Source organism: Streptomyces sp. T028, assembly GCF_048159505.1.
GTDB lineage: Bacteria > Actinomycetota > Actinomycetes > Streptomycetales > Streptomycetaceae > Streptomyces.
Genome location: NZ_JBLRVZ010000013.1, coordinates 1 through 57,171 on the forward strand (window position 1 = coordinate 1; position 57,171 = coordinate 57,171).

A 57,171-nucleotide genomic window follows, 5' to 3' on the forward strand; every position below is an offset into this window, starting at 1 on the left:
TTCCACCACCAGCGCCAAGTAGGCGGGGCACGGCGACGGCCCTCAACTGATCCCCCTCTCCGGAGTCCCTCTGTGCTCAATCTGCCTTATGCCACCGAGGTGTTGTCGGTCCCCGCCGCTGACGGCACCGCGCTGTCCGTCTACCGCGACACCTCAGCCCGCCCGCGGTCCGACGGCGCGACGATCGTGCTGGTGCACGGCGCGTCGGTCACCGCCGACCTGTGGCGCGTCCACACCCGGCACCTGACCAGCCTGGGCTTCAACGTGCTGCGCTACGACCAGCGCGCGCACGGCCGCACCCCGCGCGGCCAAGCACCGCTGACCATCGAGCAGCTCGCCGACGACCTGCACCACATCCTGCGCGCCCTCGCCCCCACTGGACCGCTGGTGCTCGCCGGCCACTCCCTGGGCGCCCTCATCCTCCAGGAATTCGCCGCCCTGCACGCCCAACTCCTGCACCGGATCCGGGGGATGGTGCTGCTGTCGGCTACCGCCCACGGCGCGAGCGTTATGCCCGGCCACAGCCCGCGCGCCCTGCTTCTGGCCGCCGGACGCAGCCTGTTCGCCCTGACCTGCACCCACGCGCCGCAGACGGTGGACCGGGTGCGACGCCTGCTGCCCGACACCAACCCTTACACCCTCACCCCCCGCCCCGGCACCGGGCCGCACGACAGACCGCCGCCGTGCCGCCACGGCGTACGCCACACCCCCACAGCCGATCTCGCAGCGCTCTGGCAGTCCCTGCGCCGCTACCGGGCCCGCTACCTGCCCGTGCTGGAGCAGCTCGGCGGTCGGCTGCTGCTCATGGCCGGCGCGGACGACCAGCACATCCCCGCCGCCCACACCGCACAGCTGGCCGACCGCCTGTGCGGCGCCCGCCTGGAGATCCTGCCCCGCACCACGCACGCCCTGCCCATCCGCCACCCCGCACTCATCAGCGCCCGCATCGCCCACCTCGCCGCCGGGCCGCACTCCGACTCTCGCCTCCCGAAGGACCGGCCATTTCCGAACTTCCCGCTTTCCGAGCAATTTCACTAGGTGCAGGGATTCAGTCCAGCGCTATGCTCACCCTGTCAGTCGAAGGCATTCTCCCGAAGGTCGACTACGCGATTTTCGCCGACACGGGCTGGGAACCCGGGGCCGTCTATGCACACCTGGACCGCCTGGAACGAGAGATAGCCGAGCCCGCAGGCATACCCGTTCTGCGCGTCTCCTCGGGAAACATTCGCAAGGATGCTCTGGACCCGGAGCACCGTTTTGCGTCCATGCCTCTCTACGTCCTCAACCAGGACGGCAGACCTGGGATGACCAGGCGCCAGTGCACAGGGGAATACAAAATAACACCGATCAAAAAGAAGGTCCGAGAAGTACTCGGCTACCCATATCCTGCACGCATCCCAAAGAGTGTCTTCGTCGAGCAGTGGGTCGGCATATCTACTGACGAGTTTCACCGGGCCAAGGACGCCGACGTGAAGTACATGCGCAACCGGCACCCCCTCATCGACCTGGGGTGGTCGCGATCCGACTGCGTCCGCTACCTGACCTCGCTCGGTCTGGCCGACACGCCGAAATCGAGCTGCCTCGGGTGCCCATTCCACGGAAACGCCCAATGGCGGCACATCCGCGACAACTCCCCTGAGGAATGGAAGGACGTGGTGGAGTTCGATGCGGCCATCCGAAAGGGGAACGCCCGCGCCAACGCCACTGGCAACAGGCTCCTCGGTGAGGCGTTTCTCCACCGCTCCCGCGTCCCTCTCAGCGAAGCCCCGATCGACCACGTCACCGCCGCCGAATGGGCGGCGATGCAGCAGGAACTCACCGCCACCGGACCGGACCTTGAGGAGCTGGAGAAGGGCGTCATCGACGGCTGTTCCCCGTGGGCCTGCCGCGGTGAAGTCGAGCCGGTGCAGGACGACTTCGGACTGGCCTCTTGATCACCCTGGACCTGTTTGCGGGACCGGGTGGATGGAGCCACGCACTGAACGTCCTCGGCGTCCGGGACATCGGGCTGGAATGGGACCAGTGGGCCTGCAAGACCCGTGCGGCAGCGGGGCAGTTGACGATTCGCACGGACGTGGCCCTGTATCCCGTCTGGCCGTTCCTCGGACGGACCACCGGACTCATCGCGAGCCCGCCCTGCCAGGCATGGTCCATGGCCGGCAAACGCCTCGGCCTGGTGGACCAGCCACTGGTGCACCAGGCTGTCGCGGATCTCGCCGCTGGCCGCGACACCCGCACGCAGCTGCTCTCCGCCTGCCAGGATCAGCGCAGCCTCCTGGCCGCCGAGCCCATGCGCTACCTCCACGCCCTGAACACGGTGGGCGAACCGGAGTGGGTCGCCATGGAGGAGGTCCCCGACGTCCTGCCGCTCTGGCGCCAGTACGCGGCCACCCTCCGCCGGTGGGGCTACTCCGTATGGACCGGCATCCTCAACGCCGCCGACTACGGCGTACCCCAGACACGAAAGCGCGCCATCCTGCTCGCCTCCCGCGTTCGTACGGCCGAACCGCCCTCGCCCACCCACGCCCAGGTCGCCGAGCCCGAGTCGCTGTTCGGGCCGGGTCGCACCCGGTGGGTGTCCATGGCCAAGGCCCTCGGCTGGGGCGCCACCGACCGGCCCGTCCCCACCGTGTGCGCCGGCGGCGGACCAGGAGGCGGCCCCGAACCCTTCCCCTCCGGCTCACGAAAGACCCTCTCCGACGCCCGCGACCGGGGCACCTGGGCACCCCGCGCCGACGAGATCGTCCTGCAGTCCCGCCGGGAAGGAGCAGGCTGGGCCGTACGGCACAGAGTCTGGGACAACCGGCTGGCCGACGCCCCCGCTCCGACCTTTACGGCGGAAGCGCACCGCTGGTCCTGGTCCCTGCGCAGCAACAACCAGGCCAACGCCACGGTCAGGTCGATCGAGGAGCCGGCCGGGACGCTGTTCTTCGGGCACCGCGCGAACGAGTGCACCTGGATCGCCGAGCCCGTCGGCACCGCGCCGGAGAACGAGACAGAAGCCACGCCGGAGCCGATCCGGATCACCGCCCGCGAGGCCGGCATCCTCCAGACCTTCCCCGCCGACTACCCGTGGCAGGGCAACAAGGGCCAGCAGTTCTCCCAGATCGGCAACGCCGTGCCCCCGCTGCTCGCCGGCCACATCCTTGCTCCGCACCTGCGCGTTCCCCTCAACCCCGACGACTTCACCCTGGCTGCTTGATGCCCCGGACCCCCGCCCCCGACCAACCCGAGGACGACCTCGACGACCTGCCCGATACGCATCCGCCGCAGCCCGTGTACTACGCCGAACAGGCCCTCCTCGGCGCCCTCCTCCTCGAACCCCACCGCCTCACCGACATCGCCGGGATCGAGCCCGACTCGTTCTCCAACCCCGCGCACGGCGCCCTGTTCGCCGCAATCCGCGCCCTGCCTGCCCCCGACCCGAACCAGCACACGCAGGACACCAGCTGGCTGAAGGCGGTACTCACCGCAGCCCGCGAGCCCGCCCCCGGGCTGACCGCCTCCTACCTGCACACGCTCATCCAGGTCTGCCCATGGCCTAGGCATGCGTCCGCGTACGCGCGGATGGTCGAGACCGAGCATGCCCGCCGTACCCTGCGCGCCCGCGCCGAGCGCCTCGTGCTGACCGCGACGGACGTCACGCTCCCGCACCCGGTGCCCAGCACCCTCGCCGAAGCCGACGCCCTCGCCCGCGCCGTGGACGACATCGCCGCAAGGCTCCCGTCACTCTCCGGCTCCCTGACCCGCATCCCCGCACCCCCGTCGGCAACCAACTCCGACAACGATGAGGAAGCGGTCGATGAGGAGCGGCTGCTGCTCGCGACCGCGACGGCGCACCCTGCTGATGTCGAGCAGATGCGGTGGCTGAACGCCGACGACTTCACCCACTCTCTGCACGCCGGTCTGTGGCAGTGCCTGGCCTCTCTGGCCCGGCGCCGTGCCCCCGTTGACCCGGTCACCGTCCTGTGGGAGGCCCAACAGCGCGGTCTCCTCGCATCCGGGGCCGAACCGGCAGAGCTGCTCGACCTCCTCGGAGCACCGGCCGGTTCCGCCGAGTACTGGGGCGAGCGGATCCTCCAGCGCTCCGTCCTCGCGACCGCGCGTCACGTGGGCCTGCGCATCGAGGCAATCACCGATGACCCGGCGACCACGCCGTACCAGCTCATCCTCGGCAGCCGCCGCGCGCTCGCCGAACTGTCCGCCGCACGCGCCCGCTGGCACCACGCCACCTCACCCGCACCCACGACCACGCGCACCAGGACCACGGCACCGCCCCGGGCCGGCCCGCCACGGACCACGGCGCCCCCCGCCCGTATCTCCCGCTGATCCCGAACCCGCCGGTGGCCGGGCCTCCAACGATCCGGCCACCGGCAGAAGCGAGCACCCCTTCGTGACGTCCCCCTCCGCCGACGCGTATGTCCGCCTCGACACCCACCCCACGCACACCAGCGCCGTAACTGCCACGATCACCGGCTCCCAACGAGAGCCAGCCCACGCTGTGCTGACTGCCCACGGCTCCGAGGCCCCCCACGACGAGACCCTGGTCCTGGCCCGCATCGACCACGAGCCCTACTGGGCCGAGAAGGCCGCACAGGCCCTGACCGCAGACGGCTGCACCACCGAGATCACCCCTCGGCTCCGCGAAGCCATGGAGGAAGAGTGGACCTGGGCCAACCACCCGATGCGCTGGTGTACCCGGGCGGAGATCCGGGAGGTGTCGAACGAAGCCCAGAAGATCCACGATGACATCCGCCACGGTCGGCTCATCATCCACGCCCACGCCGACGACAGCGGCACCACGGTCGCCGTCGGCACCTACCGCGACAGCGGCAAGAACGTCTACCTCCACGGCGAGAACCACCTGCGGCAGATCGCCGACACCTTCGACTCACCCGCAAAGGCCCTCACTTCCTTCGAACGTCTCCACGGCGACGCCATGCGGCCCGGCCCCGCGCCCATGACCGACATCGAACGCGCCGCCACCCGCGCCCGCACCTCGCTCGACACACCCGCCCCAGAACCGGAGATCGTGCCCGCCTACACCGCCGATGCCAGCGACCACGATGTCCTCCTCGAGCAGTTCCTTGCCGCACACGGCGACTGGGGGAAGTGGCGCACCTGGACCGACGACACCACCCACGCGATCCACGAATCCCAGACCCTGCGCATCGAACGCGTCCACGAATCCGACCCCCGCGAGACCGCCTGGACTGTGGCCGCCTACGAGACGCCCGTCTCCGACAGGATGTGGCACCTCACCGCGACCGGCACCACCCCCGCCCCCGTGCTCCAAACCCTGCTGCACCACCTCGCCGAAGGCGACGCGTGGGACACCGCCATCGGTAGCCCCGTCAACGAGAAGACCGTCACCGCCGCCACGAAGCCTTTCACCGACGCTGGCTGGAAGCACACCGTCGACGGACGCTGGATCCGCTGGACGAATCTATCCGGAGACGCCGGCATCCAGTTCGACGTCTTCGCCGCCCAACAGCCGAACAGCACACTCTCCACCTGGACCATCTGGGCTGGCCCAAGCATCGACCACGCCACCTGGACCCTGACGGCATCCCCCTACACCCCCAACTCGCTGCTCGCCGACCTAGCCGACGCCCTCGCCCACCGAACCGGCACCCGCCAGACCCGCGCCTCACCACGCGAGCGCGGCAGGCAACTCCACACCACACCCCCGGCTATGGGGCCGGCAACAGCGAGCCACACGAGCGGCCGAGCCCTCTACCATCCAACCGATTCGGGTCAAGGACCCTCCCCCTGCCGGTAACGGCCCAGGGCAGCTGCGGACGGCACCGCAGGCCACCGGGCACGCCCCGCAAGCGCCGCCGACGCCACCGGAAAGCTGACAACGGCTCGCAGCAGATAAGCGCAGCCTGCTTCCAGGACCGCCTCCACTACCTGCCCGTACGTCGGAAGGCGCGACCACCACAACATCCACAACGGTCCAGTCCGCACCCGCTCTCACGTCACGGACGCAACGAACGGTTACGCCGCCGCATAACTGGCGCGGAACAGGTCCACAGCCCGCTCTACGTCCCGCTCGGACCGCAACTGCACCTCCAGGTCGCCCGTGCCGTGGTGGCCCAGTCCTGTCACATCCCGGGTAAAGCCCGGCACGAGGTCGACCTCGTTCGGATCAGACTTGAGGTAGACAAGAAGCTTGGTCTTCTGGGGCGGGCAGACGCAGGCGAAGTTCCGCAAGCGCTGATACGCCCGATACTGCTTGCGCTGCACCCGACTGATGCCGTCCCCGAGGCCGAGCAGCATGTCCTCGACCGCCTCCGCCAGCTCCGCCAATGCTCCGGCCTGCCCACGGACCGGCGGCAGCCCTGCCGCGCCCCGTCGCGCCCGCTTCTCAGTCGGCGCCCTCCCGGTGACAGAAGCTACGGTCTCAAGTCCAAGGAGTTCCTGGCCGAAGAACCGGTAGCGGACCAGGTCGATGCTGCGTCGGTGTTCGCGTACCGCGTGGAAGTCGTAGCGGGTGAAGTCGCCGGCGACGCAGATCAGCCGGGGTGCGCTCCACAGGACCTGGGCCGCGGCCGAGGCCCCGAGCCGGTCGCGGACCATGTTCCGGAAGACGTCCTTGTGGGCCATCAGCCATGCCATGTAATAGAGACCCTGGTTAATCACCCCCGCGTCAGTGCCTCGCTTGTACTCCACGATCACCGGCGCACCGTTCTCGTCAAGCCCCAGCGAGTCGATCCGTCCGCCGCTGGCACAGTCGATGATGTACTCACGCGCAGGAACCGCACCCCTAGCATCGTCTCCATGTGCGCCTCGACGAGGTCCTGCACATCCGCCTCGGCCTCAGCAAGATGCGACACGACCTCTGTCACGCCGCTGTTCGTCGTTCGGAACAGCTTCAGACCCGACACCTTCCCCTCCTCGACTCGAAGATCGAGAACGTCATGGAGAGACAGGTTTGTTTCCGCGAGGACCTACGAGCGAGTGAAGATGCTGTGAGCAGCTACGTCCGGGCCACCGACGGGCAGAGAGCTTCCCGACAACCCCAGGGGTCGCCAAATCCCACGTGGGCGGAGCTGTTCGATAGCCAACGCGACCTGGACGACAACGGCTACATCAAGGTCGCCTCGCCCTCCACCCGCACGAAAATCCCGGCGTTTGCGCGAGACCAGTGACGTCGTCAACCTCTCCCCGCGCCCTCGACCCCGAAGTGGCTCCGGCCGTCGTGCCGACTTGACGCACCCGGAGTGCCGGGACAGCTTCTTCCGAACGGGACCTGCCTCCTGCGTTCCCGACTCGTTAATGCGGCGACCTACCTAAATGCCGCGCACGACCGCAACCTTCACTCCTACGCTCAGGCCGTGACAACCACGACCGGTGAAGATCAATACCTCAGGCGGATCCTGGCGCTGCTGGACGGCGCCCGGCCCTATGAGGACCTCATCCGGTCCGACTCCAAAGGGTGGCAGGTGCAGCCGGGCAGCGCCCTCGCAGGCGACGACGCCAAGACGAACCCCTACCAGGTATCGCACAACGCCTGGAACGCCCTCAGCGTCGCCGTCGACCATCTGCACTGTTATCGCTCGACCCTGGTGGGGGAGCAGAAGGGCAGTGAGGTCCCCATCACGCTGTACACACACGGGCAGTACTCCCTGTTGAGGGGGGCATTCGAGAACAGCGCCCGGGCGGTATGGACGCTCGCACCGCCCAAGCGCCTCGTACGTGTGCAGCGTCGGCTCTCCCTGCAGGCCAGCGAGTACCGGCACTCGGACCATCTACTCGAAGTCCTGCAGCAGCAGCCGCGGCGCAGCACGGATGAGCGGATGGGGCAGCTGACGGCCCTAATTGTGGCCGCGGGCACGCCCCAGGAAGAGGCGAAGAAGGCACTGAGGTCGCCGAGCTACAAGGACATCGTGCGCGAGGCGGGAGCCTTGACCTCGATGGGGGCCGATCAGGCCGAGGTCATCTGGAGTGGTTGCAGCTCGCTCGCGCACGGCGACACCTACGGGACCCTCAGCTTCCTCGATCGCAACATCGTGGCGACCGAGGGACGCGTCAACCTGACGCAGCTGACCAGCTCGCCGGTGCTTCTCCACCGGGCCACCGACCGCGCCGTCGCGATGTTGCAGCGCGGCTTCACCCTCTTCAAAGAGCGGGCTACCTGCCACCGCTAAATCATGCCGCGTCCAGGATCTTCCCTGGAACACGCCCAGTCTCTGCCCTGCACCAGCACTCCGGCCGGCTTCCGCGTCATCGGCACCCGGGACAGCACATCGGCAGTCCACGACGGCTGGTGGCACGGCGTCACCGAGCGCCGCAACGCGCATCGTCTGATCCTGCGTGCGCCCGACACAGCGCCGCACCGCCGCCGCGCGGCACCCTAGTCCTCCCCGGCACATGGGATGCACCACGGTGCGGCAGCCCCTGTGAGAGGGCGTTTCGTTCCGCTGTTTAGTCTCTATATGCCCTGATTCGTTGGGGATCTAGGTGCCGCGCCAGCTCGGGGTGGATTCGGCTGTGAGGCGGCGGGTCATGAGGTTGATCATTGCGAGGTGGACCATGACTTCGGAGCGATGCGGCTTGGCCTCGTAGTCGCGGGCCAGGCGGCCGTGGTCCATCAGCCAGCCCGGCGTTCTCTCGGCGGCCCACCTGCGGGGTAGGGCGGTGAAACCCCTGCTGGTGGGGTCGCGGCGGACGATGTACATGTCGATGCCGAGGGTCGCGGCGTACAAACGCCGCGGCCGCGGACTGGATATCGGCCGCCCGCCGGACCACGGGATGCCGAACCGTCGGCCTGTGTGATCGACGCCCAGAGCGTCAAGACCTCCACCAGCGTCCCCGCCGCCGGCCAGGGCATCGACGCAGGCAAAAAGATCGTGGGCAGGAAGCGGAGCATCGTCACCGACACCATCGGCCTCCCGCTTGCCGTGCTGGTCACCGCTGCGAGCGTGCAGAACTCCGTCGCTGGCACCCAACTCCTCGACCATGTCGCCGCCGAGCATCCCCGCGTCCGCAAGGTGTGGTTCGACGGCGGATACCGCCAGCACCTCGTCGAACACGCGGCCACTCTCAGCATCGACATGCAAATCACTCAACGCACGCCCGGGACCAGGGGATTCACCCCCATTCCGAAACGCTGGACGGTCGAGAGGACCTACGGCTGGCTCATGCTCCACCGCCGCCTGGCCCGCGACTACGAAACCCTCGCCGCCCACTCGGAAGCCATGATCCATATCGCCATGACCGACCTCATGACCCGCCGCCTCACCAGCGAAAACACCATCTCCTGGCGCGACTCGACACCGCAGGACAAACGGTAGATTCCGGGATGAAACAACAGGAGAAAACGACCTCTAAACGACTCACGGCGCGCAGCCGCGAATAAGCCCGACCGTGTCTTCGAGACACCGCTCGATCTGGTCTGCGGGAACCGTGCCACCCATGGCCAGGATGCCGAAGCCGAGCACCGCGGCGGTGGTCGGCAAGCTGATGTGCTCGACCGGGCCCGCACGGACCTCGCCCCGGCGCTGGCCGTGCTTGAGCAGTTCCGCGGTCAGGATCTCCAGACGCCGCCTGACCTCGATCAGCTGCTCGGAGGTGGTGGGGGAAGTCGAGGAGTACTGGTCCCTCTGGCGTGCGCGCGACGTTGCCGACCCACGCGTCGCCGTGTACCACGCACTCGGGAAGGCCGGCGGGCCGCCGCTCCCACCGCTTGAGGAGTTCCGCCTCGCCGATCATGTAGCCAGGCGCGATCATCCTCCGGGAGCGACATGGCCGCCTTGATCCGCTCGGCACCCTGCCTTCGACTGAGGCGGCCGCCGCGGTTGCCGCCTCTCTTCGCGGAGCCCCTGCGGTCGGCAGGTACCGCCCCCTTGTAGACCGGCCGCAGGTCGACCAGGACCGCCTCGGCCCATCCCGGGCCCGGCGGACCTTCCCCCGGTCACCGTGTTCCCCTGGCCGTTATGTGAACCGGACCTGGCCTACTCCGAGCCGCCCGCCCGACGGCACCCGCGATCCCCAGCCCCTCGGACCGCGCCCCGATCCGGCGCTACTGGCCACGCGCGGGCAGGCCGCACGTCTGCAACACCTTCTCGTCATAGCCGATGCCGGCGACCTGCGGCGGGCGGACCATGCCGTCGGCACCGACCGCGGGTTCCCGCCGGACGGGGTCGGTGTCGATCAGCGACTCGTAGTACGTGTTGTTCGGGATGGCCACGCCGATATGGGCGCTGATCGGGCCCGGGCTGTGGACCTCGGCCCGCAGGTGGAAGGCCTCGGCGAGGTGGGCCGTGCGCAGGGCGCCCGTGATGCCGCCGCGCAGGTGCCAGCTGGTGCGGACCATGGTGGCGCAGCCCGAGGCGATGAAGTCGGCGGTGTTCATGTGCGCGCCGTCCGAGCACTCGCCGACCAGCAGCGGGGTACGCACCCGCTCGCCGAGCCATTTGTGCGCGGTGACGTTGAACTCGCGCATCGGCTCCTCGTACCAGAGGTACCCGGCGTCGTCGAGGGCCCGGCCGAGGTAGACGGCGTCGGCGAGGTCGAAGCCGGCCGAGCCGTCGTACATCAGCGGGATGTCGTCGCCGACGTGCTCGCGCAGGGCCGTCACCAGCCGGGCGTCGCGCCGGGCGTCGCCCCAGGCGTGCAACTTGATGGCCGGGTAGCCGAGGTCGAGGCACTGGTCGGCGACGTGCAGGTACTGCTCGATGCTGTCGAAGGTGACGGTGGAGGCGTAGGCGGGGACAGCGTGGCGGAAGCCGCCCAGCAGCCGGTACAGGGGCAGTCCGGCGGCCTGGGCCGCGATGTCCCACAGGGCGATGTCGACGGCCCCGAGGACGTAGATCGGCATCTCCTCGACACGGTCGAGCTCCCACACCCGGTGCCAGAGGAACTCGCGCATCAGGGCATCGGCGCCGAGGAGTTCCTCGCGCAGCCGTCGCTCGACGATGTCGGCGAGGATCACGCCGCGGGCGGCCGGTGCGATCCCGCTGATGCCCTCGTCGGTGCCGATCACGAGGTAACCGGTGGTGTTGACGCGCTCCGAGCCGGGCAGTCCGTCTCGCCACTTGAACTGGGGTCCGATGTCCTTCGGGTCTGCGAGATGGACATCGACGCTGGTGATACGCACGGTACGGGTCCTTTCGGCGGGTGAGCGGCGGTTGCCCTCAGAACTCAATTTGAAATCTCAGATCTCAAATCTCTTGTCGGACGGTAGGTGTCGTGCTTCCCTTGCGTCAATCCCCCCAGACCCACCGCTCACCGGGCCGGACATCGCCCCACGAGCGGACGCACCCTCCCCCACCCGAGCCGACCGTCCCTTCCCTCCCTGCGAGGTCACCCGTGAGAAGAACCCCGCTCCGCGCCGCCGTGCTCGTCGCCGCGCTCGCCCTCTCCGCCGCCGCCTGCGGCGACGCCACGCCCCCGGATCAGTCCGCCCCCCAGGCGGCCGCGTTCAAGCCCGTCAAGCAGGAGCCCGGCAGCACCCTGACCGTCTGGGCCGACTCCACCCGCCAGCCGGCCGTGGAGGCCTTCCGCAAGGCGCACCCCGACGTGAAGATCGACCTCGTCACCTACAGCGGCCAGGACACCGACCTGCGCACCAAGATCCAGCTGTTCGACCGCTCCGGCAGCGGCTGGCCGGACGTCGTCTTCTCGACCTCGCTGACCACGGCCTCCTGGACGAGCACCGGCGCGCACCCCTACGCCGCCCCGCTCAACAAGGGCCTGCTGCCCGAGGCGACCATCTCCGGTTTTTCCAAGGGCGCACTCGACCCCTGTACCTCCAAGGGCACCGTCCACTGCCTGCGCAACGACGTGGCCCCGACCCTGCTCTGGTACGACAAGAAGCTGATGACCAAGTGGGGGTACCAGGTGCCCACGACCTGGGAGGACTACCAGAAGCTGGGCGAGAAGGTCGCCGAGGAGCACCCGGGCTACCTGGTCGGCTCCGTCGACGTCGCCCCGAACACCTACCTCTGGCCCAGCCGCTGCCCGGCCGAGGGGCTCACCGGTCCCAAGGAGATCCACGTCGATCTCTCGGACCCGAAGTGCACCCGCATGACCAAGATGCTCGACAAACTGTTGACGTCCGGTTCCCTCACGGCGGAGAGCCCCTGGGACGCCTCGTTCGCCAAGACGAAGGCGGACAAGGTGCTGATGATGCCCGGCCCGACCTGGTACGGCCAGTACCTGTTCGCCGGCCCGCTGAAGGTCCCCGCCGATCGGATGGCCGCGGCGGCTCCGCTGAAGTGGTCCGACGACGACCGGACCTACACCGGCGACTACGGCGGCGGCGTGTGGCTCGTCTCCTCCCACAGCAAGAACCTCAAGGGCGCCGCCGGCCTGGTGAAGTGGCTGACCACCGACAACTCCGTCCAGGTGGTCAACCCGAGTCTTCCGGCGTACGAGCAGGCCGCCGAGGCCTGGCTGGTGAACCCGAAGAACACCTCGTACTTCGCCGGTGACGTGGCCCCCGCCTTCAAGCAGGCCTCCGCCCAGATCTGGCCCGGCTGGACCGACACCACCGAGTTCAACGTGACCGAGCTGTACAAGTCGACCGTCCTGCCGAAGGTGACCCAGGGCGCCACGATCACCTCGCTGCTGCCCGATCTGCAGAAGGCGATCAACGACAAGGCCGCGTCGCTCGGATACAAGGTGAAGTGACACCATGCGACTGGCAACCGACCCCGCCCGCCGCACCCGCGGCGGGCGGGCGCCCGGCCCCCGCTCGGGACTCTCCAGCCGGGCCGGCTACCTCTTCGTCAGCGGCTACACCGTCCTGCTGATCGCCTTCGGGATCCTGCCGGCCGCGTACGCGATCTGGCTGGCGCTGTCGAACAGCCGTCACCAGCTCGTCGGCCTCGGCAACTTCACCCGCACCTTCGCCGACTACCGCTTCGCCGCCGCCCTGGGCAACGTGCTGCTGTACGTCACCATCTGGCTGGTCTCGCTGACCGTCCTGGTCCTGGCCGCGGCCCTGATGCTGCACGGCCGGATGCCGCGTACCGGCAAGGTGCTGCGGTTCGTCTACTACATCCCCGGGGCCCTGGCGGGCGCGGCCAGTGTGGTGCTGTGGCTGATCATGCTCGACCCGGCCGTCAGCCCCGCCGGTTTCCTCCTGCGGGCCATGGGCCAGGACTCCCTGCCCACGGTCATCCTGCCGGAGCACCTGCCGGTCGTGTTCACCGTCATCGCCTTCTGGACCGGCGCCGGCGGCTGGATCATCGTCATGTACGGGGCGCTCAACAACATCCCGGCCGAGCTCCTGGAAGCCGCCCGCATGGACGGCGCCGGTGTGCTGCAGACCGTGCTGCGGATCCAGCTGCCGATGCTGCGGAAATGGATCACCTACATGGTCATCCTCGCCTTCGCGGGCGGCACCCAGCTGTTCGTGGAGCCGCAGCTGGTCACCACGGCGAGTCAGCGGATGGTCTCCGACTCCTGGTCGCTGAACCAGCTCAGCCTCCAGTACGCCTTCCAGGCCAACGACTTCAACGGCGCCGCCGCCCTGTCGGTGGACCTGCTGCTCATCGGTGTGATCGCCGCGGCGGCCGTGGTCTTCCGCGGCGGCCTGTTCGAGAGGGACTGATGCCCCGTGTCCGTCATCGACTCCCCACCCGCACGCACCACGGCCACGGCCCCTGCCACGACGCCCGCTGGCCGCCGCCGGACCACGGCACGCTCCGCCGCGGCACGCGGTCTGTGGTGGCTCTGCTCGGCGGGTTTCGTGCTGTTCTTCGCGGTGCCGATCGTGTGGCTGGTGCTGGCCCCCACCAAGTCCGACGCCCAGATCATCACCGGCCACCCTTTCGCGCTGGGGTCGCCGGCCGGCCTGGCCCGCACCTGGCACAAGCTGTACGGCTACCAGGACGGGGCCGTCCTCACCTGGATCAGGAACTCCACCGTCTACTCGTTCGGCGCGCTCGCCCTGACCCTGGTGACCTCGGTCCCCGCGGGCTACGCCCTCGCGCTGACACAGTTCGTCGGCCGCAAGCTGCTCCTGACCATCACGCTGATCGTGATGATCATGCCCGCGTCGGTCCTCGTACTCCCCATCTACCTGGAGGTCGACGCCGTCCATCTGACCGGGACGATCTGGTCGGTGGTCATGCCGCTCTCGTTCTTCCCCTTCGGGGTCTACCTCACCTACATCTACTTCTCGTCGACCATCCCGGCGGACGTCCTCGCGGCGGCCCGCCTGGACGGCTGCGGCGAGTGGCAGGTGTTCACCCGGATCGCGCTGCCGCTGGCCCGGCCGGTGATCGCGCTGGTCGGCTTCTTCAGCTTCGTCGGCAGCTGGAACAACTTCTTCCTGCCGTTCGTGATGCTGCCGTCCAGCTCGCAGTACCCGGCCCAGGTGGGCCTGAGCAATCTGCTGGCCTCCTCCCAGATCGTCTATCCGGCGGCCGCGAGCGGCATGGGCCGCCCCGAACTCGCCCTCGCCGCCCTCCTGACGATCCTCCCCGTGCTGCTGGTGTTCCTCTTCTCGCAGCGCTCCTTGGTCTCCGGCATGCTCGCGGGTGCCTCCAAGGAATGACCGCCCGAGCCGGACAGGCACCCCTTGGAAATCCCAAATCCGGAATCTATTGTGGTCGCGAACGGTCGCGCCGCACACCGGTGCGCCGCGGATCCAGAAGAGCGAAGAGTCCATGACACAGCCGGTCAACCAGCGAGACACCGAGCAGATCACACGCAGGCCCCGAGTCGCGGACGAGGTCCGTGACGCGCTGCGCCGACTCCTGCTGGAGCGGGAACTCCTGCCGGGCGACAGGCTGCTCGTCTCCGACCTCGCGCAGCGGTTCGGGGTCTCCCCGACACCGGTGCGCGAGGCGCTCTCCCTGCTGGAGGCCGAGGGCCTGGTGGCCAAGCGGCCGCGTCAGGGCTACGTGGTGGGCGACCTGCTGGACCACGGCACGCTGCAGAGCCTCTACGCCGTACGGCTCCGTCTGGAACCCTGGGCGGCCGGGCAGGCAGCCACGCACGCAACCGCCGAACAGCTCGACCGGCTCGACGCGATGTGCGGCGCACCTCCCTCACCCCCCGACGCGCTGTCCTACCACGAGTACGCCGGCGTGCAGGACCAGGACCTCACCTTCCACGGCCTGGTCGCCGACGCCTCCGGGAACGTAGTCCTCGGGGACGTGCTGGGCCGGCTCGCCCCCAAGCTGCGCCAGTTCCACGCCTACCACCAGGCTGGCGCCACCGAACTGGCCTGGCAGGAACACCGCGCCATCGCCGAGGCGATCGCACGGGGCGACGCCGACGCGGCCGAAGCCGCGATGACCGCCCACCTCCAGGCGGCGCTGGAACGGATCCGCTCCGCCACCGTCCGCTGACCATCAGCGCGCCTGCGGTGAGCCGTACGGCCGTCGGCCCGGAAGGCGAGCCCGGCCTCGCCTTCCCCTCCCACCCGGACCGAGTCCGCCCCCCTCATCCCCATCCCGTCCCGAGGCAGTCCCCGGACGCCCTGGAGGTACCCTGTGAAGTTCCTGCGCGTCGGCCCGCCCGGCCAGGAGACACCCGCCGTCGCGGGACCGGACGGCCGGGCATACGCTCTGACGTCCCTGACGGACGACATCGACGCGACCTTCCTCGCCGCGGACGGGACGGCCCGGGTACGAGAGGCCCTGGCCGCCGGCGTGCTGCCGGAGATCGACATCACCGGGCTGCGTACCGGCGCACCGATCGCCCGGCCCGGCAAGATCATCTGTATCGGGCTGAACTACCGCGACCACGCCGAGGAGACCGGCGCGCCGATCCCTCCTCGCCCGGTGGTGTTCATGAAGGCCCCGTCCACCGTGGTCGGCCCCTACGACCAGGTCCTCATCCCTCGGAATTCAGTCAAGACGGACTGGGAGGTGGAGCTGGCGGTCGTGATCGGTCGGCCCGCCCGCTATCTGGACTCTCCTCGGGAATCTGCGGACGTCATCGCCGGGTACGCGATCAGCCACGATGTCTCCGAGCGTGAGTTCCAGCTGGAGTACTCGGGTCAGTGGGACCTGGGCAAGTCGTGCGAGACCTTCAACCCGCTCGGCCCCTGGCTGGTCACCGCCGACGAGATCACCGACCCTCAGGCGCTGGGCCTACGGCTGTCCGTCAACGGGGAGCAGCACCAGGACGGCAACACCAAGAACATGATCTTCGACGTGGCGTACATCGTCTGGTACCTGAGTCAGTACATGGTCTTGGAGCCCGGCGACGTGATCAACACCGGCACCCCCGCAGGCGTCGCCCTCGGCCTGCCCGGCACACCGTTCCTGCGTCCCGGCGACGTCGTCGAACTGAGCGTGGACGGCCTGGGCACCCAGCGCCAGACCTTCGCCCGGGCGTGAGAGGGAGGACTCCATGACCGCGCCGACCAGCATTCCCAACGGACCCGGCCGTCCCATCGCGTACAGAGCGCCAGGCACCGTCACCGCCGCAGACAAGGGGGTTCGCGCATGAGCGACTTCGACGGACTGCGGGCGATCGTCACCGGCGGAGCCTCCGGCATCGGACGCGCCACGGTCGAGGAACTCAGCGGACGCGGCGCGATGGTCGCCGTGCTGGACCTCGAACCTGGCGACGCCGTCCATGGGTTCCGGGCCGACGTGAGCGACGACGTGTCGGTGCGTACGGCGGTGGAAGCCGCGGCCGCAGCCATGGGCGGGATCGACATCCTCGTCAACAACGCGGGCATCGGCGCAACCGGAACCGTGGAGGGCAACCCGGACGAGCAGTGGCAGCGGGTCCTGGACGTCAACGTGCTGGGCGTCGTCCGCACGACCCGTGCCGCCCTCCCCCATCTGCGCCGGTCGCGGCACGCGGCCATCGTCAACACCTGCTCCATCGTGGCCACCGCCGGCCTTCCGCAGCGCGCCCTGTACTCCGCGAGCAAGGGCGCGGTGCTGTCGCTCACCCTGGCGATGGCCGCTGACCACGTCCGGGAGGACATCCGGGTCAACTGCGTCAATCCGGGCACCGTCGACACCCCGTGGGTCGGCCGCCTCCTCGACTCGGCGGCCGACCCGGCGGCGGAGCGTGCCGCCCTGAACGCCCGTCAGCCCACCGGACGCCTGGTCTCCGCTCGTGAGGTCGCCGCGTCCATCGCCTACCTGGCAAGCCCCGCCGCCGCCTCCATCACCGGGGTCGCGCTGGCCGTCGACGGCGGCATGGCGGGTCTGCGGCTGCGGTCGGCCGGAAACTGAAGGATCTGTCATGACACAGACGAGACAGATCAGGCGCAGACGGATCGGCCACAGCGACACCTGGGTCGGCGAACTGTCCTTCGGCGCCGCCGGAATCGGCAACCTGTTCACCCCGGTGACCAACCAGGAGGCCGACGAAGCCCTTGCCGCGGCCTGGGAGTCGGGCATCCGCTCCTTCGACACCGCCCCCCACTACGGGCTCGGGCTCTCGGAGCGCCGCCTCGGTGCCGCACTCCGCGACCGGCCCCGCCAGGAGTACACCGTCTCCACCAAGGTCGGCCGCGTCCTGGAACCCCTGGCCGACGCGGTCGGCGACGACCTCGCCAACGGCTTCGCCGTACCCGCGACCCACCGACGGGTGTGGGACTTCAGTGCCGAGGGCGTACGGCGCAGCCTCGAGGCCAGCCTGGAACGACTGGGCCTGGATCACGTGGACACCGTCTACCTGCACGACCCCGACCAGCACACCGAGCAGGCCCTCACCGAGGCGTACCCGGCGCTGGAGCGCCTGCGCACCGAGGGACTGGTGAAGGCCATCGGCATCGGCATGAACCAGACCGCCGTCCCCACCCACTTCGTCCGCGAGACCGACATCGACGTCGTGCTACTGGCGGGCCGGTACTCCCTGATCGACCAGAGCGGCCTCGCGGACCTGCTGCCAGAGGCCCACCGGCGCGGCACCTCGGTCGTCGTCGGGGGCGTCTTCAACTCCGGCCTGCTGGCGTCCCCGTCGCCCGGCATCACCTACGACTACGCGCCCGTGCCGGACGGACTGCTGCGGCACGCACTGCGGCTCCAGGAGCTCTGCGAGCGGCACGGAGTACCGCTGAGGGCAGCCGCCGCGCGTTTCCCCCTCGGGCACCCGGCTGTCGCCGCGGTGCTGATCGGACTGCGCAGCGGGGAGCAGGTCCTGGATGCCGTCGAGCAGTTCCGTCGGCCTGTGCCCGACGCCCTGTGGCACGAGCTGCGCACAGCCGGGCTGCTGGAAGCCGGCGTACCCGTGCCGGGCGAGGCTGACGGATGTGCGTCGGGCTCCCCGAGGGAAGCCTCGGGGAGCCCGTAGAGGGTGGCTAGGCACCCAAGCGCCTCGGCGGGACCTCGCCGAGGCACAGCAGTTGCCGGACCGCCGAGAGAAGCCGGACGACCTGACGAGCGGTGCGGGGATGTCGTCCCCGCAGGCTCCGGGATCCACTTCGTTCGCGCCCCACCGGACACACCCGAGCCGCATGTGCGGAAACCTGACCCGGACGTGACACGTGACACGTGACACGTGACACGGACGGGGACGGAATCGGTCACACGGACACGATCCGCCACTGTTGCCGCTCTGCCCGGGTGTAGGTCCACTGGTTGACGGCCGCACCGTCCGCCGTCGATCCGTTGTCGACGTTGAGGGCGAGCCCGGAGAGCCTGTTGGTGAGGAAGAAGTAGCCGTCGCCGGTCGGCGTCACCGCCCAGTGCTGCTGCGGCACACTGTCGTCCGACCAGATGCCTGCCTTGCCGCCGTTCACCCGCGAGAGTCCGCCCACCTCCAGGACCTTGCCGCTGCTCACCCCCCGGATGGTGTAGTAGCCGTCGCCGGTGGAGACGAAGGTCCACTTCTGGTTCGCCTGGTTCCGCCAGGGCTGCTGGCGCACTTCGGTACCGTTGGCGGTGCCGTCGGCGAGCACGTCGGCCACCTTGCCACTGGCGCGGTTCACCAGCTGGTACACGGTCGAGTTGCCCGGCAGCACACGCGACACCAGGGTGGGCTTCTTCCTCCTGCCGCCGATCCGCACCCCGCCCATATTGGCGTAGCCGCCCGTGCCCTCCACGGCCTCGATCCGCACGTACCCCACGTTGCGCGGACTCCATTCCACGACCTTCAGGGCCCGGCTGCCGCCCCAGATACCGCCCCCCACTGCCGTGAAGCGGGTGCCGTCGGTACTGGTGGATACCTTGTACGAGATGATGTCGCCGTCGCTCGTGTTGTTGCGGCCCCACTGCTTGGGCAGGTACTCGAGCGTGGACACGTTGCTCCACACCCCGCCGAGGTCGATGGTGATCGAGTGCGGCAGGTCCAGGCTCCACGTCGACCAGCAGGTCTCGAAGTTCCTGTCGCTGAGCCCGTCGATCGCGTTCATCGGGCCCTCGCCGTCATGGAAACCGGTGGCGTAGGCACTGACCGGTGTCACCGGGTGCTCGGCGCGCGGAAGTTGCGCGGGCAGCGGCGGGCGGGACTTGTCGGGCCGCCAGGCGGATCCCACTTCGGCCAGTCTCTTCACGATGTTGTCGTCGAGTCTGCCGTCGCGGTTGGGCGGGCAGTTGAGGATGAACGAGGTGTACTTGGGCTCCAGGTCGACCAGATGGGACAGGATCGACGCCTTGCTGATGGGGTCGGTGGTCGGCGTCGAGGGGTGCCAGAACCATCCGTCGCTGATCGTCTGCCCCTGCAGGGCGGCGTTTGTGTTCCCCTCCGGCGCCGTGATGCCCAGGGGCTCCTCGAAGTAGATGGCGTCGCCGAGGAACGGAACCGACAGTCCGCCGTGGTCGATCATGACGATGTCCGGCTGGAGGGACTTCACGTGCTCGCGGATCCGCTGGTACGAGACGGCCTGCTGTCCCATCTGCCAGCCGTAGCCGTCGGTGACGAACATGTCGATGGTGCCGTAGTCGGTCAGCAGTTCGGTGATCTGGTTGAGCATGTACGTGAGGTCACCGGGCACGATGGTCTGGTCCGCCCCCACCCCGTGCCGGGTGTCGTACCCCTGGACGTTGTACGACCGGTCCCAGATCGAGAAGTACAGGCCGACACGGAGCCCCTCCGCCCGGAAGGCCTTCACATACTGCTCGACGATGTCCCGTCGGTAGCCGCTGTTGGCGACGTTGTAGTCGTTGTACTTCGTCGGCCAGAGGCAGAAGCCGTCGTGATGCTTCGTGGTGAGCACGCCGTAGCTCATCCGCGCTGCCTTGGCTGCTTCGGCCCACTGCGCGCAGTCCACCTGGGACGGGGCGAAGAGGGCGGGGTTCTGGTTGGGCGCGGCCCACTCCTCGTCGGTGAACGTCCCCATGTTGAAGTGGTTGAACATGCCGAACCGCATGTCCACCAGTCTTCTCAGCGCGGTCCCGGGCTTGTCGGCGGCTGCGGCCGGGGAGGCGGAGAGCGTGGGCAGCGCCGCCGCGGCGGCGGTGACGCCGCCGACGGTCAGGACGGAACGGCGGGACGGGCTTCCTGACGGCATGTTCTGGCTCCTGGTTTCAGAAGTGCGCGGTGTCCGGCACCGAGGGTCGCGCCTCGGAAGCTTCGGTTCATGGGGTGGACAGGGATGGGCCCGCCGGAGTGCGGTGATGCCGTGGGGTGAACCCTCCCGATCCACGAAGTGTGGGGAGCCGCCCTGCGAACGGCTGGCAGCACCGCGGTGTCGACGACTTCGAGCCGACGCGGTATGCCACCTCGGCCACGGGCGGGCGTCGCCGGATGTCAGGCATGAATTTCTTGCATGTAACCGGACTGTGTCAACCATCTTGCTGGGATGAAAAGCGCTTCAACTTCAACACCAGACCCATAACATCCCTTTTATTCCATTTCTCTTCCCTGAAGCATCCCATGTCTGGAGCCATGAAGGGATTCGCGGCAGATGAGGGCCGCCCAGGGTCTGGAGGCGGTTCTCGCCGGCCAGGAGGTCGGCGGCAAGTTCCTGATGAGCGCGGCGGCCGCAGCCTTGGTCAGGGTCTCGGCGGTGGGGCCTGCGACGTGGCGTTTGCGCGACTGCAGGACCAGCCGGGGCTTGTCCGCCGGTCCGGTGACCTTCTCCAGGCGGGTGGGCGGTGGTCTCCTCGACCAGCACGGTACGGCGGAGACCAACGCGAGCTCGGCCGGACTCCCGAGCGGGGACCCCCGGTCGTTCACCTCAGGGCCATCCAAAAGACTCCTGAAATACACCCGTCATTCTCATCGGCCCTTCAGGAGCCGCTGGTTGCGTATGCGTCGCTGGCTGGTCCGCACGGAGAGCAAGGAGACACATGGTGTTCCGGTCGAAAGCAGCCGCGCCCAGGCACGCACGGGCCCGTGGGGCTCGGGCGGACGAAGGCGAGAGCAACACCGGCCAACACGAGGCAATGGCTCCGCTGCACGTGGCCAGTCGGCTGCACGCGTTCAACCGGTTCGAACTGAAATATCTCGTACCGGTCGAACAGGCGGCCGAGATCCGGGACGAACTGGCCGAGCGGATGGACCGTGACCTGCACAGTCCGGTCGGCGGCTACGGAGTGTGGAGCCTGTACTACGACACCCCGCAGCTGCGCTTCTACTGGGAGAAGATCGAGGGGCTGAAGTTCCGCCGCAAGCTGCGCATCCGCCACTACGGCGACCTCGACGGCGTGACCGACGAGTCACCGGTGTGCGTGGAGATCAAGCAGCGGGTCAACCGGGTCACGCAAAAGCGTCGCATCACCCTCCCCTATCAGGTCGCCCGCCGACTGTGCGACGGCAAGGAGATGGTGAAGCACTCCCCGGGGGAGAGCGCGTTCATCCAGGAGGTGCTGGAGCTGATCGTGCGGCTGAACCTCCAACCCACCGCGATCACCGGCTACCAGCGTGAAGCCCTGGTGGGACGCGACGCGGACACCGGGCTGCGCGTGACCTTCGACCGGCGCGTCCGTGGCCGGGACCGGGACTTCCACTTCGGCATCCCCACGCCCGAGAACCGGTTCACCATCCCTGCGCACCTGTCAGTGATGGAGATCAAGGTGAACGAGCGCACTCCGCACTGGATCACGGATCTCGCGGCCCGCCGGAATCTGAACCTCGTCCGGATATCCAAGTACGTGCAGTCCGTCGAGGCCTTCGGCCTGGCACCCCGGTCGGTCTTCCACGTCAACGAGGCGGACTACCCGCCCCCCACCCCCACAGGACAACCGCCGCAACACCAGCGGCCGGCGCCGGGCGCGCCGATGAAGGCAGGAGCACAGTGAACTTCGAACTACAGGAACTCAGCGGCACGTTCAGTGTGGCCGACGTGGTGGCGGCCATGGCGCTGTCGTTCATCCTGAGCACGGCGATCGGATACGCCTACCGCTACACGCACCGCAACGTCTCCTACAGCCAGTCCTACGTCCAGACCCTTGTCATCGTCGGCATGATCGTCGCATTGATCATGCTCGTGGTCGGATCGAACCTGGCCCGGGCATTCTCACTGGTCGGCGCGTTGTCCGTGATCCGCTTCCGAAACGCGATCAAGGAAACCAGGGACGTGGGCTTCGTCTTCCTGGCGATGGCGATCGGCATGGCCTGCGGAGCCCGCTTCTACACCCTGGCCGCCGTCGGCGCGGTGGTCATCTGCACCGTCGTCATCGTCATGTTCAAGTTCAACTGGTTCGCGCTCAACGTCCAGCGGCAGGTCGTCAAGGTCCAGGTCCCGGCCGGGGAGAACCACACCCCCGCCATCACGGACGTGCTGATCAAGTACACCAGCGAGTTCGAGTTGGTGAGCACCGAGACGATTCGGGGCGGGGCACTGACCGAGGTGTTCTACACCGTCCGCATGAAGAAGGGCACCGAGCCGGGCGACCTGGTCTCGGCCCTCCAGTCACGCACGTCCGGGCAGCGCGTGACGGTCCTGACCGGCTACGACACGACCGACCTGTGATGGCGGTCCGTCCGAGGAGGCCCGGGCGACGGCTCCGGGACCGGCTGCCGGTCCGCCTGCGCCACCACTGGAGGCCGGCCGCCGCCCTGAGCGTCGGGCTCGCGTCGATGGTGTACTTCCTCGGCGACGCGCGTGTCTCTCCCTACGTCACCTCCGCGTCGCAGGTGGAGTCCGACCCCATCACCGAGAACGTCGAGGGCACGGTGGACCTCTACGACCGGACGGTGTCCCACTCGATCCAGCTCACCTACGACCAGAGCAGGTTCGAGAAGGTGATGGAGGAGTTCCGCGACGAGGGCACCAAGGACTACATACAGGCCGACCTCACCATCGACGGGGTCCATCTGGAGGACGTCGGAATCCGGTTGAAGGGGAACTCCACACTGATGTCCCTGCGTGGCACTTCGGGCATGGCCGGTGGCGGCCGGACCATGCCGAATGCCGCGCAGGGCGCTCCGCAAGGCGCCGGTGAGGCCGACGCTGGTGCATCGGGGGAAGCGACGAACGGAACGGGCGGTCAGGACGGCGCCCGGAACGCGGACGGCGGCGGCATGGGTGGCGGCATGGTGTCGTACAACCTGTCCGAGGACAAGCCCGAGGAACTCCCGTGGCTCATCAAGATCGACGAATATGTCGAGGGGCGTGCCTACCAGGGTGAGCGGGAGATCTCACTCAGGCCGGGCAGCGACGCGCAGGTGCCGCTGAACGAGGCGCTCTCGCTGTCGCTGACCGAGGAGAGCGGCCAGACGGCCGAGCAGTTCGGCTTCACATCCGTGCAGGTGAACAACCGGCCGGCCGTCACCCGCCTGATGGTGGAGAGCCCCGACACGGACTACGCCGAGGACCTGGGCAACGGAGTGCTCTACAAGGCGAAGGCCGGAGGCAGCTTCGCCTACACCGGCGATGACCCGACCGACTACGAGTCGTCGTTCAAGCAGCTGAACAAGAAGGGCAGCCAGGACCTCGAACCGGTCATGCGGCTCGTCAAGTGGGTCAACAGCGCCTCCGACGAGGAGTTCGCGCGGGATCTCGACGCGTACGTCGACGTCGAGTCGTTGGCCAACTACGTCGCCATGCAGAACCTCCTGATGAACGGCGACGACATGGCCGGCCCTGGCAAGAACTACCTGCTGTGGTACGACCTGGACACCAAAAAGTTCTCCGTCCTCGGCTGGGACTACAATCTCACCTTCAGCGGAGACGCCACAGCAGGGCCGGACGAAACCTTCAGCATCGGAGGAGGCAGAGGAGGCAACGGCGAGCAGGGCGCCTCCGCGGGGAACGGCACGGCACCGGAGGCCGGACAGGACGGCGCGGCGGGCGGAGCGCCCCAGGGCATGCCCTCCGGTGCTCCCCAGGGAATGCCCGGCGCAGCCGCAGGCGGCGGCCAGAACGGGGGCGGGGAAGGCCAGGACCGCGCCGGCGGAGGCGGATTCTCTTCGGGACACATCCTGAAGGAACGGTTCCTGGAGTCCGACTCCTTGGACGATGTCTACAAGAACGCCTACCGGTCGCTCTACCAGAAGCTCTACGGATCGGGAACCGCCGCGGACGCGCTGCAGACCATCTCCGAGGAGGCCCGCGCCGCCGGAGCCGACAGCGAAGACCTCGGCACCGCGGCATCGACCCTCGAACAGACCGTCACCCAGCGGACCGAGGCGCTCGCCAAGGACACGCAGGTGACCGGCTGAGACACCGGCGTCCCGGGCTTCCCGTCTGTCATTCCCGCCCGGGACGCCGGCCCACGTCACCTTCGGGACCTCCGGGGTCCTTGCACCTGACGCGATCTCATCGGGCGTTCAGGGAGCGAGGGCCCCTCGCTCATGCCCCGCACAGAAACCGTGGATAGCATCGCGCCTCCGTCCCAGACCAGGCCCTCGGGCCCGGTCTGCCCACATGTCCGAGGTGAGTCGGAGCCGTGAGCCAGAACGATGCCGCCCCGTCGACGCCCGGTGCCCGCCACACCGTTCTGGTCGTGGAGGACGACCCGGGTATCCGCGCCCTGCTCACGTCCGCCCTGCGCGCCGCGGGTTACGCGGTGGTGCTCGCCGGTACCGGGCAGGAGGCCATGTTCGAAGCGGGCCGCCGCAGCCCGGACCTCATTCTGATGGACGTGATGCTCCCGGACACCGACGGCTTCGTGCTGACCCGGGAGTTACGGACGCTGGGTGCGTACACCCCTGTCCTGTTCCTCACCGCCCGAGGCGAGGTAGAGGACCGGATCGTCGGGCTCAGCTCCGGCGGTGACGACTACGTGACCAAGCCCTTCCATGTACAGGAGGTACTGCTGCGGATCCGGGCCATCCTGCGCCGGGGCAGCGCCCCCGCGTCCGCGTGGAGCCCTCGGCGAGAGTTGCGCTATGCCGATCTGATCCTGGACGAGGGCACACACGACGTACAGCGTGCCGACCGGCCTTTGAAACTGTCCCCCACCGAGTTCCGGCTGCTTACCTGTCTGCTGTCCCACCCCGAGCGTGTGCTGGAGAAGGCCGAGATCCTACGGCTGGTGTGGAAGTACGACTTCGCGGGCGACACCCGCATCGTCGACACGTACGTGAAGAATCTCCGCCGCAAGATCGACCAGACACCGCCCGCTCTGATCCACACCGTCCGAGGGGTCGGCTACTGCCTGCGCCTGCCCCGCCAGGGAGCCGGGACGGCCGCCCCGTGAGAATGCGGCTGCGACCGTCGCGACCTCGCTCCCTGCGCGGACGCCTCATCTGGATGGCCTGCCTGCCGGCCGCGGCTGCGGTGCTCGTGTGCCAGATCGCCGGGCTGATCGCGCTGCGGTCCTGGCTCATCGACCAGATCGACGACCGGCTCCTCGACTTCCGTCCCCCCGCCCACGTGTACCTGCAGATCGCCGACACCGGAGCGCTGCGGCATCCCGACCCCGACGACGGTCTGCCCTCGGACTACCACGTGTACTTCTACGGCACCGACGGCCTCTTGCTCGCGGACTCCCTCGGCGACGGGCCGGGCCCTCCCCTGCCGGAGACGGACGCCGGTCTGCAGTCGGCCGACAACGAGCCCGTCACAGTACGGGCCGACACCGGGAACCGGGAACGGAGTTGGCGGCTCGTGACCGACTCCGGGCCCCGGAACATGCGCGCCGTGGTGGCGCTCCCCCTCGACACCGTGGACGGCGCAACCACCACACTCCTCTGGTTCGGCCTCGTGCTGGACGCGGGTGTCGCCCTCGGTGTCGTCCTGCTGAGCAACGCCGCGGTCCGTCTCGGCCTGCGACCGCTCACCAGGATCGAGCACGCGGCGCAGCGCATCACGGACGGTGCTCTGGACCTCGGTGTTCCCGCACTCGACCCGAACACCGAGGTCGGCCGCCTCGGTCTCGCGCTGAACACCATGCTCGACCGATTGCGCGCCGCCCTGCGACGTGCCGAGGCGTCCGAGACCCGTCTGAGCCGCTTCATGACCGACTCCGGCCACGAACTGCGCACGCCGCTCACCTCGATCCAGGGCTTCGCGGAACTCCTCCTCCACGAGCCCGGGATGAGCGACCGGCGGCGCACCGAGGCGTACGAGCAGATCGCGCACAACACCGACCGTATGACGCGCATGGTGGGCGATCTGTTCACGCTCGCCAAGCTCGGCGACGCGCCACGGCTCAAACGGGAGACCGTCGACATGCTCGCCCTGGCCGCCGACGCGGTGACGACCGCGGCCGTACGTCATTGCGGCCACCGCGTCGGCCTGGAGCCGGTGGGCGACGGTCACGAGGCCGGCCAGGACGGCGAGCTCGCCGTCGTGGAGACACTCGGCGATCCGCACCAGCTCGCTCAGGTGATGGAAAACCTCTTGGCCAACGCCTGTGTCCACACCCCCGCCGGGACCTGGGTCCGTGTCGGGGTCGGGGTCGGCACCACGCGGACCGACGCGGGAGCCATGGGCACGGACCGCCCCGGACGGAGCAGCGTCTGTCCTCCGTTGCCGCCGGGCGTCCCGGTCTGCGTGGTCGAGGTCTCCGACGGCGGCCCCGGCATCGGACCCGACGAGGCGCCCCACGTCTTCGACCGGTTCTACCGAGCCGCCGCAGGCCCCGGCACGGAGGCCGAAGCGGGGTCCGGCCTCGGCCTCGCCATCGCGTCGGCCATCGCCGCGAACCATGGCGGTCGGCTGGAACTGGACACCCTTCCCGGCCCGGGCTGTACTTTCCGCCTTCTCCTTCCCGTCGCCCACCCCGTGGAACGGGACGATCACCCATGTGTTCCGGGCGAGCACTGTGACGGTGACGTCCGAACGCGGGCAGGGCAGTAGGCCGCGGAGGAGATCGCCGAGGCGGTCGTCGTCCGTCATCTCCGAGCACGGGATGCCGCACCCCTGGCGAGCGCGGACGGGTGCGGTCGAGACGTTCGGTGCGAGAGGTATTGACGTTCCCTCCGAGCCTTCTAGTATCCATGGCGACCGACGGGCCGGTCGATGGTCGTGATATCGAACATGACCGTCGGGTCGATCCGGGCACGCGGCACGACCCAGGCACGACAGCACCCGCATCATCAGCATCGGCAAGGCCCTCCCACGCGCCACCACGCCGGACGCACGACGACGCGCATGGTGGTCGTACGGCGGGCCCCGACCGCCCATGGAGTCCGTATGCCTGCGGACACACCACGTCTTCGTCCGCGCCTCCGCCGTGCAGCCCTGACCGTCCTGAGGACATCAGCCACGGCGTACTCGTCCGCAACGGCAACGGCAACGGCAGCGGCACAGCAACAGCAACGACCAGACGGTTCCCAGCTTCCCTGGCGGCTGGGCGCCCCTGCCCTGTCACGGCAGCCGGGTGTCCCCACCATCCGGCGGGAGCCCCCAGGTGATCGGTCCATGACCCTGGCCCGGCCCACTGCCACGCGCGACACCCGAGGTCTGTGCGCCGGGGAACCGACGCCCCGGCATCTCCCCCCTGACGCAACGCACCTCGTCGGGTACCACCGTCACCCGCTGACGTCCGGTCCCGTCACACGAAGGAGAGCGATCGCCCATGTCATGGCTCAACCAAGAGCACAGTCGCCGCACAGCGCTGACCACGGTCACCGGTCTGTTGGCCGGGGCCTCGGTGCCTGCCGCCTCCGGAGCACGCGCGGCAGCGTCCACGCCCACCGCGGCGAGTCCCGAGGCCGTCGCCGCCTCCTACACCAACCCGGTGATCTGGCAGGACTTCGCGGACATCGACATCATCCGGGTCGGCAACACCTACTACTGCTCGGCCTCCACGATGCACTACTCGCCGGGGGCACCCGTCCTGCGCAGTTACGACCTGGTCAACTGGGAGTTCGCCGGTCACTCCGTGCCGACGCTGGACTTCGGCGCGAAGTACGACCTGAACGGCGCGCGGGGCTATGTCAGGGGCGTCTGGGCCTCGTCCCTCAACTACCGCCCGAGCAACAAGACGTTCTACTGGCTGGGGCAGATCGACTTCTCCAAGACGTACATTTACACCGCGACGTCCGTCGACGGCACCTGGAGCAGGCTCACAACGATCGACAACGCCTACTACGACGCGGGCCTGCTCATCGACGATGACGACACCATGTACGTGGCCTACGGCAACACGACCATCAACGTCGCCCAACTCTCCGCGGACGGACGCAGTCAGGTCCGGACCCAGCAGGTCTTCACCACGCCCTCGAGTGTCGGGGCCCTTGAGGGCTCCCGCTTCTACAAGATCAACGGCAACCACTACATCTTTCTCACCCGTCCGGCGAACGGGCAGTACGTCCTGAAGTCCACCAGCGGCCCCTTCGGGCCCTACACCCTGCGGCAGGTTCTGCTCGACCTGCCCGGACCGGTCTCCGGCGGCGGTGTCCCGCACCAGGGCGGACTCGTCCAGACCCAGAACGGTGCCTGGTACTACATGGCCTTCGTCGACGCCTACCCCGGCGGCCGCATCCCCGTCCTCGCCCCCATCACCTGGACCTCGGACGGCTGGCCGACCGTACAACTCGTCAGCAACGCCTGGGGCGCCTCCTACCCCACCCCCGCCGTCCCGGCCCCGCCCCGCCAGGTCACCCCGCTGACCGGCGTCGACACCTTCGCCGGGACGGCCCTCACACCGAAGTGGGAGTGGAACCACAACCCCGACAACAGCAGGTGGTCCGTCAACAACGGCCTCACCCTCCGGACCGCCACCGTCACGGACGACCTGTACTGGGCCCGGAACACCCTCACCCACCGCATCCAGGGCCCCACGTCCACCGCGACGATCCAGCTCGACCACTCGGCCATGAAGGACGGCGACCGAGCCGGGCTCGCGCTGCTGCGCAACTCCTCCGCCTGGATCGGCGTCAAGCGCGACAGCGGCGCGACGCGGGTGGTGATGGTGAACGGCCTGACCATGGACAGCAGCTACAACACCACCGGCACCGGCACCGAGGTCGCGAGCGCCGACATCTCGGGAGGCCGCGTCTGGCTGCGCGCGGACGCGGACATCCGCCCCGGCGCGGCCCGACCGGGAACTTTCTCCTACAGCACGGACGGCACCACCTTCGTCCGTCTCGGGCCCGCGTTCACGATGGGCAACGAGTGGCGGTTCTTCATGGGCTACCGGTACGCCATCTTCAACTACGCCACCCAGGCGCTCGGCGGCTCGGTCAAGGTCACCCGGTTCGAACTGACCAGCCCCTGACCGGGCAACCGCCCCTGCGTGGTCGCCGGAGCGTGCCCCGCCCGGGACCCGGCGCTCGCGTCGGCCGTCACCGAAAAAACGCCGGACACCGCGCTCACCTCGCGTGCCACCTCGGCGGCTCACAACCCGCCGCCGGTCGTGGCGACGGCCCGGGCAAAGAACCTCCCCGCAACCAGGAACAGGACAGCGACGGGAGCGGGGCCCGGCCCTCCAGCCAGGGGGAAGGCACCCGCCCTCGTACGCCGACCGGTCCTTCCGCGTCGTCCGAACCACCGACCAGAGTCTCCCCCCGTCATGGAAAGGGCACACGATGTCTTCCTCCGTCAGCAGACGCCGCCTCCTGCAGGTGGCCGGGGCCACAGTCGTCGCCTCCTCCGCCGGGCCCCTGCTCGGCAGTGCCCCCGCGCGCGCCGCCGTCGTACCTCCGGCCCGCGCGGACATCGGGGTGCTGGCACACCCCTTCGACTTCGGCCAGATCCGGCTGACCGCGAGCCGGTGGCTGGACAACCAGAACCGCACCAGCAGCTACCTGCGGTTCGTCGACGCGGACCGTCTGCTGTACGTCTTCCGCGCCAACCACGGTCTGTCCACGGGCGGCGCCACCGCGAACGGCGGCTGGGACGCGCCGTCGTTCCCCTTCCGCAGCCACGTCCAGGGGCACTTCCTCACCGCCTGGGCCCAGCTGTACGCCGTGACCGGGGACACCGTGTGCCGGGACAAGGCGGCGTACATGGTCGCGGAACTGGCCAAGTGCCAGGCCAACAACGGCGCCGTCGGCTTCGGCACCGGATATCTCTCCGGCTACCCCGAGTCCGACATCACCGCCCTGGAAGCACGAACCCTGAGCAACGGCAACGTGCCGTACTACACGATCCACAAGACCCTCGCCGGCCTGTTGGACGTGTGGCGCTACGTCGGCAGCACCCAGGCCCGCAGCGTACTGCTGGCCCTGGCGGGCTGGGTCGACACGCGCACCGGCCGGCTCACCACGGCGCAGACACAGGCCATGCTCGGCACGGAGTTCGGCGGTATGAACACCGTACTGACCGACCTCTACCAGCAGACGGGGGACGACCGCTGGCTGACCGTGGCCAAGCGGTTCGACCACGCCACGGTGTTCGACCCGCTGGCGGCCGGCACGGACGCACTCAGCGGGCTGCACGCCAACACCCAGGTACCGAAGTGGATCGGCGCCGCCCGTGAGTACAAGGCCACCGGCACCACGCGCTACCGGGACATCGCGACCAACGCCTGGAACATCTGCGTCGGCACCCACACCTACGCGATCGGCGGCAACAGCCAGGCAGAGCACTTCCGCGCTCCCAACGCCATCGCCGCCTACCTGAACCAGGACACCTGCGAGAGCTGCAACACCGTCAACATGCTCAGTCTCACCCGGGAGCTCTACGCCCTCACCCCGGACCGGGCGGCTCTGTTCGACTACTACGAGCAGGCGTGGCTCAACCAGATGATCGGCCAGCAGAACCCGGCCGACCCGCACGGCCACGTCACCTACTTCACTCCCCTCAAGCCCGGGGGCCGGCGCGGTGTGGGCCCGGCCTGGGGCGGTGGCACCTGGAGCACCGACTACACCACCTTCTGGTGCTGCCAGGGCACGGGCCTGGAGATGCACACCCGGCTGATGGACTCCGTCTACTTCCACGACGGCGGCAGCACCCTCACCGTGAACCTGTTCGTGCCGTCCGTCCTCACCTGGACCGAGCGCGGCCTCACCGTCACACAGACCACGTCCTTCCCGGCGACCGACACCAGCACCCTGGTCGTCACGGGCAACGCCTCCGGGACGTGGACGATGCGCATCCGTATCCCGGGCTGGACCACCGGGGCCGTGATCAGCGTCAACGGCACACCGCAGAACGTCACCGCCACCCCCGGCAGCTACGCCGTCCTCACCCGCTCCTGGACCGCCGGCGACACGGTGACCGTCCGCCTGCCCATGCGGATCATCATGCGGCCGGCCAACGACAACTCCAAGGTCGCCGCGATCACCTACGGACCGCTCGTCCTGTCCGGTGACTACGGTGACACCGCGCTGAGTTCCCCGCCCTCCTTGGACACGTCCACGATCAAGCGGACCGCCACCGGCCCGCTCACCTTCACCGCCACCGCGAACGGCACGACCGTCGACCTCGGACCGTTCCATGACGCGCACGGCCACAACTACACGGTCTACTGGAGCATCGGCTCTGCCCCCACCGTCCGCCTCCTCAACGCCGACAGCGGTCTCGTCCTGGGCATCCAGAACATGTCCACGGCCGACGGCGGCCGGGCCCTGCAGTGGAACGACAGCGGCACGGCCGACCACAACTGGGAGCTGGTCAACGACGGCGCCGCCTTCCGCATCCGCAACGCCCACAGCGGCAAGGTCCTTGGCGTCCAGGACATGTCCACGGCCGACGACGCGACCGTCCTGCAATGGTCGGACTCCGGAACCGCCGACCACCGCTGGAGCCTGCTGGACCAGAACGACGGCACCTACAAGATCCGTAACGAGAACAGCGGCAAACTCCTCGCCGTCGCGGGCGGCTCCACCGCCGTCGGCGCGTTCGTGGTCCAGGACTCGGACGACGGCACGGCCGACAACCGGTGGCGCGTCGTGCGCAATTAGCGCTGCTGCCCCCTCCGGGAAGGGAGCGTCCACGCCTCAGGCCGGCCGTGGACGCTCCCTTCCCACCGGGTCAACCTGGTTCCCGGGCCTCAGCCGATGGCCGACCGGTGCCGGGCGGGTCAGGGCTCCGCGGCAGGAGACCGACCGGGGTGCACCGACGGCGGCCGGAACCCCGTACCCCCGGTGCGTCACTGTGACGACGCTTTTGACCGGGCACCGCCCGGGCTCAGCCCAGATGCATCCAGACGCCCTTGACCTCGGTGTACACGTCGAGGGCGTACTTCCCCATCTCGCGGCCCCAGCCGCTGGCCTTGAACCCGCCCCAGGGCGCCGCGCTGTCCGGGATCGGCAGCATGTTCACGAAGACCGCACCGGCCCGGACCCGGGAGGCGAGATGGTGGGCGGTGGACAGGTCCCGGGTCCACAGGGCCGCCGCGAGGCCGTAGTCGCTGTCGTTCACCCGTGTGGCCAGTTCGTCCGGATCGTCGTAGGCGAGTACGGGGAGCACCGGGCCGAAGATCTCCTCGCGGGCGATGGCCATGTCGTCGTGGACGCCGCCGAAGACCGTCGGGCGGTAGAAGTTGCCCCGCTCCAGCGCGCCGTTCTCCCGGCTGCCGCCGGTGACGAGATGCGCCCCCTCGGCCACGCCCCGCCGGACGTAGGAGTCGACCTTGAAGGTAGGGCCGCATGACCGTCGACATCGAACCGACCACCCCGGCCGGGCGGACCGGGCAACAGGCCCGGCCGCACTTCCTGCGGGTCGTCCTCCGACGCCCCAGCGCCGTGGTCTCACTGGCCGTCCTGACCCTCGTCGTCCTCGCTGCGCCCTGGCCGGGCTCGTCGCGCCCCACTCCGCGCTGGCGCAGGACTACGGCGCGGTGAACAAACCGCCCTCCGGGGCCCATCCGCTGGGCACCGACTCGCTCGGCCGCGACGTGCTCAGCCGTCTGCTGCACGGCGGGCAGGTGACCCTCAGCGGAGCCCTCGTGGCGGTGGTCGTCTTCACCGTGATCGGTGTGACGGTCGGTCTGGTCTCCGGCTCCACCGGGGGGCGCCTGGACACCGTGGTGATGCGGGTGACCGAGCTGATCCAGGCCAGCCCGGGTCTCATCATCCTCCTGGTGGTGCTGGCGATCTTCGGTTCCGACGAGACGGCCGCCATGCTCACCCTGGGTGTCCTCGCCTGGCCCGTTCCCATCCGGGTGGTGCGCGCGGCGTCCGCCGAGGCCCGTACGGAACTCTTCTTGACCGCGGCACGCGTGGCCGGACCGACTCCGGGACAGGTGCGCCGTCGGCACATCCTTCCCGCCGTGGCCGGTCCGGCCCTCACCCAGGTGATGCTGTTCGCCGCGACGGCCATCCTGACCGAAGCCGGACTGGGCTTCCTCGGTCTCGGGGTGCAGCCTCCCCAGCCGAACTGGGGCAACATGATCACCGACGCGCAGAACGTGATGACCGAGAAAGGGCGCCGCCCACAGCGCCTACCCGCAGTCCCTCGACGCCTTCCTCGACGTGGTGTTCCACGCCCTCGACGACTGAGGGTCCGCCCCGCCTCCCTGCTCGGCCCCTCGCCCGTCGGTCCGCTGCGAGGGGTCGACCGGCGATTCGCGGCCACCGCGCCGGCGGCGGCCCATCCTGCGCCCTCCCCGGAGTACATGACGTCCGGGACCGGTTCGGCCTCGGACCGCTCGCGGCGGCCTCACGCCGGGGCCCGGTCACCGCGGCACCTCCGTCGTGCCCTCCCGTGCCCCGCTACGGAATCCGCCCGGAGCCGGCTCCGCGGTCGGCCAGGTGACGCCCGGCGAGGTGTCCGAAGACCATCGCCGAGCCGATCGGCGCCCCGGGCCCGGGGTAGTACGGGCCCGCCACCGACGCCATGGTGTTGCCGGTGGCGTAGAGGCCCGGTATCACCGCCCCGTCCGCGCGCAGGACCCGGGCCGTGGTGTCCGTGCGCAGTCCTCCCTTGGTGCCGAGGTCGCCCAGCACGAGCCGCACCGCGTGGAAGGGGCCCCGCTCGATCGGCACAAGGCCCGGGTTGGGTCCGGTGCCGTCGGCGAAGAACCTGTCGTACGCGTCCTCGCCCCGGTGGTGGTCGGCGTCGACACCGTCGGCCGCGTAGGTGTTGAAGAGACGTACGGTCTCGGTGAGTCCTGCGGCGTCGACACCGGTGGACGCGGCCAGTTCGTCCAGGGTGTCGGCGGTGTGCCAGAGACCCGCCTCCGCGAAGGACTTGCGGTCGGCCGGGACCACGACGATACCGGGCGGTTCCTCTCCCCAACGGCCGTCGAAGACCCACCACACCGGCCGGTCGGGCGCGTTGCCGACGTCGGCGGCGAGCATCGCGCGGCCCATGCGGTCGTAGGGCAGGCACTCGTTGGCGAAGCGGCGGCCGTGGCGGTCGACGAACACTCCGCCGCGGAAGCCCAGGGCGAAGTTGGCCGAGCCGTCCGGGAAGAGCACCGACGGGCACCACCAGGACTCGGCGAGCAGCGCGGTGTCGGCTCCGATCGCCTGGGCAGCGAGGATGGCGTCGCCCGTGTTGCCGCCGGGGGCACCCATCGTCCACTCGGCGCCGGGCAGTCGCTGCCACTCGCGGCGCAGCCGGTGGCTGGCCTCGAAGCCGCCGGCCGCGAGAAGGACACCCTTGCGGGCGCGGACGCGAAGCGTCCCCTCTCCGTCGGAGGTGCTCAGCTCCGCGCCGGTGACGGCCCCGTCGGCGTCCGTGACCAGGGCGGTGAGGGCGGTGCGCAGGCGGGTCCTGCCGCGCCCGGTCGCCCGCAGGGCCACCAGCAGCCGGGCGATCAGCGCGCGTCCGTCCGTGAACGGTCCCTCCGGGCCCCGGACGCCGAGGCGCTCCTCCCAGGCCGCGGGCCGGACCGCCGCCAGCAGGTCGTCGCCGGCCTCCGGTGCCGGGTACTCCACGGGGAACACACCGCGCCCGAGCGGGAACCGGCCGGGGGCGTCGAAGTAGTCGGGGAAGGGCCGGTGTTCGAAGAGGACGTCGTGGTCCTGCTCCAGGAAGTCGACTGTCGGGCCCGCGTTGTCGATGTACGCGTCCTGCAGGTCGGCCGGGGTGCTGTCGCCGACGATCGCCCGGAAGTAGGACCTGCCCAGTTCGGCCGAGTCCTCGACCCCGGCTCTCGACTGGGCCGCGTTGCCGGGCAGCCACAGGCAGGCGCCGGCATACGCGGTGGTTCCGCCGTAGTAGCCGGTCTTCTCGACCACCAGCGTGTCGAGCCCGGCGGCGGCGGTCGTGCAGGCGCCGGTCAGCCCGCCTCCGCCGGAGCCGACAACGAGAACGTCGCACTCCTCGTCCCAGTCGGTGGTCGTCGCCTCGTCGGTCATGTCCGTGACTCCTCGGTCGTGCGGGTGGCTGGGGAGGGAGCGATGGGCGGGGCCGGTGTCACCAGGGGGGCGCGGTGACGGTGCGCAGGTCGTACCAGAGCGGGAAGACCTCCCGGCGGGCGATCCGCCAGCCTTCGGCCGTACGTACGCAGGAGTCGTGGTAACGGACCGGGCAGTACAGATCGGTGGCGTTCCCGTCGGTCCCCGTGCTGTGGTGATGCGCCTCCGCCGAGACCACCGCGGTGGCCGATCCGCCGCCGTCGGTCACCTCCGCCACATGCCCACCGACGAGGTGGTGAACCCGGTCGAACCCGCCGAGGTCGTCGAACTCCTTGAGGAGTTCCGCCGGCCCCCGGCGCTCCTGCACCACGGATCCGTCCGGGCCGTGGATCACCACGACGCCGTCCCGGGTGAACACGGAGAGATAGTCCTCGCGGTCCCCACGGTCCAGCGCCGCCGCGTAGCGCTCGGCCAGGGCGCGCAGTTCCGCGCCGTCCGCGTACGCATGGTCCGTGGGCCCCTGCTCGGGCGGCGGGACGGTAGCGAGCGTCATGGTGATTCCTCCGGTCGGTGGCAGGTACGGACGAACAGGCCGGTGGAGCGAGTGTCGGACCGGGACAGCCCGCCTGCCACGACAGGTCCCGACGACCGGGAACGGCCCGCGCCACGACTACACGAGCCAAGCAAATGCTTGGTCATCGCCGTGTACCTACCTAGCGCTTGATTGGTTTCGTGGCTAGGGTGTCGCCATGCCGATCCAGTTGGACATGTCGGGGAAGGTCGTCCTGGTCACAGGAGGGGCCAGGGGCGTCGGTGAGGGCATCGTGGAGGTGTTCCTGAGGGCGGGCGCGCAGGTCGAGATCTGCGGGCGCGGCACGCCGGGTGCCGCTCGAACGGTCGAGGACCGGACGGCGCACTTCAGCAAGGTCGACGTACGCGACCCGGACCAGGTCGACCGCTGGGTCGAGGACATCACGGCCCGCCGGGGCCGGATCGACGTCGCGGTCAACAACGCGGGCGGCGCGCCGTTCGCCGACTTCGCCACCGCCTCGCCCCGCTTCCACCGCAAGGTCACCGACCTCAACTTCCTCGCCCCGGCCTTCGTCAGCCGCGCGGTCTTCCCGGTCATGGACGCCCAGGACGACGGCGGTGTGGTGCTCAACATCAGCTCCATCAGCGCCCGGCGGCCCAGCCCCGGGTCCGCCGTCTACGGCGCGGCGAAGGCGGCCCTGGAGAGCCTGACCACCACGCTGGCCGTGGAGTGGGCGCCCCGGGTGCGGGTCAACGCCGTCAGCTGCGGGCTGGTGGCGACACCGGGGTCCACGGACCACTACGGCGACGCGGAGCAGACGGCCCGGGTCGCGGCGACGATCCCGCGTGGCGTCTTCGCCGGACCCGGCGACATCGGCGCGGCCTGTCTCCTGCTCGCCTCCCCGCTCGCCGCGCACATCACCGGCGCCGTGCTGAACGTGGACGGTGGGGGCGAGTGGCCGGCCTTCCTCCAGCACTCGCCCAACACCGCTGCGCTGACCGCGAGGTCACGCGAACGATGAATCCCGACCACCAAGGGGAGTCCCCATGCCCGAAGCAGTGATCGTGTCCGCCGTGCGCTCACCCATAGGGCGGGCGTACAAGGGATCGCTCAGGGATCTGCGCCCCGACGACATCGCCGCACAGATCGTCGGGGCCGCGCTCGCCGAGGTGCCCGCGCTCGATCCGTCCGAGGTCGCCGACCTGATGCTGGGCTGTGCGCAGCCGGCCGGCGAACAGGGCTACAACCTGGCCCGGATGACCGCGCTGCGGCTCGGCCTCGACACCGTGCCGGGCACCACGGTCCAGCGGTACTGCTCCTCGTCGCTGCAGACGACCCGGATGGCCTTCCACGCCGTCCGGGCGGGAGAGGGCGAGGTGTTCGTGTCGGCCGGGGTGGAGATGGTCTCACGGTTCGGCAGGGGCAAAGCCGACGGGATGCCGGACACCCGCAACCCGGTGTACGCGCGGGCCGCCGAGCGCACCGCCCGCCGCGCCGCGGGCGAGGGTACGGACTGGACCGATCCGCGGGTTGCCGGTGACCTGCCCGACGCCTACATCGGCATGGGCGACACCGCCGAGAACGTGGCGCTGATGTGCGGGGTGTCGCGGCGCGAGCAGGACGAGTTCGCGGTCCGCAGCCAGCAGTTGGCGGAGGCGGCCGAGGCACGGGGGTTCTGGAAGCGGGACATCACGCCGGTGACCCTTCCGGACGGCAGCGTGGTCGCCGCCGACGACGGGCCCCGCAAGGGGGTGACGGTGGAGAAGGTGTCGGCGCTCAAGCCGGTGTTCCGGCCGGACGGGACCGTCACCGCCGCCAACTGCTGCCCGCTGAACGACGGGGCGGCGGCCCTGGTCGTGATGAGCGACCGCCGCGCGAGCGAGCTGGGCCTCACCCCGCTGGCGCGGATCGTCTCCACCGGGGTGTCCGCGCTCAGCCCGGAGATCATGGGCCTCGGCCCCGTGGAGGCGAGCCGTCAGGCGCTGCGGCGGGCCGGACTCGCCGTGGGCGACATCGACCTGTTCGAGTTCAACGAGGCGTTCGCCGCGCAGGTGGTCCCCTCCGTGCGCCAGTTGGGGGCCGACCCGGAACGGGTCAACGTCAACGGCGGCGCGATCGCGCTCGGTCACCCTTTCGGCATGACGGGGGCCCGGATCACCACGACACTCATCCACGCCCTCCAGGAGCGGGACGGCCGGTTCGGCCTGGCGACCATGTGCGTGGCCGGCGGCCAGGGCATGGCCATGGTGATCGAGCGGCTCGGCTGAGCGGTTGCCCGGCGGCGGGCCCGGAGAGGGCAGGTGCCGGGCCGCGTGCGCGGTCGTGGTGATCGAGCGGCCGGGCCCGCAACGCGGCGAGCCGCCCCGCGCCGAACGGCCCGGCGGTCACCCCGGCGGCCCGGCCGCCCGGTCACCGGGTGGCCGGTGTTCAGCCGAGCCGCTCCCGCAGCCCCGTCTTGAGGATCTTGCCGGCGGCGTTCCTCGGCAGCTCGGGCACCACGATCACCCTGCGTGGCACCTTGAAGTTGGCCAGCCGTTCCCTGCAGTGCGCGATGACGTCCCGCGCCGAGGGTTCCGAGCCCCGGCGCGGGACCACGTAGGCGCAGGGCACGGAACCGAGCCGGGCGTCGGGCATCCCGACCACCGCGGACTCGGCGACCATGGGGTGGCCGGCCAGGGCGTTCTCCACCTCTGCCGGATAGACGTTGAAGCCGCCGACGATGATCATGTCCTTGAGCCGGTCGGTGATCTTCAGACAGCCGTGCTCGTCGAGCCGCCCGACGTCCCCGGTACGCAGCCAGCCGTCGGCGTCGATCGCCGCCCGGGTCGCGGCCTCGTCCTCGAAGTAGCCGAGCATCACGTTGTCGCCGCGCAGCAGGACCTCGCCATCCTGGCCGGGCGCCACCTCCTCGCCGTCCGCGTCGACGACCCGGATCTCGATACCCGGCACGGCGGGACCGGTCGTCTGCTCCACATGGGCGGGATCCTCTCCGGAGCGGGACCTCGTGGCCACGGTGCACTCGGTCAGGCCGTACGCCTGGGCCACGGTCTCGAAGCCCAGCTCCTCGCGCATGCGCCGGAACAGCGACTCGGGGACGGTAGCGGCTCCGGCGGTCGCGAAGCGCAGGGTGGAGGGGCGCAGCTCCGTCAGCCGGGGGTGGTCCAGGAGCGACACGAAGACGGTCGGCGCACCCGGGAGCACGGAGATACGGGCAGACCGGATCAGTTCCAGGAGACGGCCCGCGTCGAACGTCGCCACGGGGTAGACGGTGGTTCCGGCCGTGAGGGCGGCGATCACGCCGGCCTTGTAGCCGAAGCCGTGGAAGAACGGGTTGACGATCGCGTAGCGGTCGGCGGGGCTCAAGGCCGCGCCGTCGGCCCAGACCAGGGCCGCCCCGACAGTCTGCCGGTGGGCGCTCATGACCCCCTTGGGCACACCCGTCGTGCCGGAGGTGAACATGATGTCGCAGATGTCGTCGGGGCCGACCGCCGCCGCGATGCGCGCCCCCTCCTCCTCGGGCACCTCGTCCGCGCGGGCGGTGAAGGCGCCCCAGGACAGGACGGGGTCGCAGGACCGTTCCGCGGCGATGTCCACCACGGTCCGCAGCGCGGACAGCCCCGGGACAGGACCGGTCTCTTCCGGCACCGCCTCCTCGGCCGCCGCCGTCCGCAGCATCTCCACGTAGTCGACGCCGAGGAAGCCATTCGCGAGGACGAGTACCGAGGCGCGCGAGCGCCGCAGCACGACCGCGGCCTCATGACCGCGGTAGCGGGTGTTCATGGGCACCACGGACGCCCCGGCGCACTGTGCGCCGAGCAGGGCGAGAATGAACTCCAGCCGGTTGGGGGCCCACACCGCGACCCGGTCTCCCGGGCGGACTCCCACTGCGGTGCAGGCCCGCGCCGTCCGCCCGACGAGTTCGGCCAGCTGCCGGTAACCGACCTCCACGGCGCCGTCGACGACTGCGGGATGGTCACCGTGGCGTTCCGCGGCCCAGGCCAGCAGCCCGGGAACCGTCGAGGGAGCCGGCTCTTCGATCACACAAGACCTCCGAACAACCAAATGCTTGGTAGGTATGCTGGCAGTGCACTGCCTGGGCTCACGATCCGCAAGTCGCCCTCCCGTTGAGCGGGACGGCTGGGAACGGGAGCTGTGGCAGGATTCGAGCACACGCTGGCCGGCCGGAGGACTAGCCCCCGGCGGAAGGGACGAACGACATGGCGGCACGACGCCCCGCCCGGGCGGCAGCCCCGGCACGGACGGCGGCCAGGAACGGCACCGGCTCCGAGCGCAGGGCGGAACTGCTCCAGATCGCGGCGGGCCTGTTCGCCACCCGCGGGTACACGCAGACCACCGTGCGGGACATCGCCGACGAGGCGGGCATCCTGTCGGGCAGCCTGTACCACCACTTCAGTTCGAAGGAGGACATGCTCGACGAGATCCTCCGGGGCTTCCTGGAGCGGCTCCACGAGCGCTTCGCGGAGATCGAGAACGAGGGAACGGGCCCAGGAGAGATCCTCGACAAGCTCATCACCCACGCCTTCACCACCATCCACGAGACGCCGGAGGCCGTGGCCCTCTATCAGAGCGAGGCGGACACCCTCGTCGGACAGTCCGGTTTCGAGTACGTCGACCAGCTGGGCAAAAAAATCGAGAAGATCTGGCTCCGGACGCTCACGGCGGGCCAGCGGTCCGGGGCCTTCCGCGCCGACGTCGACGTCAGCCTGACGTACCGGTTCATCCGGGACACCGTGTGGTGCAGTGTGCGGTGGTACCGCCCGCGCGGCAAGTTCCGTGCCGAGGCGCTGGCCGAGCAGTACCTCCGCGTGCTGCACGGCGGTCTCGTCACCGGGTGACGGGGACCTCGCGGTCGCGCAGGCCCCGGGGGTCGACGACCTCGCGGATGAGCCGCAGTTCGCCGGCGTCGGGCAGGCGGGTCTCGGTGGCACCGCTCGTGTCGATCTCGAACCCGGTGTTCCGACGGACCTCGTCCCCGGTGACACCGGGATGCAGCGACCGTACGCGCAGGTACCCCTCGGCGTCGTAGTCGAGAACCGCGAGGTCGGTGATCACCACGCCCAGGTGGTGGAAGCCCAGCCCCTTGGTGCCTCGGGCGCGGTCGTTGCCAACGCCACAGACCACGTCCACCTTCTCGACGAAAACCTTGGGCGTGTGTCGGGCCACCCAGTAGTCGGTGCGGTGGTTGGCCGTGTTGCCGGGCGCCCCACGTACCCCGATGAGCTGCCGCTTCGGGCGTCGCCAGTCACCGATGAGCGAGATGTTGTGGTTGCCGTACCGGTCGATCTGACTGGCCCCCATCATGCTCTGCCGGCGCCCGCTGGCGACGATGTCGAAGACCCGGCGATAAGGCACCCAGCCCTCGACCACTCCCCCGTCGGCGGCGGTCCGGCCGAGCGGCGGCGGCTCGCTCATGAAGTACGCCTCGCCGTCGGTGAGGACCAGGTCCGGGCTGGTCGTCAGCCGGGCGAGCCGCGCCCCGATCGACGGCAGTACACCGACCGCGTGCGCCAGCACCTCGCCGGCGTCGCGCCACACGTCGGCGCACGCGGCCGCGCACACCTCGGCCCGGGTGATCTCCGTCATCGACCCTCCTCCTGTCCGTCGCGCCGGGCGTGGAAGTCCGCCACGGCCGTGTGGTATGCCTGCTCGTCACCGTCGAGGAACGTCTTGCGGAACAGGTCCCAGGACTCGGTGTCCCGCGCCGCCGCCGCGTAGTGCGTCTGGAAGGCCTCGTCCCGCCCGTAGTCGGGCTCGCACGAGGTGAAGTGCGCGCCCCGCGGCGCCTCGATCACCCCGTTCACGAAGAGGCGGCTGATCAGCACCGACTGCGCGGGCGCGGCAGCGAGCAGTTCCCCGGGCCCGACGATCCGCTCGGTGCTGACGAAGCAGCGGTCGGCTGCCATCGCGAACAGGTCGTCGAAGTACGGGTCCGGGCCCAGGTACTGGGCGTTGCCCGCGGCGTCGGCGCGGTTGATGTGCACCAGGGCCACGTCGAGCCGTAGGGCCTTCATTGCCACGTACTCGTCGTCGGAGTACGGGGAGGCGATCGTCACCAGGTCGGGGTTCATGGTGAGGACGTCGGAGCCGAGGCCCGCCCGGGTCGGAAGGAAGTCCAGCCGGTTCGCGGCGGCGCGCAGCCCGGTGACGAACATGCCCTCGTCGTACTCCGCGGTCTCGACGGCGCCCCGTTCCCGTACAGCCCGGAAGTGCGGGTCGAGGGCGATGCTGTCCAGCGAGACGAAGCCGTAGACGAGCTTGCGCACCCGGCCCGCCGCACACAGCAACCCCACGTCCGGTCCGCCGAACGTGACGACGGTCAGGTCACGGACGTCGGTGCGCAGGAGTTCACGCACCAGCGCCATCGGTTTACGCCGTGATCCCCAGCCGCCGACGCCGATCGTCATGCCCGACTCGACGGTCCCGGCGAAGTCCTCCAGGGACATCGATTTGTCACCCATGGACAGTTCCTCCCGCGTCCGGAGAGCCGAAGTTCCCATGTTCACCTAGCGCTTGCTTGGTTGCAAGCCTAGCATGTGATCTATCAGAGGCGACCGGCCGACGTATCCCCTTCCCGGATCTACCTAGCAAGCAATTGCTAGGTTAGCCTGGGCCGACCGACAGCTCCCCGCCGACCAGGAACGGGTGGAGCACCCGCGAAGGAGACCTGATGACCGACTCCGTTTCCAGTGCGAGGACGCGAACCCTGGGCGGAACCCTGGTCTTCCCGGTGGGCATGGGCGCGATGACCCTGACCCAGGTGCCCGGCTACGACGAGGCACGGGCGGTCCGTACCGTCCACGCGGCCGTGGACGCCGGGGTGACACTGTTCGACTCCGCGGACGTGTACGGCCCCGCGGCCGGTTACGGCGTGAACGAGTCGATGCTGGCCAAGGCCCTCGCGGCTTACCCGGGTTCGGCCGATCACGTGGTCGTGGCGACGAAGGGCGGCCATCTGCGGCCCGGCGACCAGGAGTGGGACGTCGACGGCCGGCCCGAGCACCTGCGCCGCGCGTGCGAGGACTCGCTGCGCCGCCTGGGGTACGAGGCCCTGCCGTTGTACCTGCACCACCGGCCCGACCCGAAGGTCCCCTACGCCGAGACCATGGGCGCGCTGCGAGGCCTGTACGAGGCGGGGCTGATCCGGCGCGCCGGGATCTCCAACGCGAACCCGGAGCAGATCCGGCTGGCGCACGGGATCCTCGGTGACGCGCTGGTCGCGGTGGAGAACGAGTACTCGCCGGGCTTCCGCTCCAGCGAACCGGAGATCGCGCTGTGCGAGGAGCTGGGACTGGCGTTCCTGGCCTGGGGGCCGTTCGGCGGGATGCGCCAGGCGAAGGGACTCGGCGCGCGGTACGCGGCGTTCGAGGACGTCGCACGGGAGCGGGGTGTCAGCACGTACCAGGTGGTGCTCGCCTGGCAGCTGCACAGGTCACCGGTGGTGGTCCCGATCCCCGGGGCGAGCCGGCCGGAGTCGGTCCGGGACTCCGCCGCGGCGGCCGGCCTCGCGCTCAGCGGCGAGGAACTGGCGCGGCTGGAGCGGGACGAGCCCTGATCAGGGGGACGATCGGGCCCCGGTCAGGGAGCGCTCCCCGCGTCCGGCGGCTCCACGAGTTCGACCCGGACCCGGTCCGGGTCGAGCACGTAGACGAGACGACAGCCCTCCAGCGGGCCCTCTCCGGCCGTGATGGGCTCCGACAGCACGGTGACACCCTCCGCCCGGACACGGGCGAGCAGGGCGTCGAGTCCGGTCACGTCCACGGCGAGATGGACCGAGCCCGCCCGGCCGTGGTCCGGGTCGGTCACCTCCGGGGAGCCTCCGACGTACTCGTACTGGAGCAGTTCGATGAGCGTCGCCCCCCGGGACAGGCGGACGAAGGCCTGGCGCACCACGACGCCCGGATACCCGGTCACGGCGTCGATCCCCGGACCGCTGCGCTCCCAGGATCCGACCCGTGCGCCCCCGAGGAGGCGCACATAGAAGTCGAGCGAACGGTCCAGGTCCTGGACGGTGATTCCCACGTGGTTGACGGAGTAGGTCATGCTGGCCCTCCTGACGGCTCCGGGAGTTAGACTAACAAGCAGTTGCTTGGTCAAGGGGCAGTGGCCGGAAGGAGCCGGTAGTGGTCATGCACGCCGTGGACCTGCGGGACAAGGTCGCCTTCGTCACCGGAGCCGGCCAGGGCCAGGGCGCGGAACACGCGCGGACGCTGTCGGGTCTGGGCGCGCGGGTCGTCCTCACCGATCTCGACGAGAGCAGTGCACGGGCGGTCGCCGTCCGGATCCGGGGCGAGACTCTGACCTGTCCGCTCGACGTCGGGGACAAGGGCGCCTGGGCGGCGGCGATGGAACAGGCCGCGGACCGGTTCGGGCGGGTCGACGTGCTGGTCAACAACGCGGGCATCGCGATCAAGGAGCCGCTCGCCGAGCTGTCCGAGGAGAATCTGGCGGCCACGCTCAGGGTCAACCTCGTGGGAGCCGTCCTCGGGATGCAGGCGGTGCTTCCGCTGATGCGCGGGCGCGGCGGTTCCATCGTCAACATCGCCTCCACGGCCGGGCTCACGGGCTACCCCGGCGGCCTCGCCTACTCCGCGTCGAAGTGGGCCCTGCGGGGCGCCACCAGGTCGGCCGCGAAGGAACTGGGCGTGTTCGGGATCCGGGTCAACTGCGTCTGCCCGGGAGCGGTCGACACCGCGATGATCAGCGAGGAGACCCGGGCGGGCGGCGGGGCGGTCGCCGGGCAGCCGATCCCCCGGGTCGGTACCCCCTCGGAAGTGGCCGCCGTGGTGGCCTTCCTCGCCAGTGACGCGGCGAGCTACTGCACGGGCCAGGACTTCGTCGTCGACGGCGGACAGTCCGCGTGACGGCTGGGAGGGGTCGCTTGAGCCGCCGGCGACGGGAGCAGGACCGGGCGCGGGAACGTCTCGTCGTGGCCACGCGGGCGCTGGCCCACGCCGTCGCCACGACCGATCTGCCCGGTGAGGAGTTGGACCGGGTCACGGAGACCCTCGCATCCGTGACCCGGGTCCTGGAGAAACGGGCCGGGACGCGGTGCGTGCCGCTGCCCGTGGCGGAGACCGTCGGCGTACCGCGGGTGCTCCTCGACCGGTACAACCCGGTGCACCTCCCTCTGGAGGTGTCGTTCGCGGCGGACGGCCGCAGCGCGACGGCCGCCACCGTCGCGAACGCCCTGTACGAAGGCCCCACCGACTCGGTGCACGGCGGTGTCTGCGCCCTGCTGATGGACAACATGCTGGGCATCCTCGTCCAGTCCACCGGGCTGCTGTGTGTGACCGGGACGCTGTCCGTGCGCTATCTCGCCCGCACGCCGCTGGAGCGGACCCTGCTGCTGCGCTCCGAGATCGTGGAGCGCTCCGGCCGCAAGGTCGGCGTCACCGGACGGATCGAGTGCGAGGGCGTGCGCACGGTCGAGGCCGAGGCGGTGTTCATCGAGGTCCCGCACCGATGACCTGGCGGAAGAGCCGCTGCCGGTGCTCGTGCGGCTGACCGAACAGCTGGGACAGCGCGTGGGCCCGCTTGAACACGAGCTGGGCGTCGTGCTCCCAGGTGATCGCGATTCCGCCGTGCAGCTGGACGGTCTCAGCGGCGACCTTGTTCAGTGCCTCGGAGCACCAGGCCTTCGCCAGCGCCGCCCGCGCCGGCAGCTCCGGGTCGCCTTCCGCGGCGGCGGCGCGGGCCGCCGCCCAGGAGGCGGACCTCGCCGTCTCGACCTCGACCAGCATGTCGGCCATACGGTGCTTCAGCGCCTGGAACGACCCGATGGGGCGACCGAACTGGACGCGCTCCCTGCTGTAGGCCACGGTCATGTCGAGCGCCCGCTGGGCGGTGCCCACCTGAAGGGCGGTCACGGCGACGGCGGCGATGCAGTGCAGGGTGCAGAGCAGACCGGACGCGTCGAGGGTCAGGGGGGCCGCGGGCGCCGCGTCGAACTCGATCCCGGCCAGGCTCAGTGTCGTGTCCATCGCCGGGGTGGGCGTACGCCGCACCCGGTCGTCGTCCGGGTCCACCTCGAACAGGCCGACCCGCCCCGGTCCGGTCCGGGCCACCACCAGCAGGACGTCGGCATGGACGCCCTCCAGGACCAGGGGGGCCGTCCCTGTCAGGGACCAGGTTCTCCCGCCCGTGGCGCGCACGTCACTGCGGTCGGTGCGCCAGTGGCCGTCCTCACCGGCCCAGCAGACGGCCGCCACCGAGGTACCCTCGGCGACGCCGGGCAGCAGCCGCTCGCAGGCCGCCTCGTCGCCACTGAGCAGCAGCGCCCGGGCCGCGAGCACACCGGAGCCGAGCAGCGGAGAGGGCGTCAGCGCGGCGCCCAACTGCTCCAGCACCATGTGCGTTTCGAACAGGGTGAACCCCGCGCCGCCGTAGCACTCCGGGATGGCCAGGGCCGCCACACCCACCTGATCGCACAGGGTGCGCCACAGGCCCGTGTCGTAACCGGGAGCCCGCGCGGCGGCGGCCCGCACCGCGCCGCTGTCACTGCGGCGCTCCAGCAGACGCCGTACGGTCACGGCGAGTTCGTTCTGTTCCTCGGTGGGCGCGAACGTCATCCGGTCCCCCTTCGGGAAGAGTCCTGGGCAGAACGCGGGCCGGCCTCAGGCGTCGCCCGCCGCCTGCCGTCCCGAGTCGCGCATCGCCCGCGCGTCCATGCCCGCCAGGGAGTCGGCACTCACCTCGGCGTTGTGGGAGTGGGCGGCGTGGTGCAGGCCGAACACCGAGTCCATGCCGGAGCGCATGCCCTGCAGATCCTCGGCCTGGTTGATCGCCCGCTTGGTGAGCGCGAGGCCGAAGCGGGGCATCGCGCTGATCCGCTCGGCCAACGCGAAGACGGTCGACTCCAGGTCCTCGCGGGGCACGACATGGTTGACCATGCCGAGCTGCTGCGCCCGCTGGGCGCTGAAGCGGTCGCCGGTGTACAGGAACTCCTTGGCCGCGCGCGGGTTCATCACCCACGGGTGGGCGAAGAACTCCACGCCCGGGATGCCCATGCGGACGACGGGGTCGCAGAAGAAGGCGTCCTCTGAGGCGACGATGAAGTCGCAGGACCAGGCCAGCATCAGCCCGCCCGCGACACACGCGCCCTGGACCATGGCGATCATCGGCTTCGGGATCTCCCGCCAGCGGCGGCACATCCCCAGGTACACCTCGGACTCCCGGGCCAGACGGGCGTCGACGCCCTCCTTGTCGGTGTGGTCCCACATGATGACGGCTCTGCGCTCGAAGCTCTCGTGGATGTCACGGCCCGGCGTGCCGATGTCGTGGCCACCGCTGAAGTGCTCGCCGCTGCCCGCGAGGACCACGACCTTCACCGCGTCGTCGTCGACGGCCCGGGTGAAGGCGGCGTCGAGGGCGTACGTCACCTTCGAGTTCTGCGCGTTGCGGTACCGGGGGCGGTTCACCGTCACCACGGCGACCGGGCCGCGGACCTCGTAGGTGACGACCTGCTCCTCGGCCGGGCGGCTCTCCGCAGCGGACATGCCAGCTCCTTCACACGGACCACGGATGCATACCAAACAAGTGCTTGGTGGGTTAGTGTAGGCGATGCCCCAGCTCCCGAACAGCACGATCGTGAACCGACGGCACCTTCGAGGGGGAAAGCGTGCAACTGCCAGGCACAGCGCAGGACGAGGCCTTCCGCCGTGAGGTCCGGGACTGGCTGGAGACCCACCTGTCCGGCGACTTCGCCGGCCTGAGGGGCCTCGGCGGCTCCGGCCGGGAGCACGAGGCGTACGAGGATCGGCTGACCTGGGACCGGCATCTCGCCGCCCACGGCTGGACCTGCATCGGCTGGCCCGAGGAGTACGGCGGCAGAGGGCTCGACCTCGCCCGGCAGGTGGTGTTCCACGAGGAGTACGCCCGCGCCGACGGGCCCGCCCGCGTCAACCACCTGGGTGAGGAACTGCTGGGGCCGACCCTCATCGCCTTCGGCACCCAGGAGCAGAAGGACCGCTTTTTGCCCGCGATCCGGGCCGTCGAGGAGCTGTGGTGCCAGGGCTACTCCGAGCCGGGTGCGGGCTCCGACCTGGCCGCGGTGTCCACCCGGGCCCGGCTGGAGCGGGCGGCGGGGGCCGGAGAACCGGAACAGTGGGTGATCGACGGCCAGAAGGTGTGGACGTCCCTCGCACACCTGGCCGACTGGTGTTTCGTGGTCGCGCGGACCGAACCGGGCTCGGTGCGGCACGCCGGGCTGTCGTACCTCCTGGTGCCGATGCGGCAGGAAGGCGTCACCGTACGGCCCATCACCCAGCTAACCGGCACCTCCGAGTTCAACGAGGTGTTCTTCGACGGCGCGCGGACCGACGGCTCGCTCGTGGTCGGCGCGCCCGGCGACGGCTGGAAGGTCGCCATGGCCACGCTGGGGTTCGAGCGGGGCGTCTCCACGCTCGGCCAGCAGATCGGCTTCGCCCGCGAACTGGACGCGGTGGTGGCGCTGGCCCGGCGAACGGGCGCCATCGACGACCCAGTGATCCAGGACCGGATCACCCGCGCCCACATGGGCCTTGAGGTCATCCGGCTCAACGCGCTGCGGATGCTGGGCGCTTCGGGCTCCCAGCGGCCCGAGGCGTCGATCGCCAAGCTGCTGTGGGGCACCTGGCACCGGGGGCTCGGGGAGCTGGCCATGGAGGTGGCGGGCGCCTCCTCGCTAGCGGCACAGGGACCGCCGTACGACCTGGACGCCTTCCAGCGGCTGTTCCTGTTCAGCCGGGCCGACACCATCTACGGCGGCTCGAACGAGATCCAGCGCAACATCATCGCCGAGCGGGTGCTCGGCCTGCCCAGGGAGCCGAAGGCATGAACACGCGACGAGCCGGACAGGCACCGCCCGACTACGTGCCCGGACACGGGCTGCTGGCGGACCGGACCGTGGTGGTCACCGCCGCCGCCGGAGCGGGCATCGGCTCCGCGGTCGTACGGCGCTGTCTGGAGGAGGGGGCGCGGGCCGTGGTCCTCGGCGACGTCCACGAGCGGCGGCTCAACGAGGCCGGAAAGGAACTGGCCGAGGAGTTCGGGGCGGAACGGGTCGCCACCGCCCTGTGCGACGTGACCCGCGAGGAGCAGGTGAACGCCCTGCTGGACGCGGCGGAGCCGTTCGGCGGGGTCGACGTGATGGTGAACAACGCCGGGCTCGGCGGGACCCGTTCGGTTCTGGAGATGACCGACGAGGAGTGGTCGCGGGTCCTGGACATCACCCTCACCGGGACGTTCCGCTGTGTCCGCGCCGCCGGCAACCGGATGGTGCGCGCAGAGCGCCGGGGTGTCATCGTGAACAACGCCTCGGTGGTCGGCTGGCGGGCCCAGGAGGGACAGGCGCACTACGCCGCCGCGAAGGCCGGGGTGATGGCCCTCACCCGCAGCGCGGCGGCCGACCTGGCCCCGCACGGCATCCGGGTCAACGCGGTCTCGCCGAGCCTGGCCCTGCACCCGTTCCTGGCGAAGGTCACCACCGAGGAGTTCCTCGACGAGCTCAAGGGGCGCGAGGCGTTCGGCCGGGCCGCGGAGCCCTGGGAGGTGGCCAACGTGATGGTGTTCCTGGCCAGCGCGTACTCCTCGTACATGACGGGTGAGGTCGTCTCCGTCAGCAGCCAGCACGCCTGAAGTCCCCGTTCCCCGGAGAAGAAGGAGGAAGAGCGTGGCCGAGGCCTACATCGTCGACGCCGTGCGCACCCCGGTGGGGCGGCGTGGCGGTTCCCTGTCCCCCGTGCACTCCGCGGACCTCGCGGCCCATGTGATCGGCGCGCTCGTACGGCGTTCGGGCATCGACCCGGCCGCCGTCGACGACGTCATCCTGGGCTGCAACGACACCATCGGCTCCCAGGCCGGGGACGTGGCCCGCACCGCCTGGCTGGTGGCGGGGCTCCCGGACCACGTGCCCGGTGTGACCATCGACCGGCAGTGCGGCTCCAGCCAGCAGGCGGTGCACTTCGCCGCGCAGGGCGTCATGTCCGGCACCGCCGACCTGATCGTCGCCGGCGGGGTGCAGAACATGTCCGCGATCCCGATGTCCGCGTCCATGACCCTGGGTGAGCGGTACGGCTTCACCACGCCGTTCGCCGAGTCGCCAGGCTGGGTGGCGCGCTACGGGGAGCAGGAGGTCTCGCAGTTCCGGGCCGCCGAGATGATCGCGGAGCGGTGGCGGCTGTCGCGGGAGGAAATGGAGTCCTTCGCGCTGCGCAGCCATCGGCGGGCGCTGACCGCGATCGACCAGGGGCGGTTCAAGGACGAGATCGAGCCGGTCGGGGACTTCGCCACCGACGAGTGCCCGCGCCGTGACACCTCACCGGAGCGGATGGCCGCGCTGGCCCCGCTCAGGGAGGGCGGCCGGCTCACCGCCGCGCTGGCCTCGCAGATCAGCGACGCCGCCTCGGCCCTGCTGGTGGCCTCGGAGCGGGCGGTGCGCGAGCACGGTCTCACGCCCCGTGCCCGTGTCCACCACCTCTCCGTGTACGCCGACGACCCGGTGTGGATGCTGACCGGGCCCATCGCGGCCACCCGGCGCGCCCTGGACAGGGCGGGGATGGCGGTCGGTGACATCGACCTGTTCGAGGTGAACGAGGCCTTCGCCTCGGTGGTCCTCGCCTGGGCCGCGGAGACCGGCGCCGACCTGGAGCGGGTCAACGTCAACGGCGGAGCCATCGCCCTCGGCCATCCCATCGGCGCCACCGGCACCCGGCTGATGACCTCACTGCTGGGCGAGCTGGAGCGCACGGGCGGCCGGTACGGGTTGCAGACCATGTGCGAGGGCGGCGGTCAGGCCAACGTCACCATCGTCGAGCGGCTCTGAACCGGCATCGACCGGTGCGTCCGAACTCGTCCCGCCGTCAAGGCGGTTGGACACCCGCGCGTCAACCGGAATTCCGTTTCCGGTGGTCCGGAAGGGGATGCAAGCGCGTTCTACGCGGCTACATTTTGGCATGTATGCAACACCGCCACTCCCCACCTTCCCTGGAGACACATCCCCATGCGCAGACTTCTCGCCTGTCTGGCGGCCGCCGCCGCGGCCCTGGGCGGGCTCACGCTGGCCGGTACCCCGGCCGCCGCCGCGGCCTCGGGCAGCTTCAGCGTGCTCACCTACAACGTCGCCGGTCTCCCCTCGGCACTGTCCAGCGCCTCCACCCCGCGTGACACCAGCACCACCGAGATCGGCCGGCGCATCGCCCCGTACGACATCGTGAACGTGGAGGAGGACTTCAACTACCACGCCTACCTGTACTCGACCGACACCCACCCCTACCGCACCGCGACCAGCGGGGGAGCCGGCGTCGGCAGCGGCCTCAACACCGTGTCGGACTACGCGTGGGACGGCGACGACTTCGAGCGGGTCCGGTGGAACTCCTGCCAGATCGACTCGGGTGACTGCCTCACGCCGAAGGGCTTCACCTTCATGCGGGAGCGCCTCGCGGAGGGGGTGTACGTCGACTTCTACAACCTACACACCAACGCGGGCACCAACGACGGCGACGAGACCTCCCGCGCCGACAACCTCAGCCAGCTCACCGCCTTCATCAACTCCCACTCCGCGGGCAACGCCGTCGTGGTGATGGGTGACACCAACGCCCGTTACACCCGCTCCGCCGACACCATCGGCGAGTTCGCCGCGGCCAACGGGCTCACCGACGCCTGGGTCCAGCTGATCCGCGGCGGCAGCGCGCCCGCAAAGGGCAGCGACGCGCTGGTCTGCGACCAGACCGGGGCCACTGTGCCCAACACCTGCGAGGTCGTCGACAAGGTCCTGTACCGCAGCAGCAAGCTGGTCTCGCTAAACGCCACCTCGTACAACAACGAGCACGCCAAGTTCCTCACCGACGACGGGAAGATGCTCTCCGACCACGATCCGATCACCGTCGGCTTCACCTGGTCGCAGAGCCCCGCCTACCAACTGAGCGACCAGTTCGGCGGACCGCACGGCGACTACTACCAGGACATCGCCCGCGTCCCGGCGTCGGCCCGCGCCACCCGGATCTCGCTGCGCGGCGGCTCCCGCGTCGACCAGGTCGGCATCACCCTGGGCGACGGCACCACGCTCACCCACGGCGGCACCGGCGGCACGGCGTCCTCGCTGACGCTGGGCAGCGGCGAGTACGTGACCACCGCATACCTGTGCGAGGGCAAGTACAACGACACCACGCGGATCTTCTACACCCGGTTCACCACCAACCTGGGTCACACCCTCGCGGCCGGTACGACGACCTCCGACTGCGTGACCCGCACCGCCCCGTCCGGCTGGCAGATCGCGGGCTTCCACGGCCGCGCCGGCGACGAGTTGGACAAGATCGGCTTCATCTACACCAAACGCTGATCACGACACCGCCGTGGCCGGCCGAAGGCGGTGGCCGCGATGCGCCGGCCCACGACGCGGTGCTGGTCGGCCCCGGAGAGACAGCCGTTCGCGAGACGGCCATGATCCGGGGGCAGTGCCCGCACCGCGGCTGAGGACCTCTACGCCGCCGAAGTGGCCGACCTCCACGACGCCGTTGCCGCTGGACCGCCTGCCGTGGGGGAAGGCGTCCCGTCCGCGCCGTCACACCCGGACACGCCCTCGGTGTCGGCGCTCCGGCATCCGACGCCGCCCGGACCGACGGCAGCACCCCCGGGTCACAGAGGACAGGAGCGAGGAGTGGCACCGGCCCCCCATCGGGCCCTACGACGAAGGCCATGGGCGGGGAAGCCGGCCACCCTCGGCGGGCAGAGCGGCCTCCGGAACCGTGAGTCGCGCTCGACCAGGGTTTCGGGCGACGTCAGCGGGCCTCCCGTGGGTGAACACGACCACGACGGCCGGGCCCCGGCTCCGCGGCCCCGGTCGGTGCCGGTCACCGGAACCGACCGTCCCGCGAAGCGCCCCTCTCAGGTGTGCAGGCCACGCAGAAGCGCGGGCGCCTTGACCCCGATACCGGCCATGGGGGCGTCCAGCACGCCGACCTGGGTGAGCAGCGAGGCGTGGTCCCACATCAGGTGCTCGTACTTGATCAGGTCGTCCTCGAAGCCGACCACGACGTTCATCACCACCTCGACCGCCTTGCCGGTCGGGGGGACACCCGGGATCTTCCAGGGCATCTCGCGGTCGTGTGTGAAGCGGAAGAAGAACTCGTCCCAGATGTGGTTGTCGTCCATCACCCGGGTGGTCAGTTCCTGCTCGACGTCGGCCGGGACGTTCGGCAGGAAGTGCTGGGAGTAGAACTCGTAGACCTCGTCCCGACCGTTGAGCAACTGTCCCAGAGGAGCACAGTAGATGTAGGGGTCGTCACACATCGTCGCGATGGCCGCGTCGGGGTCGTGGAGAGCGAACTCGGCGTAACCATGTCGCTCCCAGACCCCCACCATGTGACGCTGCCGGTCGTTGGCCGGTTCGAACATCGTGTCCTCCTGTCATCGTTGAGCGGGCGGATCCCGGACAGCAAACGGCGGGGACAGAACCGGCGCCACTCTTCCGGATCGTTGAGTGGACCGACGGCGACGATTCAGTCGGCCTCGTACTCGTAGGCCCCGTCGACGAGGATCATCTCGGTGACCGAGTGCCGTTGCCGGATCGCGACGGCCTTCTGATACTCCGGCGAGTGGTAGAACGCCAACGCGGCTTCCTTCGAGGGGAACTCCTGGATGAAGTAGGCACCCTCCCGCGGCTCGCCTTCGAGCACCTCGGCGACCACGCCCTGCGCGAGGTGTGTGTGCGGGTGGTCGCCGGCCACCTGGAGATATGCCTCGACGTACTCCTGCATCCCACGCTTGGACTCCTCGCTGGAGTCCTTGAGGTGACTGCGGGCGATGATGTATGCGGGCATCGACTCGGCCTTCCCGTGCAGCGACCGCCGCGTTGCGGTCCTGGTGGGGAGATTGAAGTACCCGGCACCGCGATCGACCAGCGCCCTGGTCCGCTCAGTGGACTCCGGGGCCGGGGCGTCGGCGGAGGGCTCGGCCCGGGTCGCGGCCGGCGCCGCGGCCGGCGGACCGACCGCCCGGTGTGCAGGGCCGGGTCGACAGCGGGCAGCCGGCGGCTGCCGGTGGTTCGGACCGGCGGGCCCGCCCGCGGCTGTCGCGAGGCGGTGGTGGGCGGGGGCCGCGCGGAGGAGGAGCCGGGTGTGGGCGGCGACGGCGATCCCTGCCCGACAGGCTCCGTCCAGCGATCCCGAACGGTCCCGGTCAGCGGGATCTCTCCTCCGTGGTCGCGCGGACCCCGACGCAGACTGCGGAGCAGGTGCGGTGAGGAGGCGCGTCCGTCGCGGGCCCGCGGTTCGCGGCTCGCACCGGCTGCGCCGCCTTCCCCGGCGCCCGCCTCAGTACTCGTACAGAAGGGTGCGGCAATGTCGCAGCACGTCCCTACGCCCGACCCGGACGCGGCGGCCCTCTACGCGGCACGGCGGGCCCGCGGTGCCGGCGGGATGCGGGAGACCGGGCTGGAGGCCGTGCGTGCGGGGCTGGAGGCCATGCCTCACCCGGCGGACATGCCGAAGATGGCCGCCGTGGAGGACCTGGACGTGCCCTGCGGACACGGGCTGCTGCCGATCCGGGTCTACAGTCCCACCACCGACACCGATGTGCCCGCGGTCGTGTACTTCCACGGCGGGGGCATGGTGATGGGCACGAACCACTCCTTCGAACCGTTCGCCCGGGCGATCGCGGCGTACACCGGACACCGGGTGTTCGCCGTCGGGTACCACCTCGCGCCCGAGCATCCGCCCCCCGGTCAGGTCGACGACGCCTGGGCGGCCACCGAGTGGGTCGCCGCGCACGCGGCCGAGCTGGGTGTGGCGCCGGACCGGATCGCCGTCGCCGGGGACAGCGCGGGAGGGACGCTGGCGGCGCTCGTCGCGCTGCGCGCCCGCGACCGCGGCGGGCCCCGGCTGTTCTGCCAGGTCCTGATGTACGGCGGGCTCGACCGGGACATGGCCGCCGCCTCGGTCCGTGAACTGCCCGACGCGCCGGGTCTGAGCCGCGACGACATCTTCTACCTGCACGGCCTCGCCCGGGCCGGGCGGCCCGAGCCCACGGGCCCCGACGAGGTGCCGGCGTACGCGCAGGACCTCACCGGACTCCCACCCGCGATCGTCGCCGTGGGCGAACTCGATCCGCTGCGGGACTGGTCCGAACGCTACGCGGCCCGGCTGCGCGACGCAGGCGTGCAGACGACGGTGACCCGCTACCCGGGTGTCGGCCACGGCTTCCTCATGCAGCTGTACCACCTGGCGCGCGGCAGGCAGGCACTCGCCGAGATCGCCGGACTGCTGCGGGCGAAGGCGCAGCACCCGCTGCCGTGGTGAGCCACCTGTGAGGTCCGGCCCGCCCGCCCGGGGAGTCGGAGTCACCCGTCGGCCCCGGGCGCTCCGCACCGAGCCCTCCTGACCACCCCCTCCCGCCCCCTCCCCCGATGTGAGGACCGATGACGACGTCCGTGATCCCCGACGACCGGCCGACCCGGGTGGTGAACCCGGTGAACGACGCGGACCCGGACCAGCTGCGCGCCGCGGTCGAGGCCGCCGAGCCGGGCGCCCTGCTGATGACGCTGGTGCACCTGACCGGGGACCGGGCGCTGCTCACCGAGTTCCGGGAGCGGCTCGCCGCGGCGAAGGCCGCCTGCCCCGGGGAGACACTCGCGCCGGGTCAGTACCCGGGGAAGGTCGCGGACGAGGTGCGCCGACGCGCGCACGCGGTCCTGCGCGGTGAGGGGCTCGTGCCCGCACTCCACATCCCCGACGACGCCCTGTTCCTCGACATGGTCCGGGTCGCCACCGACGAGGCCGTCGGCCCGGAGTACGTGCCCTACCTGCGGGAGCAGGCGGGTTTCGCGTACCTGCCGGAGTCCCTCCCCCTGCACCGGCCGGTACCGTCCGGCTTCCGGGTCGCGGTGGTGGGCGCGGGGATGGTCGGGATCAACGCCGCGGTGAAGCTCGGCGAGGCCGGGTTCGAGTACCGGGTGTTCGAGGCGGGCGACGACATCGGCGGGACCTGGGCGCACAACACCTATCCGGGCGCTGCGGTGGACACGCCGAGCCACTTCTACTCGTACTCCTTCGAACTCAATCCGGACTGGTCGAAGTACTATCCGCCGGGCCCGGAGTACCTGCGCTATCTCCACCATGTCGCGGACAAGTACGGCATCCGGGAGCATGTCGCCCTCTCCCACCGGGTGCTGGGCTGCACCTGGGTCGACGAGCGCCAGCTGTGGCGGGTCTCGGTCGCGGGCCCGGACGGGGACACGCAGGTGTACGAGGCGAACGCCGTGATCACCGCGACCGGGATCCTCAACGGCCCGTCCGTCCCGGATGTGCCCGGCCTGGAGTCCTTCGCAGGTACCGCGATGCACACCGCCGAGTGGGACGACTCCGTCGCACTCGACGGCAAGCGGGTCGTCGTGCTCGGCACGGGATGCACGTCGGTGCAGGTCGTGGCGAGCCTCGCCGGGCGGGCGCGCCATCTGGACGTGGTCTTCCGCCAGCCGCACTGGATCGCCCCCGAGCGGGCCGTGGTGGGCACCGTCGACGACGCCACCCGGTGGGCGATGCGGCATCTGCCGTACTACCAGCAGTGGTATCGGCTGGTGACCCACTGGTTCACCGCGGACAAGAGCTATCCGATCCCCCGGATCGACGAGGAGTGGTACACCACCCACGTCTCCGCCTCACCGGCCAACGACGCCCTGATGCAGATCTGTCTGAAGCATCTGCACGAGCAACTGGGCGACCGGCCCGACCTGGTGGAGATGCTCACCCCCGACTTCCCGCCGTTCGCCAAGCGCATCGTCAAGGATCCGGGGTTCCTGGCCGCGGTCCGCCGTGACGACGTGGCACTGCACCGCACCGCGTTCGAACGGATCGAGCCGGACGGGGTACTGCTGACGAACGGGGAGTTCCTTCCCGCAGACGTCATCATCTGGGCGACCGGCTTCCGGCTCGAGTTCCTCGGCTTCCTCGACGTCGTGGGCCGGGACGGCATCACCCTGGCCGAGCGCTGGGACGGCGGCCGGGACCCGCGCGCCCACCTGGGCATCACCGTCCCCGGGTTCCCCAACCTCTTCGTCACCGCCGGACCGAACGCCGCGCCGAACCACGGCGGCGGTCACAACGTGACGAGCGAGGAGCACGTCCACTACGCCGTCGAGTGCCTGCGCCACCTCGTGGACCACGGCTACACGGCGATGGAGCCCACGCCGGAGGCGACGCGGGAGTACAACGAGCGGGTCGACGCCGAACTGGACCGCACGGTCT

Annotated in this window: 48 protein-coding genes and 5 pseudogenes (1 of these 53 only partly in view); 37 read left to right on the forward strand and 16 right to left on the reverse strand. The window is 70.2% G+C overall.

The features are described 5' to 3' along the window. Positions 1–72 precede the first annotated feature (72 nt). The 5 genes from ACLZN2_RS14300 (at position 73) to ACLZN2_RS14320 (ending at position 5,782) form a co-directional block, all read left to right on the forward strand. Positions 73–1,038, forward strand: coding sequence for an alpha/beta fold hydrolase (locus ACLZN2_RS14300; RefSeq protein ID WP_416978828.1), 966 nt, complete (start codon positions 73–75; stop codon positions 1,036–1,038). A 23-nt stretch (positions 1,039–1,061) separates the two neighbouring features. Then, complete coding sequence (locus ACLZN2_RS14305; RefSeq protein ID WP_416978829.1) at positions 1,062–1,934, forward strand: hypothetical protein; 873 nt, start codon at positions 1,062–1,064, stop codon at positions 1,932–1,934. Next, positions 1,934–3,202: a DNA cytosine methyltransferase gene (locus ACLZN2_RS14310; protein ID WP_416979000.1), complete on the forward strand. Its 1,269-nt coding sequence runs from the start codon at positions 1,934–1,936 to the stop codon at positions 3,200–3,202. The genes ACLZN2_RS14305 and ACLZN2_RS14310 overlap by 1 nt, the downstream gene beginning before the upstream one ends. Further along, the gene (locus ACLZN2_RS14315) at positions 3,202–4,329 is read left to right on the forward strand and encodes a DnaB-like helicase N-terminal domain-containing protein (protein WP_416978830.1); all 1,128 of its coding nucleotides are present in this window, start codon (positions 3,202–3,204) and stop codon (positions 4,327–4,329) included. Before ACLZN2_RS14310 ends, ACLZN2_RS14315 begins: the two co-directional genes overlap by 1 nt. Before the next feature lie 64 nt (positions 4,330–4,393). After that, positions 4,394–5,782 carry a DUF317 domain-containing protein gene (locus ACLZN2_RS14320; RefSeq protein ID WP_403833925.1) on the forward strand — a complete coding sequence of 463 codons (1,389 nt, stop codon included), beginning with the start codon at positions 4,394–4,396 and terminating at the stop codon, positions 5,780–5,782. 218 nt (positions 5,783–6,000) lie between these two features. Here the strand turns inward: ACLZN2_RS14320 and ACLZN2_RS14325 are convergent. Beyond that, positions 6,001–6,890 (reverse strand): annotated as a pseudogene (locus ACLZN2_RS14325) (endonuclease NucS domain-containing protein). On the opposite strand from ACLZN2_RS14325, the gene ACLZN2_RS14330 reads away from it, so the two are divergent. The 3 genes from ACLZN2_RS14330 to ACLZN2_RS14340 all read left to right on the forward strand — a co-directional run bounded on the left by ACLZN2_RS14330 (position 6,786) and on the right by ACLZN2_RS14340 (position 8,363). Beyond that, on the forward strand, positions 6,786–7,154 hold the full coding sequence (locus tag ACLZN2_RS14330; RefSeq protein ID WP_416979007.1) for a hypothetical protein: 369 nt from the start codon (positions 6,786–6,788) through the stop codon (positions 7,152–7,154). The pseudogene ACLZN2_RS14325 and the gene ACLZN2_RS14330 overlap by 105 nt on opposite strands. A 186-nt stretch (positions 7,155–7,340) precedes the next feature. After that, complete coding sequence (locus ACLZN2_RS14335) at positions 7,341–8,153, forward strand: hypothetical protein (protein WP_403833938.1); 813 nt, start codon at positions 7,341–7,343, stop codon at positions 8,151–8,153. Between the two features lie 3 nt (positions 8,154–8,156). Further along, complete coding sequence (locus ACLZN2_RS14340; protein WP_416978831.1) at positions 8,157–8,363, forward strand: hypothetical protein; 207 nt, start codon at positions 8,157–8,159, stop codon at positions 8,361–8,363. A 99-nt stretch (positions 8,364–8,462) separates the two neighbouring features. Here ACLZN2_RS14340 and ACLZN2_RS14345 read toward each other — a convergent pair. Next, positions 8,463–8,708, reverse strand: a pseudogene (locus tag ACLZN2_RS14345) (IS5/IS1182 family transposase); the annotation flags it as partial. A 45-nt stretch (positions 8,709–8,753) separates the two neighbouring features. On the opposite strand from ACLZN2_RS14345, the pseudogene ACLZN2_RS14350 reads away from it, so the two are divergent. Further along, positions 8,754–9,299, forward strand: a pseudogene (locus tag ACLZN2_RS14350) (transposase); the annotation flags it as partial. Positions 9,300–9,341: 42 nt separating this feature from the next. Here the strand turns inward: ACLZN2_RS14350 and ACLZN2_RS14355 are convergent. Both ACLZN2_RS14355 and ACLZN2_RS14360 read right to left on the reverse strand, forming a co-directional pair. After that, positions 9,342–9,464 carry a hypothetical protein gene (locus ACLZN2_RS14355; RefSeq protein ID WP_416978832.1) on the reverse strand — a complete coding sequence of 41 codons (123 nt, stop codon included), beginning with the start codon at positions 9,462–9,464 and terminating at the stop codon, positions 9,342–9,344. 563 nt (positions 9,465–10,027) lie between these two features. Next, positions 10,028–11,104 (reverse strand): enolase C-terminal domain-like protein, encoded by a 1,077-nt coding sequence (locus ACLZN2_RS14360; protein WP_416978833.1) that lies wholly within the window; start codon positions 11,102–11,104, stop codon positions 10,028–10,030. Positions 11,105–11,316: 212 nt separating this feature from the next. Between ACLZN2_RS14360 and ACLZN2_RS14365 the strand changes: the two genes are divergently transcribed. From ACLZN2_RS14365 to ACLZN2_RS14395, 7 genes are all read left to right on the forward strand, one after another. Then, positions 11,317–12,639, forward strand: coding sequence for an ABC transporter substrate-binding protein (locus ACLZN2_RS14365; protein WP_416978834.1), 1,323 nt, complete (start codon positions 11,317–11,319; stop codon positions 12,637–12,639). A gap of 4 nt (positions 12,640–12,643) precedes the next feature. After that, complete coding sequence (locus tag ACLZN2_RS14370) at positions 12,644–13,564, forward strand: carbohydrate ABC transporter permease (RefSeq protein WP_416978835.1); 921 nt, start codon at positions 12,644–12,646, stop codon at positions 13,562–13,564. Positions 13,565–13,579: 15 nt separating this feature from the next. Beyond that, positions 13,580–14,512 (forward strand): carbohydrate ABC transporter permease, encoded by a 933-nt coding sequence (locus ACLZN2_RS14375; protein WP_416979001.1) that lies wholly within the window; start codon positions 13,580–13,582, stop codon positions 14,510–14,512. A gap of 112 nt (positions 14,513–14,624) precedes the next feature. Continuing rightward, on the forward strand, positions 14,625–15,311 hold the full coding sequence (locus ACLZN2_RS14380) for a GntR family transcriptional regulator (RefSeq protein ID WP_416978836.1): 687 nt from the start codon (positions 14,625–14,627) through the stop codon (positions 15,309–15,311). A gap of 144 nt (positions 15,312–15,455) precedes the next feature. Continuing rightward, the gene (locus ACLZN2_RS14385) at positions 15,456–16,307 is read left to right on the forward strand and encodes a fumarylacetoacetate hydrolase family protein (RefSeq protein ID WP_403833960.1); all 852 of its coding nucleotides are present in this window, start codon (positions 15,456–15,458) and stop codon (positions 16,305–16,307) included. Between the two features lie 108 nt (positions 16,308–16,415). Next, positions 16,416–17,162, forward strand: a complete 747-nt coding sequence (locus ACLZN2_RS14390) for an SDR family NAD(P)-dependent oxidoreductase (protein ID WP_403833962.1) — start codon at positions 16,416–16,418, stop codon at positions 17,160–17,162. A 10-nt stretch (positions 17,163–17,172) separates the two neighbouring features. After that, positions 17,173–18,225 carry an aldo/keto reductase gene (locus ACLZN2_RS14395; RefSeq protein ID WP_416978837.1) on the forward strand — a complete coding sequence of 351 codons (1,053 nt, stop codon included), beginning with the start codon at positions 17,173–17,175 and terminating at the stop codon, positions 18,223–18,225. A gap of 232 nt (positions 18,226–18,457) precedes the next feature. On the opposite strand, the gene ACLZN2_RS14400 is transcribed toward ACLZN2_RS14395, so the two are convergent. Further along, on the reverse strand, positions 18,458–20,383 hold the full coding sequence (locus ACLZN2_RS14400; protein ID WP_416978838.1) for an alpha-L-fucosidase: 1,926 nt from the start codon (positions 20,381–20,383) through the stop codon (positions 18,458–18,460). Between the two features lie 877 nt (positions 20,384–21,260). Here ACLZN2_RS14400 and ACLZN2_RS14405 point away from each other — a divergent pair. The 7 genes from ACLZN2_RS14405 (at position 21,261) to ACLZN2_RS14435 (ending at position 32,058) form a co-directional block, all read left to right on the forward strand. Further along, positions 21,261–22,115 carry a polyphosphate polymerase domain-containing protein gene (locus ACLZN2_RS14405; protein ID WP_416978839.1) on the forward strand — a complete coding sequence of 285 codons (855 nt, stop codon included), beginning with the start codon at positions 21,261–21,263 and terminating at the stop codon, positions 22,113–22,115. Then, positions 22,112–22,789 carry a DUF4956 domain-containing protein gene (locus ACLZN2_RS14410; RefSeq protein ID WP_416978840.1) on the forward strand — a complete coding sequence of 226 codons (678 nt, stop codon included), beginning with the start codon at positions 22,112–22,114 and terminating at the stop codon, positions 22,787–22,789. Before ACLZN2_RS14405 ends, ACLZN2_RS14410 begins: the two co-directional genes overlap by 4 nt. Beyond that, positions 22,789–24,480, forward strand: coding sequence for a CotH kinase family protein (locus ACLZN2_RS14415; protein ID WP_416978841.1), 1,692 nt, complete (start codon positions 22,789–22,791; stop codon positions 24,478–24,480). The genes ACLZN2_RS14410 and ACLZN2_RS14415 overlap by 1 nt, the downstream gene beginning before the upstream one ends. Before the next feature lie 227 nt (positions 24,481–24,707). Continuing rightward, positions 24,708–25,460, forward strand: coding sequence for a response regulator transcription factor (locus tag ACLZN2_RS14420; RefSeq protein WP_416978842.1), 753 nt, complete (start codon positions 24,708–24,710; stop codon positions 25,458–25,460). Between the two features lie 2 nt (positions 25,461–25,462). After that, a complete protein-coding gene (locus ACLZN2_RS14425; RefSeq protein WP_416979002.1) occupies positions 25,463–27,064 on the forward strand; it encodes a HAMP domain-containing sensor histidine kinase in 1,602 nt (533 codons plus the stop codon). A gap of 721 nt (positions 27,065–27,785) precedes the next feature. Beyond that, complete coding sequence (locus ACLZN2_RS14430; protein ID WP_416978843.1) at positions 27,786–29,429, forward strand: glycoside hydrolase 43 family protein; 1,644 nt, start codon at positions 27,786–27,788, stop codon at positions 29,427–29,429. Positions 29,430–29,739: 310 nt separating this feature from the next. Continuing rightward, positions 29,740–32,058, forward strand: coding sequence for a beta-L-arabinofuranosidase domain-containing protein (locus tag ACLZN2_RS14435; RefSeq protein WP_416978844.1), 2,319 nt, complete (start codon positions 29,740–29,742; stop codon positions 32,056–32,058). Positions 32,059–32,284: 226 nt separating this feature from the next. Here ACLZN2_RS14435 and ACLZN2_RS14440 read toward each other — a convergent pair. Then, positions 32,285–32,719, reverse strand: a pseudogene (locus ACLZN2_RS14440) (aldehyde dehydrogenase family protein); the annotation flags it as partial. 26 nt (positions 32,720–32,745) lie between these two features. On the opposite strand from ACLZN2_RS14440, the gene ACLZN2_RS14445 reads away from it, so the two are divergent. Further along, positions 32,746–32,940: a hypothetical protein gene (locus ACLZN2_RS14445; RefSeq protein ID WP_416979008.1), complete on the forward strand. Its 195-nt coding sequence runs from the start codon at positions 32,746–32,748 to the stop codon at positions 32,938–32,940. A 134-nt stretch (positions 32,941–33,074) separates the two neighbouring features. Beyond that, positions 33,075–33,491, forward strand: a pseudogene (locus ACLZN2_RS14450) (ABC transporter permease); the annotation flags it as partial. A gap of 319 nt (positions 33,492–33,810) precedes the next feature. Here ACLZN2_RS14450 and ACLZN2_RS14455 read toward each other — a convergent pair. Both ACLZN2_RS14455 and ACLZN2_RS14460 read right to left on the reverse strand, forming a co-directional pair. Beyond that, a complete protein-coding gene (locus ACLZN2_RS14455; protein WP_416978845.1) occupies positions 33,811–35,403 on the reverse strand; it encodes an FAD-binding protein in 1,593 nt (530 codons plus the stop codon). Positions 35,404–35,461: 58 nt separating this feature from the next. Then, positions 35,462–35,956 (reverse strand): nuclear transport factor 2 family protein, encoded by a 495-nt coding sequence (locus ACLZN2_RS14460; protein WP_416978846.1) that lies wholly within the window; start codon positions 35,954–35,956, stop codon positions 35,462–35,464. A gap of 196 nt (positions 35,957–36,152) precedes the next feature. Between ACLZN2_RS14460 and ACLZN2_RS14465 the strand changes: the two genes are divergently transcribed. After that, a complete protein-coding gene (locus tag ACLZN2_RS14465) occupies positions 36,153–36,956 on the forward strand; it encodes an SDR family oxidoreductase (protein WP_416978847.1) in 804 nt (267 codons plus the stop codon). A 25-nt stretch (positions 36,957–36,981) separates the two neighbouring features. Next, complete coding sequence (locus tag ACLZN2_RS14470; RefSeq protein ID WP_416978848.1) at positions 36,982–38,202, forward strand: acetyl-CoA C-acetyltransferase; 1,221 nt, start codon at positions 36,982–36,984, stop codon at positions 38,200–38,202. A gap of 160 nt (positions 38,203–38,362) precedes the next feature. On the opposite strand, the gene ACLZN2_RS14475 is transcribed toward ACLZN2_RS14470, so the two are convergent. After that, positions 38,363–39,976 (reverse strand): AMP-binding protein, encoded by a 1,614-nt coding sequence (locus ACLZN2_RS14475; RefSeq protein WP_416978849.1) that lies wholly within the window; start codon positions 39,974–39,976, stop codon positions 38,363–38,365. A 176-nt stretch (positions 39,977–40,152) separates the two neighbouring features. Here ACLZN2_RS14475 and ACLZN2_RS14480 point away from each other — a divergent pair, with 176 nt between their 5' ends. Next, positions 40,153–40,791 (forward strand): TetR/AcrR family transcriptional regulator, encoded by a 639-nt coding sequence (locus tag ACLZN2_RS14480; RefSeq protein WP_416978850.1) that lies wholly within the window; start codon positions 40,153–40,155, stop codon positions 40,789–40,791. Here the strand turns inward: ACLZN2_RS14480 and ACLZN2_RS14485 are convergent. Next, complete coding sequence (locus ACLZN2_RS14485) at positions 40,781–41,539, reverse strand: CoA-transferase subunit beta (protein ID WP_416978851.1); 759 nt, start codon at positions 41,537–41,539, stop codon at positions 40,781–40,783. The two genes, ACLZN2_RS14480 and ACLZN2_RS14485, sit on opposite strands and share 11 nt — an antisense overlap. Further along, entirely contained in the window at positions 41,536–42,414 is an 879-nt protein-coding gene (locus ACLZN2_RS14490; protein WP_416978852.1) for a CoA transferase subunit A, read from the reverse strand. The genes ACLZN2_RS14485 and ACLZN2_RS14490 overlap by 4 nt, the downstream gene beginning before the upstream one ends. 209 nt (positions 42,415–42,623) lie before the next feature. Here ACLZN2_RS14490 and ACLZN2_RS14495 point away from each other — a divergent pair, with 209 nt between their 5' ends. Continuing rightward, positions 42,624–43,508, forward strand: coding sequence for an aldo/keto reductase (locus tag ACLZN2_RS14495; protein ID WP_416978853.1), 885 nt, complete (start codon positions 42,624–42,626; stop codon positions 43,506–43,508). A gap of 23 nt (positions 43,509–43,531) precedes the next feature. On the opposite strand, the gene ACLZN2_RS14500 is transcribed toward ACLZN2_RS14495, so the two are convergent. Continuing rightward, on the reverse strand, positions 43,532–43,996 hold the full coding sequence (locus tag ACLZN2_RS14500) for a VOC family protein (protein WP_416978854.1): 465 nt from the start codon (positions 43,994–43,996) through the stop codon (positions 43,532–43,534). 86 nt (positions 43,997–44,082) lie between these two features. Between ACLZN2_RS14500 and ACLZN2_RS14505 the strand changes: the two genes are divergently transcribed. Together ACLZN2_RS14505 and ACLZN2_RS14510 are read left to right on the forward strand one after the other, a co-directional pair. Next, complete coding sequence (locus ACLZN2_RS14505) at positions 44,083–44,817, forward strand: SDR family NAD(P)-dependent oxidoreductase (RefSeq protein ID WP_416978855.1); 735 nt, start codon at positions 44,083–44,085, stop codon at positions 44,815–44,817. Between the two features lie 17 nt (positions 44,818–44,834). Further along, a complete protein-coding gene (locus tag ACLZN2_RS14510; protein ID WP_416978856.1) occupies positions 44,835–45,422 on the forward strand; it encodes a PaaI family thioesterase in 588 nt (195 codons plus the stop codon). On the opposite strand, the gene ACLZN2_RS14515 is transcribed toward ACLZN2_RS14510, so the two are convergent. Both ACLZN2_RS14515 and ACLZN2_RS14520 read right to left on the reverse strand, forming a co-directional pair. Continuing rightward, positions 45,400–46,524, reverse strand: a complete 1,125-nt coding sequence (locus tag ACLZN2_RS14515) for an acyl-CoA dehydrogenase family protein (protein ID WP_416978857.1) — start codon at positions 46,522–46,524, stop codon at positions 45,400–45,402. The genes ACLZN2_RS14510 and ACLZN2_RS14515 overlap by 23 nt on opposite strands. A gap of 45 nt (positions 46,525–46,569) precedes the next feature. Then, on the reverse strand, positions 46,570–47,451 hold the full coding sequence (locus tag ACLZN2_RS14520; RefSeq protein WP_416978858.1) for an enoyl-CoA hydratase: 882 nt from the start codon (positions 47,449–47,451) through the stop codon (positions 46,570–46,572). A gap of 122 nt (positions 47,452–47,573) precedes the next feature. Between ACLZN2_RS14520 and ACLZN2_RS14525 the strand changes: the two genes are divergently transcribed. The 4 genes from ACLZN2_RS14525 (at position 47,574) to ACLZN2_RS14540 (ending at position 52,271) form a co-directional block, all read left to right on the forward strand. Beyond that, entirely contained in the window at positions 47,574–48,770 is a 1,197-nt protein-coding gene (locus ACLZN2_RS14525) for an acyl-CoA dehydrogenase family protein (protein ID WP_416978859.1), read from the forward strand. Next, positions 48,767–49,570: an SDR family oxidoreductase gene (locus ACLZN2_RS14530; RefSeq protein ID WP_416978860.1), complete on the forward strand. Its 804-nt coding sequence runs from the start codon at positions 48,767–48,769 to the stop codon at positions 49,568–49,570. Before ACLZN2_RS14525 ends, ACLZN2_RS14530 begins: the two co-directional genes overlap by 4 nt. A gap of 34 nt (positions 49,571–49,604) precedes the next feature. Then, on the forward strand, positions 49,605–50,756 hold the full coding sequence (locus ACLZN2_RS14535; protein WP_416978861.1) for an acetyl-CoA C-acetyltransferase: 1,152 nt from the start codon (positions 49,605–49,607) through the stop codon (positions 50,754–50,756). Positions 50,757–50,933: 177 nt separating this feature from the next. Beyond that, entirely contained in the window at positions 50,934–52,271 is a 1,338-nt protein-coding gene (locus ACLZN2_RS14540; RefSeq protein WP_416978862.1) for a jacalin-like lectin, read from the forward strand. 545 nt (positions 52,272–52,816) lie between these two features. Here the strand turns inward: ACLZN2_RS14540 and ACLZN2_RS14545 are convergent. Both ACLZN2_RS14545 and ACLZN2_RS14550 read right to left on the reverse strand, forming a co-directional pair. Then, a complete protein-coding gene (locus ACLZN2_RS14545; protein WP_416978863.1) occupies positions 52,817–53,326 on the reverse strand; it encodes a nuclear transport factor 2 family protein in 510 nt (169 codons plus the stop codon). A gap of 104 nt (positions 53,327–53,430) precedes the next feature. Then, complete coding sequence (locus ACLZN2_RS14550; RefSeq protein ID WP_416978864.1) at positions 53,431–53,751, reverse strand: DUF1330 domain-containing protein; 321 nt, start codon at positions 53,749–53,751, stop codon at positions 53,431–53,433. Between the two features lie 519 nt (positions 53,752–54,270). Here ACLZN2_RS14550 and ACLZN2_RS14555 point away from each other — a divergent pair. Beyond that, positions 54,271–55,227: an alpha/beta hydrolase gene (locus ACLZN2_RS14555; protein ID WP_416978865.1), complete on the forward strand. Its 957-nt coding sequence runs from the start codon at positions 54,271–54,273 to the stop codon at positions 55,225–55,227. 119 nt (positions 55,228–55,346) lie between these two features. Continuing rightward, positions 55,347–57,171 carry the 5' portion of a flavin-containing monooxygenase gene (locus ACLZN2_RS14560; protein ID WP_416978866.1) on the forward strand. 176 nt of this gene lie beyond the right edge of the window, so the window shows 1,825 of its 2,001 coding nt (coding positions 1–1,825); the start codon lies at positions 55,347–55,349; its stop codon lies beyond the right edge, outside the window.

Bases quoted from the DNA above. Each gene is read 5' to 3' on its own strand.
- ACLZN2_RS14415 (WP_416978841.1), top strand. From the start codon at position 22,789: ATGGCGGTCCGTCCGAGGAGGCCCGGGCGACGGCTCCGGGACCGGCTG.
- ACLZN2_RS14400 (WP_416978838.1), bottom strand. From the start codon at position 20,383: ATGCCGTCAGGAAGCCCGTCCCGCCGTTCCGTCCTGACCGTCGGCGGC.
- ACLZN2_RS14480 (WP_416978850.1), top strand. From the start codon at position 40,153: ATGGCGGCACGACGCCCCGCCCGGGCGGCAGCCCCGGCACGGACGGCG.
- ACLZN2_RS14395 (WP_416978837.1), top strand. From the start codon at position 17,173: ATGACACAGACGAGACAGATCAGGCGCAGACGGATCGGCCACAGCGAC.
- ACLZN2_RS14340 (WP_416978831.1), top strand. From the start codon at position 8,157: ATGCCGCGTCCAGGATCTTCCCTGGAACACGCCCAGTCTCTGCCCTGC.
- ACLZN2_RS14540 (WP_416978862.1), top strand. From the start codon at position 50,934: ATGCGCAGACTTCTCGCCTGTCTGGCGGCCGCCGCCGCGGCCCTGGGC.
- ACLZN2_RS14545 (WP_416978863.1), bottom strand. From the start codon at position 53,326: ATGTTCGAACCGGCCAACGACCGGCAGCGTCACATGGTGGGGGTCTGG.
- ACLZN2_RS14485 (WP_416978851.1), bottom strand. From the start codon at position 41,539: ATGACGGAGATCACCCGGGCCGAGGTGTGCGCGGCCGCGTGCGCCGAC.
- ACLZN2_RS14550 (WP_416978864.1), bottom strand. From the start codon at position 53,751: ATGCCCGCATACATCATCGCCCGCAGTCACCTCAAGGACTCCAGCGAG.
- ACLZN2_RS14445 (WP_416979008.1), top strand. From the start codon at position 32,746: ATGACCGTCGACATCGAACCGACCACCCCGGCCGGGCGGACCGGGCAA.
- ACLZN2_RS14520 (WP_416978858.1), bottom strand. From the start codon at position 47,451: ATGTCCGCTGCGGAGAGCCGCCCGGCCGAGGAGCAGGTCGTCACCTAC.
- ACLZN2_RS14505 (WP_416978855.1), top strand. From the start codon at position 44,083: ATGCACGCCGTGGACCTGCGGGACAAGGTCGCCTTCGTCACCGGAGCC.
- ACLZN2_RS14425 (WP_416979002.1), top strand. From the start codon at position 25,463: ATGCGGCTGCGACCGTCGCGACCTCGCTCCCTGCGCGGACGCCTCATC.
- ACLZN2_RS14455 (WP_416978845.1), bottom strand. From the start codon at position 35,403: ATGACCGACGAGGCGACGACCACCGACTGGGACGAGGAGTGCGACGTT.
- ACLZN2_RS14390 (WP_403833962.1), top strand. From the start codon at position 16,416: ATGAGCGACTTCGACGGACTGCGGGCGATCGTCACCGGCGGAGCCTCC.
- ACLZN2_RS14530 (WP_416978860.1), top strand. From the start codon at position 48,767: ATGAACACGCGACGAGCCGGACAGGCACCGCCCGACTACGTGCCCGGA.
- ACLZN2_RS14435 (WP_416978844.1), top strand. From the start codon at position 29,740: ATGTCTTCCTCCGTCAGCAGACGCCGCCTCCTGCAGGTGGCCGGGGCC.
- ACLZN2_RS14460 (WP_416978846.1), bottom strand. From the start codon at position 35,956: ATGACGCTCGCTACCGTCCCGCCGCCCGAGCAGGGGCCCACGGACCAT.
- ACLZN2_RS14515 (WP_416978857.1), bottom strand. From the start codon at position 46,524: ATGACGTTCGCGCCCACCGAGGAACAGAACGAACTCGCCGTGACCGTA.
- ACLZN2_RS14495 (WP_416978853.1), top strand. From the start codon at position 42,624: ATGACCGACTCCGTTTCCAGTGCGAGGACGCGAACCCTGGGCGGAACC.
- ACLZN2_RS14555 (WP_416978865.1), top strand. From the start codon at position 54,271: ATGTCGCAGCACGTCCCTACGCCCGACCCGGACGCGGCGGCCCTCTAC.
- ACLZN2_RS14470 (WP_416978848.1), top strand. From the start codon at position 36,982: ATGCCCGAAGCAGTGATCGTGTCCGCCGTGCGCTCACCCATAGGGCGG.
- ACLZN2_RS14490 (WP_416978852.1), bottom strand. From the start codon at position 42,414: ATGGGTGACAAATCGATGTCCCTGGAGGACTTCGCCGGGACCGTCGAG.
- ACLZN2_RS14370 (WP_416978835.1), top strand. From the start codon at position 12,644: ATGCGACTGGCAACCGACCCCGCCCGCCGCACCCGCGGCGGGCGGGCG.
- ACLZN2_RS14380 (WP_416978836.1), top strand. From the start codon at position 14,625: ATGACACAGCCGGTCAACCAGCGAGACACCGAGCAGATCACACGCAGG.
- ACLZN2_RS14305 (WP_416978829.1), top strand. From the start codon at position 1,062: ATGCTCACCCTGTCAGTCGAAGGCATTCTCCCGAAGGTCGACTACGCG.
- ACLZN2_RS14315 (WP_416978830.1), top strand. From the start codon at position 3,202: ATGCCCCGGACCCCCGCCCCCGACCAACCCGAGGACGACCTCGACGAC.
- ACLZN2_RS14500 (WP_416978854.1), bottom strand. From the start codon at position 43,996: ATGACCTACTCCGTCAACCACGTGGGAATCACCGTCCAGGACCTGGAC.
- ACLZN2_RS14405 (WP_416978839.1), top strand. From the start codon at position 21,261: ATGGCTCCGCTGCACGTGGCCAGTCGGCTGCACGCGTTCAACCGGTTC.
- ACLZN2_RS14465 (WP_416978847.1), top strand. From the start codon at position 36,153: ATGCCGATCCAGTTGGACATGTCGGGGAAGGTCGTCCTGGTCACAGGA.
- ACLZN2_RS14430 (WP_416978843.1), top strand. From the start codon at position 27,786: ATGTCATGGCTCAACCAAGAGCACAGTCGCCGCACAGCGCTGACCACG.